The following is a 57,671-nucleotide window of genomic DNA, read 5'->3' as shown; positions in this document are numbered from 1 at the left end:
GGCCTACGGTCCACGGCACGAGGTGGCCACCGTCGTCGACGGGGAGGCGGCCCGGTCGCTGGCCGAACTGGCCAGGGACCGTTGGGAGATGGCGACCGGCCAGGCCCTGCCGCCGGTCGGTCCCGGCGCGAGCGTCTGGCCGCAGCCCTGCGAACCCGCGCTGCGCCACGTGCAGATCGGCATCGCCCGGACGCTGCCCTCGTTGCCCGAGCGCGACGAGGTGCGCGAGGTCGAGGCGTTGAACCTGGCGGCCATCGGTGCCGCCCGGAAGATGATCTACCTGGAGAACCAGTACCTGGCCGCGCGCAGCATCTGCGAGGCGCTGGCCGAGCGGTTACGCGACCCCGATGGTCCCGAGGTGATCATCGTGCTGCCGCGCACCTCGGAGAGCCAGCTGGAACGGGAATCGATGGACAGCGCCCGCGAGCGGATGCTGCGCCTGCTGTGGGAGGCCGACGAGCACGACCGGCTGGGCGTCTACTGGCCCGCGGTGCCCGGCGGACAGTCGCTCTACATCCACTCCAAGATCGTCGTCGTCGACGACCGCTTCCTGCGCATCGGCTCGTCCAACCTGAACAACCGCTCGCTGGGCTTCGACAGCGAATGCGATGTGGCCATCGAATACTCCGACGGTCGCGACGACATCCGGACCCACATCGAGTTCGTCCGCGACGACCTGCTGGCCGAGCACCTCGGGCTGCCGCTGGACACGGTGCGCGCCGAGATGCGGGCGCGCGGGTCCATCCTGAAGGCGGTCGACACCCTGCGCGGGCGGTCCCTGCGGAAGTTCACCCCGCACATGGTGTCCGCCGACGCCGGGCCGTTCGCCGAGAACGACCTGATGGATCCCGTCCGGGTGCCGACCTCGGTGGCGGTGAGCGTGTTGTCGGTGGCCGTCGCACTGGTCACCTGGCCGTTGGTCAAGGGAGCGCCGGGACTGTGGTCGGTGGTCCGCTCCGCCGGTGAACGGGTCGGCCTGCCGATCTGAATCAGAATTCGATGATCTGGCGCACCGCACGGCCGTCGGCCAGCGCGTCCATCCCGGTGTTGATCTCCTCCAGCGTCAGAGTGGCCGAGACCAGCTTCTCCACCGGCAGCCGGCCGGCCCGCCACAGGGCGACGAACCGCGGGATGTCGCGGGCCGGTACCGCCGAACCCAGGTAGCTGCCGATCAGGGTCCGCCCCTCGGCCACCAAACTCAACGGGGACAACGAGATCCGCGCATCCGGTGCAGGCAGTCCGACGGTGATGGTCCGCCCGCCCGGCGCGGTCAGGCAGATCGCGGTCTCCAGCGCGGCGGCATGCCCGACGGCCTCGATGACCACCTCGGCGCGGAAATCGGCCGCATCGGGGGTGGCCACCGCATGCGCACCCAGCTCACGCGCCAACGCCAGCTTGTCCGGCAGTCGGTCGACCGCGACGACCCGCACATCGTCATGGGCAAGCGCGGTCAGCATGGCGGCCATCCCGACACCCCCCATGCCGACGACGGCCACGGTCTGGCCGGGTTGCGGCCGGCCGGCGTTGAGGACCGCCCCACCGCCGGTGAGTACGGCGCAGCCCAGCAGCGACGCCACCACCGCCGGGACGTCGTCGTCCACCGGCACCACCGACCTGCGGTCGACCACAGCGTGGGTGGCGAATCCGGACACGCCGAGATGGTGCAGCACCGGCCGGGCGTCGGGGCGGGCCAGCCGGACCGCCCCGCTGAGCAAGGTGCCCGCGCCGTTGGCCGCGCTGCCGGGAATGCACGGCGCCAGGCCGTCGGTCGCGCAGGCCGAACACTGCCCGCAGCGCGGCAGGAAGGTCATCACCACCCGCCGGCCGACCGCCAGATCAGAAGAGCCGCAAGCCTTTTCGACCACGCCGGCCGCCTCGTGGCCGAGCAGCATCGGAATCGGCCGCACCCGGTTGCCGTCCACCACCGACAGGTCGGAGTGGCACAGCCCGGCCGCCTCGATGCGTACCAGCAGCTCACCGTCGCCCGGCTCGGCGAGGTCGAGCTCCGTCACCGCCAGCGGTTGCGAGGCCGCATAGGGCCGGGACGCACCGATTCTTTCCAGTACCGCACCGCGGATCAACATGACACCAGCCTGACATGCTGGCCGGCATGGAGTACACGAGCGCGGACTTCGGCGTGCACTGGCCGGTGCAGACGCGGTGGACCGACAACGACATGTTCGGGCACCTCAACAACGCGGTCTACTACCAGCTCTTCGACACCGCCATCAACTCCTGGATCAGCGCCCGGGCCGGGGTCGATCCGATGGCCGCGCCGTGGTTGGGCGTGGTCGCCGAATCGAGCTGCCGCTACCTCGCGGAGGTGGCCTTCCCGTCGGATCTGGTCGTCGGCCTGGCGGTGACGCGATTGGGCACCAACAGCGTCACCTACCGCACCGGACTGTGGACGGCGGGGCCGGATGCGCGGCTCGCCGCGGTCGGCTCGTGGGTGCACGTCTACGTCGACCGTCAGACCCGCCGCCCGGTCCCCATCCCGGACCCCATCCGCACTCTGCTCGCCACCGTCGTCCACGACGCGACACCCTGACCGAAACACCGTTTCCGCCGATTCAAACGGGGTAGCCGCCGGCAACACCCCACGGAGGAGACGTCATGCGCGCGATGGAGCTGGACCTGACGGTCACCTTCATCGGCAATGCCACCACGCTGATCTCCGCGGGCGGCATCACCGTGCTGACGGATCCCAACTTCCTGCACCAGGGCCAGCATGCCTACCTGGGATACGGGCTGCTGTCGCGGCGGCTGCACCCGCCGGCCCTGCGCGTCGACGAACTACCGCCGATCGATGCGATCGTGTTGTCGCACATGCACGGTGACCACTGGGACCGGGTCGCCCAGCGCGGTCTGGACCATTCGCTGCACGTGGTCACCACCCCGCACGCGGCAAAACGGTTGGTGCGCCGCGGGTTCGACGATGCCCGCGGCCTGACGACCTGGGATCACCGCGACATCGTCAAGGGCGCGACGACGCTGCGGATCACCGCACTGCCCGGTCGGCACGCGCCCACCTGGACGCAACGCCTGCTGCCCCCCGTGATGGGGTCGATGCTGGAGTTCGGCACCGCCGACGAACCCGCCCAGCGCCGGTTGTACATCTCCGGGGACACCCTGTTCATCGAGGACCTCACGCAGATCGCCACCCGGTTCCAGGCGATCGAGGCCGGCATCCTGCACCTCGGTGGCACCCGGCTGCCCGCCGGTCCGCGATTGCCGTTCGGGCTCACGGTCACCATGGACGGCCGCCAGGGCGCCGACGCGGTCGAAGCGGTCGGCCTGCCGAAGGTGATCCCGGTGCACTTCGACGACTACGGCGTGTTCGCCTCCCCGCTGAGCGACTTCCGCGCCGAGATGGAGCGACGCCGCATGGATGACCGCATCGTCGAACTCGGCCGCGGGGAGTCGGTCCAGCTCTGATCGCGGGCGGCGCGACTCGCTATGCTCGCCCGATGCCGATCGTCAGCAAGACCGTCGAGGTGTCCGCCCCCGCCGCCACGATCATGGCGATCGTCGCGGACTTCGAGGCCTACCCGCAGTGGAACGAAGAGGTCAGCGGGGCCTGGGTGCTGGCCCGCTACGACGACGGCCGGCCCAGCCAGCTGCGGCTGGACACCAAGGTCCAGGGTATCGAGGGGACCTACATCCAGGCCGTCTACTACCCCGCCGAGGGGCAGATCCAGACCGTCATGCAGCAGGGCAAGCTGTTCTCCAAGCAGGAGCAGCTGTTCGCCGTCGTCGACATGGGTCCGACCAGCCTGCTCACCGTCGACATGGACGTCGAGGTCGACATGCCCGGTGTGCCGTCGATGATGGTCAAGAAGGTCGTCAACGACGCGCTGGAACACCTGGCGGGCAACCTCAAGAAGCGCGCCGAGGAACTGGTCGGCTGATCAGGTCCACAGCCCCAGATCGTCGAGCAGGCTGGTCAACCGCCGGGCCCCGTCGTCGAACTGGCTGCGCGTCAGGCGCACCACCTCGGTGACCTCGCGCCGGCGCATCGCGGCGACCAGCTCGCGGTGGTTGGCCACCGCCTCCACACCCCACTGCGGGTCCGAGGCGTAGATGTGCGGAGGCAGGTAGCGGGCCGCGTTGAGCAGGAACCAGGCCAGCTTCATCCGGTTGGTGGTGCGGTTGAACGCGCGGTGGAACCTGAACTCGGCCAGCGCGATCGCGTCGACGTCACCGGAGCGCACCGCCGCGTCCAGGTCCTCGGTCAGTCGCGCCAGCTCGTCGATCTCGGCATCGGTGGCACGCTGCGCGGCGGTGGCGGCCAGCTCGGCGGCGATCGCCCCCTGCAGCCAGAAGATGTCGGCAATGTCGTCACGGGTGAACGGTGAGACCACGTGCCCGCGGTTGGGCTCCAGTTGCACCATGCCCTCGCCGCGCAGGGTCCGCAGCGCCTCGCGCACCGGGGTGATGCTCACCCCGAGTTGCGCCGCGGTCTCGTCGAGACGCACGAACGTGCCCGGCCGCAGCGTCCCGGACATGATCGCCACCCGCAGGTAGCCGGCCACCTCGTCGGAGAGCTGTTCGCGGCGGCGGGCCGGACCCAGTTTGGCGGGCGCGTTCATGCCGACGAGGAGTCCTTTCCGGGCTGTCGCGGGCTTGTCCATCCGACGGATGTCGGCATAGTGTGACCGCATCCACACAGTATTTGATCAAATATAAACGTTGCGCGGAATCCCCACACTGCGCACGCCAGCGTCGTATCCGCCGATCGAAAGAGCCTCGGAGTTGACCGTTCAGACCGCCCCGTCCCGCACCGAACAGCCCTACCTCGCCCGGCAGCAGAACTGGTCCAACCAGCTGTCCCGGCACGCGCTGATGCAGCCGGACAAGACCGCGCTGCGCTTCCTCGGCCAGACCACCACCTGGGCCGAACTGGACCGGCGGGTCGACGCGCTGGCCGGCGCCCTGGTGCGCCGCGGCGTCGAGGCCGGCGACCGGGTGCTCATCCTGATGCTCAACCGCACCGAGTTCATCGAGACCTTCCTGGCCGCCAACCGGCTGGGCGCCATCGCGGTGCCGGTGAACTTCCGCATGACCCCGCCCGAGATCGCGTTCCTGGTCAGCGACTGCGCGGCGCAGGTGGTCGTCACCGAGGCGGTGCTGGCGCCGGTGGCCACCGCGGTCCGCGACCTGGACCCGAGCCTGACCACCGTGATCGTCGCCGGCGGGGTCACCGAGGACGGCCTGCTGGGCTACGACGACCTGATCGCCGAGCAGAACCCGGCGCCCGGGCCGGTGGACATCCCGAACGACTCACCGGCGCTGATCATGTACACCTCGGGCACCACCGGCCGCCCCAAGGGCGCGGTGCTCACCCACACCAACATCAGCGGACAGGCGCAGACCTTCCTGTTCACCAACGGTGCCGACCTCAACCACGACGTCGGCTTCATCGGGGTCCCGCTGTTCCACATCGCCGGGATCGGCAACATGATCCCGGGCCTGCTGCTGGGCCGGCCGACCGTTGTCTACCCGCTGGGCGCCTTCGAACCGGGGGCCCTGCTCGACGTGCTGGAGGCCGAGGAGGTGACCGGCATCTTCCTGGTCCCGGCGCAGTGGCAGGCCGTCTGCGCCGCCCAGCGCGCCCAGCCCCGCACGCTCAAGCTGCGGGTGCTCTCCTGGGGTGCCGCGCCGGCCTCGGACACGTTGCTGGAGGAGATGGCGAAGACCTTCCCGGGCGCCAACATCCTGGCCGCCTTCGGTCAGACCGAGATGTCGCCGGTGACCTGTATGTTGTTGGGCGAGGACGCAATTCGTAAACTCGGCTCGGTCGGCAAGGTCATCCCGACGGTGTCGGCGCGCATCGTCGACGAGGATATGAACGACGTGCCGGTCGGCGAGGTCGGCGAGATCGTCTACCGGGCGCCGACGCTGATGTCGGGCTATTGGAACAACCCGAAGGCCACCGCCGAATCGTTTGCCGGCGGCTGGTTCCACTCCGGAGACCTCGTGCGCCAGGACGAGGAGGGTTACATCTGGGTGGTGGACCGCAAGAAGGACATGATCATCTCCGGCGGCGAGAACATCTACTGCGCCGAGGTGGAGAACGTCCTGGCTGCTCACCCGGCCATTGCCGAGGTCGCGGTGATCGGCCGGCCGCACGAGAAGTGGGGCGAGGTCCCGGTCGCCGTGGTCGCTCTGGCGGCCCAACCGGAGGCGTCGCTGACGTTGGCGGAACTCGACGATTTCCTCACCGAGCGGTTGGCTCGGTACAAGCATCCCAAGGCGCTCGAAGTCGTCGACGCGCTGCCCCGAAATCCGTCGGGCAAAGTGCTCAAAACCGAACTCCGCACCATGTTTGGGTCGTGAGCGAAGATTGACGCTCGCGAAAGTGACGCTCGGCCAACGTTTTTTACCACAAGATCGGCCGGGCTGCCCCCTGGATGGGCTTTGCTAACAGTTGCGATATGAATAACCCGGATGCTTCACCCCGCTGGTCACGGATCGGGTACAGTCCTGTGGTCCGAGTTACTACCGACCGGTAGGTAGAGCAGGATCACACGCTATGGAGCTGGTCTCCGGAACAGTGGAGGAGGGGGCGTGCGACAGCTAGTTCCGCTGCGCAGAACACTCGCCTCGGGGGGCCGTCGGTGACGGCGGGCAACGGACTGGTCGACTACGTCAAGGACCAGCTGGACAAACCGCTGACCATGGTCGGCGGTTTCTTCAAAATGTCCGTTCTGACCGGCAAGGCGCTGCTCACCCGGCCGTTCCAGTGGAAGGAATTCATCCTTCAGAGCTGGTTCCTGATCCGGGTGGCATTCCTGCCGACCCTGGCGGTGTCCATCCCGCTCACCGTGCTGATCATCTTCACCCTCAACATCCTGCTCGCCGAATTCGGCGCGGCCGACGTGTCCGGTGCCGGCGCGGCGCTGGGCGCGGTCACCCAGCTGGGCCCACTGGTGACGGTGCTCGTGGTCGCGGGCGCCGGCTCCACCGCCATCTGCGCCGACCTGGGCGCACGCACCGTGCGCGAGGAGATCGACGCCATGGAGGTGCTGGGCATCGATCCGATCGAGCGCCTGGTCGCCCCGCGCGTGGTCGCCGCCACCTTCGTGGCCTTCCTGCTCAACGGTGCGGTGATCACCATCGGTCTGGTCGGCGGCTACTTCTTCGGTGTCTACATCCAGAACGTCAACGCCGGCGCCTACGTGTCGACGCTGACCCTGCTCACCGGCTTCCCCGAGGTCATGATCTCGGTCATCAAGGCCACCCTGTTCGGCCTGATCGCCGGACTGGTCGGCTGCTACCGCGGACTCACCGTCGCCGGCGGCTCCAAGGGCGTGGGCACCGCGGTCAACGAGACGCTGGTGCTCTGCGTCGTCGCGCTGTTCGCGGTGAACGTGGTGCTGACCACCATCGGCGTGCGCTTCGGTACGGGAGGCTGACATCAGTACTGCTGCAGTTCTGCGGACCCGGTTCCCGCGGGCGTTCGACCGCACCCGCGGATACGCCGGTGCGCCGGGTCGCTTCCTCGACAGCATCGGCCACGTCGCCTGGTTCGTGGTCCAGGCCGTCGGCCATCTGCCACACGCGTTCACGCACTACCGCCGGGAATCGCTGCGCCTGGTCGCCGAGATCGGCATGGGCACCGGCGCGATGGCCGTCATCGGCGGCACCGTGGCCATCATCGGCTTCGTCACATTGTCGGCCGGCTCACTGATCGCCATCCAGGGTTTCGCCTCGCTGGGCAACATCGGGGTCGAGGCCTTCACCGGCTTCTTCGCCGCGCTGGCCAACATCCGCGTCGTCGCCCCGGTGGTGACCGGCCAGGCCATGGCCGCCACCGTCGGCGCCGGCGCCACCGCCGAACTCGGCGCCATGCGCATCAGCGAGGAGATCGACGCGCTCGAGGTGATGGGCATCAAGTCCATCTCGTATCTCGTGTCGACCCGGCTGATGGCCGGCGCCATCGTCATCGTGCCGCTCTACGCGATGGCGATCCTGCTGTCGTTCCTGTCGGCGCAGCTGGTCACCACCGTCTTCTACTCCCAGTCGGTCGGCACCTACGAGCACTACTTCCACACGTTCCTGCGGGTCGACGACGTGATGTGGTCCTTCCTGGAGGTGATCATCATGTCGATCATCATCATGTTGAACCACTGCTACTTCGGTTACTTCGCCAGCGGCGGCGCGGTGGGTGTGGGTGAGGCCGTCGGCCGCTCCATGCGCACCTCGCTGATCGCCATCGTGCTGGTCGTCCTGTTGGCCTCGTTGGCGCTCTACGGCACCGACCCGAACTTCAACCTGACGGTGTAGCGATGACTCAGCCCTCCGCCCCCGTGGTCAAGCCGAAGACACCGCCCTACAAGGTGGCCGGGTTGGTACTGCTGCTCATCAGCGCGCTCATCCTGACGCTGACCTGGCTGCAGTTCCGCGGCTACTTCGAGAAGCGCGTACAGCTCACCGTGATGGCCGAACGCGCCGGCCTGGCGATGGACCCGGGCTCGAAGGTCACCTTCAACGGCGTGCCGATCGGGCGGCTCGCCGAGGCCGGTGTCGTCACCGTCGGCGATGTGCCGCAGGCCAAGCTGACCCTCGACGTCGACCCGAAGTACCTGTCGCTCATCCCGTCCAACGTGCAGGCCGAACTGCGGGCCACCACGGTGTTCGGCAACAAGTACATCTCGTTCCTGTCTCCGGAGAATCCGTCCTCGGAACGCCTCAGCAGCGGCGCCACGATCCAGGCCAGCGGCACCACCACCGAGTTCAACACCCTGTTCGAGACGATCATGAAGATCTCCGAGCAGATCGACCCGGTGAAGCTGAACCAGACCCTGACCGCGGCCGCCCAGGCCCTCGACGGGCTCGGCGACAAGTTCGGCCAGTCCCTGGTCGACGGCAACGACATTCTCGGGGAACTGAATCCGCGCATGCCGCAGATCCGCCGCGACATCACCGGCCTGGCCGATCTGGGCGAGGTCTACTCCGAGGCGGCGCCGGACCTGTTCGACGGGTTGGCCAACGCGGTGACCACCGCGCAGACGCTGAACGCCGAGCAGGGCAACATCGACCAGGCGCTGATGGCCGCCGTCGGGTTCGGCAACACCGGCGCCGACATCTTCGAGCGCGGCGGCCCGTATCTGGTGCGCGGCGCGCAGGATCTGCTGCCCACCTCGAAGCTGCTGGACTATTACAGTCCGCAATTGGTCTGTACGATTCGTAATTTTCATGGTGTGGCACCTAAACTTGCCGGTGCGCTGGGTGGTAACGGGTACTCGCTTCTCGCCCGCAGTTCTATTTTGGGCGCGGGCAACCCGTACGTGTTCCCGGACAACCTACCGCGCGTCAACGCCACCGGCGGGCCGGGCGGGCGCCCGGGTTGCTGGCAGCCGATCACCCGCGACCTCTGGCCGATGCCGTATCTGGTGATGGACACCGGCGCCAGCATTGCGCCGTACAACCACTTCGAACTCGGGCAGCCGATCATGCAGGAATACGTCTGGGGACGCCAGGTGGGGGAGAACACGATCAACCCATGAGTAACGCATCATGAGTATCAAGGGCACGCTCTTCAAACTGGGGGCCATCTCCGCGGTGCTGCTGACCTTCACCGCGCTGATCTTCGTGGTGTTCGCCCAGCTGCGCTTCGACCGGACCACCGGCTATTCGGCGATCTTCGAGAACGCCAGCGGTCTGCGCACCGGACAGTTCGTGCGCGCCTACGGCGTCGAGGTCGGCAAGGTGGAGGGCGTCACGCTGATCGACGGCGGCGAGCGGGTGCGCGTCGACTTCGAGGTCGAACGCAACCTGCAGCTGTTCTCCGAGAGCACCGCTGCCATCCGCTATCTCGATCTGATCGGCAACCGCTACGTCGAGCTGCGCCGCGGGGACAGCAACACCGTGCTGCCGGCGGGTGCCACCATCCCATTGGAACGCACCGAACCGGCGCTGGACCTCGACGCCCTCGTCGGCGGTTTCCGTCCGCTGTTCAAATCGCTGGACGCGGACAAGGTCAACAACATCGCGACCTCGATCATCACGATCTTCCAGGGCCAAGGTGGCACCATCAACGACATCCTCGACCAGACCGCCGAGTTGACATCGGCTCTGGCAGACCGTGATCAGGCGATCGGCGAGGTCATCACCAACCTGAACACCGTGCTGGACACCACCGTCAAGCACCAGAAGCAGTTCGACGAGACGCTGGTGAATTTCGAGACACTCATCACCGGCCTGAAGAACCGCGCCGACCCGATCGGCGAGTCGGTGGCCGATATCAGCAACGCCGCCGGATCGCTGTCGGATCTGCTGGCCGACAACCGGCCGCTGCTGCGAGACACCTTCGGCTACCTGGAGACCATCCAGCAACCGCTGATCGATCAGCTCGACCAGGTGAACGACATCGTGCAGAAGATCCCTGCCTCGCTGAAGATTCTGGGCCGTTCCGGTGGCATCTACGGCGACTTCTTCAACTTCTACGCCTGCGATCTCTCGCTCCAGCTCAACGGCCTGCAGCCGGGCGGACCGGTCCGTAACGTGCGGCTCACATCCCAGCCGACCGGGAGGTGCACACCGCAATGAGAACCATCCAGGGCAATGACCGCATCCGCAAGGGTGTGATGGGTGTGGTGACGGTGGCGCTCGTCATCGGGGTGGGATCCTCGATCACCAGCGTGCCGATGCTGTTCGCGGTGCCCGAGTACTACGCCCAGTTCAACGACACCGGTGGCCTGAACGTGGGCGACAAGGTGCGCATCGCCGGTGTCGACGTCGGCACCGTGCAGAGCATGGAGATCAAGGGCGACAAGGTCGAGATCGGCTACACCCTGGGCGGTATGCAGATCGGCACCGAGAGCCGCGCGGCCATCCGCACCGATACGGTGTTGGGCCGCAAGAACATCGAGGTCGAACCGCGCGGCAACGAGCTGCTCAAACCGCGCGAGTTTCTGCCGGTGGAGCAGACCCAGACGCCGTACCAGATCTACGACGCATTCCTGGACGTGACGCAGGGGACGGCCGGCTGGGACACCCAGGCGGTCAAGCAGTCGCTGAACGTGCTGTCCGAGACCGTCGATCAGACCTACCCGCATGTCAGCGCGGCACTGGAAGGTGTGCAGCGGTTCTCCGACACCCTCGGTCAGCGCGACGAGCAGCTCAAGCAGTTGCTCGCCAACGCCAACAAGATCGCCACCGTGCTCGGCGACCGCAGCGGCCAGGTCAACGCGCTGCTGGTCAACGCCCAGACCCTGCTGGCCGCGGTCAACGAGCGCAGCTACGCGGTGAACATGCTGCTGGAGCGGATCTCGAATGTCTCGACGCAGGTCTCCGGCCTGATCGAGGACAATCCTAACCTCAACAAGGTGCTGACCCAGCTGAACACCATCAGCGACACGCTCAACGAGCGCAAGCAAGACCTGGCCGACACCCTGTCCATCGCAGGGAAATTCATCACCTCGCTGGCGGATGCGTTCGCGTCAGGACCCTATTTCAAAGTGATGGTGGCCAACCTGTTGCCGCCGACGTTGTTGCAGCCCTTCGTCGACGCCGCGTTCAAGAAGCGCGGCATCGATCCCGAACAGTTCTGGCGCAACGCCGGCCTGCCGGCGTTCCAGTTCCCCGATCCCAATGGGGAGCGCTTCGAGAACGGGGCACCCCCGCCGGCGCCGCGGGTGTTGGAAGGCACCCCCGAGTTCCCGGGTCCTGCGGTGCCCAAGGGTTCGCCGTGCTCCTACACCCCGCCGGCCGACGGTCTGCCGCGGCCCAACGATCCGCTGCCATGTGCGGACCTGACGGTCGGCCCGTTCGGCGACAACCCGTACGGACCGAACTACCAGGGACCCGTCGGCGTGCAGACCTCCGACCCGAATGTGCACGGGCTCGGCCCGACACCGGGCATCCCGAGTGCCGCCATCCCCGGTCAGTTGCCGCCGAACGTGCCGGGCACCCCGGTGCCGCTGGTGCCCGGTCCGCCGGGGGCGCGCACCGTGCCGGTCGGTCCGCCCGGGGTCCCGGCACCGCCGGGACCCATCCCGAGTCGCGCGCCGCTGCCGCCGCCGCTGCCCGGACCGCCCCCGCCGCCGGGGCCGGGCCAGCAGCTGCCGCCGGTCGGAACACCGCCGCTGCCCGGCAATCCGCCGTTCCTCCCGCCCAATTCGCAGGAAGGGTAGGGCTGAACAGATGTCGACGATCTTCAACGTCCGCAACATCAAGCTGCCGCACTTCTCCAAGGCGACGGTGATCCTCACGGCCATCGTGCTGGTGGTCGCCGTCGGTGCGGCCGCGGTCGGCTGGAACGTGTACAAGAAGCTGACCACCACCACGGTGACCGCGTACTTCCCGCAGACCCTGGCGCTCTACCCGGGCGACAAGGTGCTCATCATGGGCGTCAAGGTCGGTGCAATCGACTCGATCGAACCGCAGGGCGACCGGATGAAGGTGGTGCTGCACTGGGACAGCAAGTACAAGGTCCCCGAGAACGCCAGCGCCTCGATCCTCAACCCGTCGCTGGTGGCCTCCCGCGTCATCCAGATCTCCCCGCCCTACACCGGCGGTCCGGAGATGAAGGACGGAGCGGTCATCGACGAGGACCGCACCCAGGTCCCCGTCGAATACGACCAACTGCGCGACCAGATCAGCAGGCTGCTGTCCGATCTGGGCCCCACCCCCGAGCAGCCCAAGGGCCCGTTCGGCGATATCGTCGAATCGTTCGCCGACGGTTTCGAGGGCAAGGGCGAGCAGTTCAACAAGACACTGCAAGGACTTTCGGACGCGCTGACCGCGCTGAACGAGGGCCGCGGCGACTTCGTCGGGATCGTCAAGAGCCTGGCCGTGTTCGTCAACGCGCTGCACCGCAGTGATCAGCAGTTCGTGGCGCTGAACAATGACCTGGCGCAGTTCACCAACTCGTTCACCAACACCGACCGCGAGGTCGCCACCGCGCTGGACGATCTGAACGAGGTGCTGGCCACCACCCGGCAGTTCCTCGACGAGAACGGCACGCCGCTCACCAACAACATCAACAACCTCTCCGACGTGACGACGGCGATCCTGCAGCCCGAGCCGCGCGACGGGCTGGAGACGGCGCTGCACGCCTTCCCGAACCTGGCGGCCAACGTCGTCAATATTGTCTCGCCCAACCAGGGCGGCATCGTCAGCCTGCCGGTGCTGCCCGGTGTCACCAACTTCTCCAATCCGCTGAACTTCATCTGCAGCTCCATCCAGGCCGGCAGCCGGCTCGGGTACCAGGAGTCCGCCGAGCTCTGCGCCCAGTACCTCGCGCCGGTGATGGACGCGATGAAGTTCAACTTCCTCCCGTTCGGCGCCAACCTGGCCGCCGGCGCGATGACCCTGCCCAAACAGATCGCGTACTCCGAACCGCGCCTGCGTCCGCCACCGGGATACAAGGACACCACCGTGCCGGGCATCTTCTCCCGCGACACCCTGTTCTCACACGGCAACCACGAGCCGGGCTGGATCGTGGCGCCGGGTATGCAGGGCGTCGAGGTGCAGCCGTTCACCGCGAACATGCTGACCCCGGATTCCTTGGCCGCGTTGCTCGGTGGGCCCGATATCGTGCCGCCGGCCGCGCCGCCGGCCTTCGGGGTGCCCCCCGGTGGCAACCTGCCCGGGCCGCCGAACGCGTACGACCAGAACAATCCGCTGCCGCCGCCGTGGTACCCGCAGCCCGGCCCGCCCCCGGTGCCCGCACCGGGTGTCATCCCCGGGGATCCGCCGCCCGCGGTGCCCGTCGGCGCACCGGCCGCTCCCGCGGCGCCGGCCCCGCCCGGGCCGCCGCTGCCCGCCGAGGCAGGTGCACGATGAACCTGAAGAAGATCGCGACCCGCACGGTGGCCCTGGCCGCCGCCGGGCTGATGCTCACCGGGTGCGGACAGTGGCGAGGCATCGCCAACGTGCCGCTGCCCGGCGGGCCGGGCACCCAGAACGGCAGCACCACGATCTACATCCAGATGCCGGAGACGTTGGCGCTCAACGCCAACAGCCGGGTGCGGGTGGCCGACGTGTTCGTAGGGCGGGTGCGCAAGATCGAGCTGAAGAACTGGGTGCCGTTGTTGACGGTCGACCTCGAACCGGGGGTGGAACTGCCCAAGAATGCGCTCGCCCGCATCGGCCAGACCTCGCTGCTCGGTTCCCAGCACGTCGAACTCGACGAGCCGGAGGATCCGTCCTCGGAGCCGCTACGCAACGGGGACACCATCCCGCTGCAGAATTCGTCGGCGTACCCGACCATCGAGCGGACGCTGGCCAGTATCTCCGGCATCCTCACCGGTGGCGGCATCCCGAACATCGAGACGATCCAGAACGAGGTGAACGCCATCCTCACCGGGCGTTCCGACGAGATCCGGGAATTGCTGAACCGGTTGGACACCTTCACCTTCGAGTTGAACCAGCAGCGCGACGACATCACCCGCGCCATCGACTCGACCAACCGGCTGCTCTCGATCGTCAGCCAGCGCAACGACACGCTGGACCGGGTGCTCACCGAGTTCCCGCCGCTGATTCAGCATTTCGCGGAGACCCGCGACCTGTTCGCGGATGCGGTGACCTCGCTGGGCCGGCTCAGCGATGTCGCGGACGAGACGTTGAGCAACACCAACGCCAACCTGAACACCAACCTGAAGAACCTGCAGCGCCCGCTGCGCGAGCTGGCCAAGGCCTCGCCGTACCTGGTGGGTGCGCTCAAGCTACTGCTGACGGCGCCGTTCAACATCGAGAATGTGTCGAAGGCGATCCGCGGTGACTACATCAACGTCTCTCTTACTATCGACCTAACGCTGAGCGCCATCGACAACGGATTCCTGTCGGGAACCGGTATCTCGGGCATGCTGCGGGCACTGGAACAGGCCTGGGGCCGCGATCCGGCGACGATGATCCCGGACGTGCGGTTCACGCCGAATCCGAACAGTGCGCCCAACGGCCCGCTGATCGAAAGGTCGGAGTGAGTCATGCTGCTGACCCGAATGATCAAGACACAGTTGCTCATCTTCGTCGCGCTGACGGTGGTGGCGCTGGTGGTGCTGTCGCTGGGCTACCTGCGGCTGCCGACCTACGCCGGGATCGGCATGTACCGGCTCTACGCCGAACTGCCGAACTCGGCGGGGTTGTACAAGACGGCCAACGTCACCTTCCGCGGTACCACCGTCGGCAAGGTGATCGAGGTCGAGCCGACCGAGACCGGTGCGCGCGTCACGATGGACATCGACGACGACACCAAGGTGCCGGTCGATGCGAGCGCCGACGTGCACTCGGTGTCGGCGGTCGGTGAGCAGTTCCTGGACCTGGTGTCGCCGGACAACGTGTCGCAGTACTTCAACAACGGCGACACCATCACCAAGGGCACCGTGCCGGCCGAGGTCGGTCCGGCGCTGGACGCCGCGCAGCGGGGTCTGGCGGCACTGCCCGAGGAGAAGATCGGCGTCCTGCTCGACGAGACGGCCAAGGCCGTCGGCGGGCTGGGCCCGTCATTGCAGCGCCTCGTCGACGCCACCCAGAACCTGGCCGGCGACTTCCGGGAGAACCTGCCGTCGGTGACCGACATCGTCGAGAACTCGGGCCCCATCATCGACTCGCAGGTGAACTCCGGGGATGCCATCGCCCGCTGGTCGGCGAACCTGAACACGATCGCCTCGCAGACCGCCGAGAAGGATGCGGCGTTGCGCAGCGGTCTGCAGCAGGCGGCCCCGACGGCCGATCAGCTCAACGCGGTATTCGGCGACGTGCGTGAGTCGCTACCCCAGACCCTGGCCAACCTCGAGATCGTCATCGACATGCTCAAGCGCTACAACAAGAACGTCGAGCAGGTGTTGGTGGTGCTGCCGCAGGCGGCCTCGATTAGCCAGGCCGCGACGATATTCGCTCCGCAAGCGTTGCTACACCTTGGCCTCGGCATCAACTCGCCGCCGCCGTGCCTGACCGGCTTCCTGCCGGCCTCGCAGTGGCGGTCGCCGGCGGACACCAAGACCGAGCCGTTGCCGTCCGGCCTGTACTGCAAGATCCCCAAGGATGCGCCGAACGCGGTGCGCGGTGCGCGCAACTACCCATGTGTCGACGTGCCGGGCAAGCGCGCGGCGACCCCGCGGGAATGCCGCAGCGAAGAGCCGTACGTGCCGCTGGGGACCAACCCGTGGTACGGCGACCCGAACCAGATCGTCGACTGCCCGGCCGCGGGCGCCCGCTGCACCCGCCCGGTGAACCCGGGACAGGTGATACCGGCACCGTCGATCAACAACGGGACCAACCCGCTGCCGGCCAGTCAGTTGCCTCCGCCGCAGACGACGCTGCCGACCAGTGATCCGCTCACCCCGCCTGGCCAGGGCTCGGTCACCTGCAGTGGACAGCAACCCAATCCGTGCATCTACACTCCGGCATCAGGTCCGGGTGCGGTGTACAGCCCGTCCAGCGGTGAGGTGGTCGGACCCGACGGCGTCAAGTACTCCGTCAACAACTCGAGCAATCCAGGAGATGACGGATGGAAGGAGATGCTGGCACCGGCCGGCTGAACCCCACCGACGACGAGATCGAGGCCACCGGGTCCGCGGCCTCCAAGGATGTGAAGGACTCCGAGGACTCCAAGGACAAGGACGCCGATACCGCTGAGCGGCCCGCGGACCCGGTCGACGCGGCACCCCAGGAGTCACTCGCCGAACCCGATACCGCGCAGCCGTCCCACGGCCGGCTCGGTGGTGGCTGGGTCGCCGCCATCGCGGTCGTGCTGATCGCCCTGGCCGCCGGGATGGGTGCGGTGGGTTACCTGCTGCTGCAGTGGAACGCTCGCAGCGATCAGATCGCCCGCGACGATGCGGTGGCACTGCAGGCCGCCAAGGACTGCGTCATCGCCACGCAGGCGCCCGACACCGCGTCGATGGGCGCGGCGCAGGCCAGGATCGTGGACTGCTCGACCGGCGACTTCGGCGCGCAGGCCGTCTTTTATAGCTCGATCATGGTCGAGGCCTACCAGGCCGCCAACGTCCAGGTCGAGGTCTCCGACCTGCGCGCGGCCGTCGAACGGCACCACGACGACGGGTCGGTGGACGTGCTGGTCGCCGTGCGCACCAAGGTGACCAACAGTGAGACCGCCGATCAGGAGCAGGGCTACCGACTGCGGGTGACCATGCAGCGTGCCGACGGTACCTACAAGATTGCCAACCTCGTGCAGGTCACCACGTGACAGCGGTTCTCGAAGACGCCGTCGAGTCGGACCCGCAACCGGAGGTGACGCCGGCGTCCTGGGGTGCGCGCGCCGGCGCGTTCGCCATCGATGTGCTGTTCGGGCTCGCGCTGATCACGACCCTGGCGATGCTGGCCTGGACGGCACCGCTGCTGGGCGTGCTGTGGTGGGTCTACACCGTGGCCGCCGGCCTGGCCGGTCTGCTCCTGATGGGCAACCGCTGGGTGCTGCCGGTGCGCACCGGGTGGTCGCTGGGCCGCGCGGTCACCGGAATCCGGGTGGTGGTCCGCTCCGGCGACCCCGCCGACACCGGCCGGCTGATCCTGCGCGATGTGGCGCACCTGCTCGACACCGCGCCCGCGCTGCTGGGCTGGCTGTGGCCGCTGCTGGACCGCCGCGGACGTACCTTCGCAGATCTGTTGCTGCGCACCGAGGTTCGTCCCGTCGGCGAACCGGGACGGGATGTGCGGCGGCCGGCGGCCATCGTCCTGGCTGCAGTGGCCGTGGTGTGCGCCGGCGCGACGGTGGCCGGTTATGCGCTGGTGTACCGGGCCGACCGCGCCCTCGACGACGCGCGCAGCCAGATCGCGGCCCAGGGGGCGGGCATCGTCGAGCAGATCCTCAGCTACACCCCCGACACCGCCGACCAGGATTTCGAGCGCGCCCGGTCGCTGGCCTCGGACAGCTACCGCCCGCAACTGGTCGCTCAGCAGGACGCCCTGCGCAGGTCTCCGCTGGTGTCCAACGAGTACTGGTCGGTCAACAGTGCGGTGCTGGAGTCGCCCGCACCGACCACCACCACGGCCTCCATGCTGCTGGCCATGCAGGGCCAGCGCGGCAGCGACCCGAACACCATGCGGTTCATCACCGCCACGGTGCGCGTCGACTTCGTCAAGCCCGGAGAGCAGTGGCAGGTGCAGAACCTGTCCGTGTTGACCCGGCCCCAGGCCCCCGGGGGTGGCGGATGAGTCCGCGCCGCATCATCGAACCGGACCGGCCCGAATACTTCGTGGCGCCGGTCGACCCGCCGGTGCGCTGGGGTCTGCCGCTGGTGGCGGCGATCTCGGCGGTGCTGGTCACCGTCGCGCTGGGCTTCGCCTCCTATTTCACGGTGGTGCACGAGTCGGACCGGCAGACCGAGATCCGCGATGCCGACGCGCTGGGCTATGTGCGGGCCTTCATGACCGCGTACACGACACTGGATCCGTTCAACGCCAACGACTATGCGGACCGGATGCGGGCCCAGGGGACCGGGGAGTTCCTCCAGGTGTTCACCGAGAAGCAGAACGAGATCGTGCTGCAGGTGGCGCGGCTGGAGCCCACCACCGGCACCGTCGTCGAGGCGGGCGTGCAACGGTGGAACGAGAACGGCAGCGCCGACGTGCTCGTCGCCACCAAGAGCACCAGCACCACCCCGGACGGCAAGCAGACCATCGAGACCGGAAGCCGTTGGCTGGCAACGGCCATCAAGGAAGGACAGCAGTGGAAGATCAGCCGACTGATTCAGGTGATCTGACCACCGGGTCCGACACCACCGACGCGCCCGCCACCGGTGAGCGCGCGGACGTCACCGACACCTCCGGCGAATCCGCCGACCCGGCGCAGACACCGGACGCCGCCGACGACCCGGCACCGGTGCTGGTACCGCACCGGCCACCCGGCCGGCGGGTGAAGGTGCTCGCGACGATCGGTGCCGCGGCGTTCGTCGGTGCCGCGGCGTTTGCCGGTGCCACCGCGGCGCCCTACCTCAACGACCGGGCGCAGGTGCAGGTCAAGCTCGACATCGCCGGCACCGCAGCCGACGCCATCAGCACGTTGTGGACCTACACACCCGAGGACATGGAATCGCTGCCGGACCGGGCGGCGAAGTATCTCGCCGGCGATTTCCAGGTCGAGTACCGCAAGTACATCGACGCGATCGCCGCGCCGAACAAACAGGCACAGGTGTCCAACAACACCCAGGTGCTCGGTACCGCGGTGGAATCGGTGGATGCCGACAACGCCTCGGCGATCGTCTACACCAACTCGGTGGCCACCAGCCCCGTCACCAAGAACATCCCGTCGCTGCGCTATCTGTCCTACCGGCTGACCATGGAGAAGCGCGGCACCGACTGGCTCATCACCCAGATGAATGCCATCACCTCGCTGGACCTGACGCCGAGGCTGTAACCGCGGGCCATGCAATCGCCTGTCTCGCACCGTCGCACGGTCGCGGTGCTGCTGCTGCTCACCTTCGCCACCGGACTGGTGGACGCGGTCAGCGTGCTGGTGCTCGGGCACGTGTTCGTCGCCAACATGACCGGCAACGTCATCTTCCTCGGGTTCTGGTTCGTCCCGCACTCCGGCGTCGACCTGCTGGCCGCGGTGGTCGCGTTCGTCAGCTTCCTCGGCGGCACCGTGGTGGGTGGGCGCCTGGTGCGTCATCTCGGTCCGTCGGTGCGGCGGTGGATGACGGTGGCGTTGAGCATCGAAGTGCTCGCCCTGGTCACCCTGGCGCTGCTCGCCGGGGCGGGGATCCTGCGCTATCACGACGATTCGAAACTGGTGTTGATCGCCGGGTTGGCGGTCACCTTCGGCATCCAGAACGCCGCCGCCCGACAGTTCGGGATCGCCGAGCTGTCCACCACGGTGTTGACCCAGACCATCGTCGGGATCGGTTTCGACAGCAGGCTGGCCGGCGGCACCGGGCAGCGCGAGAAACTGCGCTACGGCGTGGTGTTGACGATGTGCGCCGGCGCGGTGCTGGGGGCCACCATGACGCTCTACGTGGTGGCGCCGGTGATCGGACTGGCCGCCGCGGTGGTGGCGGTGGCCGGTCTCATCTTCGCCCTCGGACCGACCGTGGTGCCGCCCGGTTAGTCTGAGCGCCATGCCCACAGTTCTCGTCACCGGAGCCGGTCGAGGAATCGGCCGGACCATTGCTGAGCACCTCGCCGTCGCCGGCTGGGATGTCATCGCCGGTGTGCGCAACCCCGTCGACGGCGCCATGTTGACCGCCACCCACCCGGACCGCATCTCGGTGGTGACCCTCGACGTCACCGACGCCGGGCACATCGCCGCCCTGGCCGACACGCTGCCGTCGCACCTCGACGCGGTGGTGAACAACGCCGGCATCGTGGTCGCCGGGCCGATGGAGACGGTGTCAGCCGAGCAGTGGCGTAAACAGTTGGACGTCAACGTGATCGGCCAGTTGGCCGTGACCCGCGCGGTGCTGCCTAGACTGCGCAGCAGCCAGGGTCGGGTGCTGTTCATCTCCAGTGTCAACGGACGCCTGTCCACCCCGCTGATCGGGGCGTATGCCGCGTCCAAGTTCGCGCTCGAAGCCGCCGCGGATGCCCTGCGAATGGAGTTGCGGCCGTGGCGGATTGCGGTCGTCCTGGTCGAGCCCGCGCAAACCGACACCGATATGTGGCGCACCGCCGGCGAGATGGTCGACGAGGTGGAGTCCGCACTGTCGGCCGAGGACCGTGCGCTCTACGCCCGGCACATCTCCGGTATGCGCAAGTCGGTGCCGGTCTCGCAGCGCATCGCGGTCGCCCCGCAGAAGGTCGCCGACGTGGTGCTGACCGCGCTGACGGCGAAACGTCCACGGGCACGGTACGTCGTCGGTGCCGGTCCCAAGCTACAGCTGGCTTTGCTGACGCGGATGCCGGCAACCATCCGAGACCGCTTGTTGCGCAGCGTGATGCGCCAACCCTGACTTCGGCCCGGCGGCAAAAGCATTGGCCCCGCCGTTAGCCGGTGCTAAGTTCCTGCCAGGACTCAGCGGGGGAGGCACGACGTACATGGGCGGCAGGCATCGGGCAGTGCAGCGCACGAAACGGGTCGCGATGGTCACCGCGGCGACCGCGACCGCAACGGCGATGACGGTCGGTGCGGCAGCGCCGACACCGATTCCGCGACCGGAGGAGCACTACCTGCGGGTGGTGGAGCAGCCGGTCGACCTGACCGCCGGGGTCAGCCCGTTCGGACCGCCGGGCAGCCTGCCGAATGTCAGCGGGGGTACCGGCAAGGCCGCCTACGACTACCTGCAGGAATTCATCGCCGCCTACGAGCGCGCCATCGCCGGGATCAACATCGGCGGTGGATTCGGCCTCAACATCGAGGATCTGTTGAGTCAGATTCCGACGGCCTTTCTCGACGACATTCTGGGCGCCATCCCGATCGGACTGGGCCCGGTACTGACCCCGGTGCTCGGCGGTCTGATCACCCCGCTGCTGATCGACATCCTCGATCTGCTGAACATCACCGACGCGCAGGGCAACATCACGCTGTCCGCGGTGCTCGGGCTGCTCGGACTCGACCTGTCCGACCCACTGAACCTGGCGGGGCTGGACATCCCGGGCGTCAACATCATCACCCCCGGTGAGCCGTTCACCCTGTTGAAGGCGCTGGCCGGCCTGGACCTGGGCTGGACACCCGGCACCGCCAACGCCGTGGCCGATGCCATCAACACGACCCCGTACCTGAAGGTCGGCGTGGAGACCCTGCTGGACGCCGTGCTCGGGCTGGCCGGCGATGCCGTCGATCAGATTCCGCTGCTCGGCCCGCTGGTCGAGGGCGTGCTGGATCTGGTGGCCGATATCAACCTGCCGGATCTGAGCCTCATCGATGTCCGGATCCCGATCGTCATCGGGTACGGCTTCGGCGCCATGGCGGCCGGATCGGCCTATCAGCAGGCGCTCGACGATCTGGTCAACCAGCCGCGCCTCGGGGCCAACGGTGGTGGCCCGCTGGGCAGCCTGACACTGCTGCCGATGATCCTGGCCAACAACGTCGGGCGTGCCAACGGCGGCATGCTCGCGCGGTTCTATCCGTTGTTCGACCTGCTGGGTATCGACATCATCACGCCGGATGTCGCGGCCACCAACGAGGGGACCGGAATCCCGGTGCTGGGCACCGGAATCGAGCTCGGTGCGGCCAATCTGGTGCCCATCAAGGTCGACGCCACCGTCCAGTATCAGCCCTTCTCCGATCTGGCGGCCTGGCCGAATCCGGTGTCGCTGTTCAACAATCTGCTGGCCGGCACCATCGGGGCGTCCTACATCCTGCGCGGTGTCGAGCTGGACAGCGCGCTCGACCAGATACTCGGTGAGGTGGGCGAGACCGTCTCCGATGTGCTCGACCTCGGGAACCCGCTGAACATCAACATCTACCTCACCCTGGCGACCAGCACGCTGCCGCTGCTGGAACCGCTGTATCTGGCCGGGGATGTGCTCGACATGGTGAGCTTCGGGACGCTGGGCACGGTGGCCTACCGGCTGGCGAACGCGCTGTCGCCGGCGCTGACCAGCCTGGTCAACCTCGGCTACACCGATGTGGTGCGCAACGAGGACGGCACCTGGACCCGAACGCTCGACGAGGCGGGCGAAGCCACCCCGTTCATGTCCTTCCCCAAGATCAACTGGGGGCAGGCCATGAACGACGTGTTCACCTCGCTGGTCAACGGATTCCAGAAGGAGTTCTTCAGCGGCAACCCGACGGCATCGCCGCCCAACGTGCTGGAGAACCTCGGCAAGCTCGTCCAGACGCTCACCAACGGACTCAATCTCGCTGGACTGCAGCAGGGAATCGACAATCTGCTGTCCGGGCTGGCTCCGCGGCAGGCGCCCAACGCCCAGCGCACGCTGGCGGCCGCCGCGGGCGAGCTGCCGGAATCCGAGCCGAAGCTGGTGACGTTGTCGGTGGATCCGGCCGGGGACATCTCGACGGGTAAGCACGCCGCGGACCCGGACGCGCCCGTCCCCGCCGACACCGGCGCCGAGCCCAAACATGCTGCGCCGGACGAGGATGCGGCCGCCACCGGTGAGGAGGTGACCGAGGAGGTGACCGAAGAAGAGATCGCCGAAGAAGAGATCGCCGAGGAGGAGCCGGTCAGCCCGATCGCCAAACGGCCGGTGGCCAAGACCCAGCCCTTCGGCGGTTACAAGCGGCCGATCACCGCGCAGCGGCCGCAGCGTGCAGCCAAGGCCGACACGACCGACACTTCGAAGACGGATACGGCCAAGTCGGACACGGCCAAGCCGGACACGGCCAAGTCGGGCACCTCGGGTGCCGACCGGGATGCCGCCTAGTTGAACGCGAGCCAGCTCGGCAGCGCGCGTTCCTTGGAATCGCACAGCACCTGATAGGTGTCGCACGAGCCCTTGGGCACGCCGGCGCCCGCCCACATGCCACCGGTGTCGCGCCGCAGCACGATGGCCGACGAGCCGCCGCCGTCGAGCAGGATGGCGGTGTCAGAACCCAACCCGCGGAACAGATCCTGGATCTGGTCGGGGGTGTAGCTACCGCCCTGGAACACGTAGAACTCGTCGCGGTCACGCACGTAACCGAGTGCCGTGCGCGCCGCCGACGGGCCGGGGTCGTTCATCTGTCCGAGGTCCCCGGGGGCCAGCAGGCCCAGGCCCGCGACGGCCACGAACCGGGTGCCCTTGCTCATCAGATCGGTGATCACCGGTGTCGCGGCATCGAAGTCGTCGGCCGAGCGCGGCATCACCATGAACGGGACGCCCGAGGTGGGCAGGATCATGGTGGCCAGCGGGGTCCAGATCTCGTTGCCGCCGGACAGCCCCTGCTTGCCGGCGTAGGCGATGGTTCCGGTGAGCGGAACGTTGAGCTTGCCCAGCCCGCGGGTGTTGTCGACGTAGGCACCCAGCGGGGAACTGCACCCGGTGGTCTTCCACGACCCGCCCTGCTGCCCACGGATGTCGAAGAAGTTGGCGTTCACCGCGATGGTGGGTTGGCCGAGGGCCTGCCACGCGGCGATCGGTGTGTACACCTCGGCGGCCTGCACCAGTCCTTCACCGGTGCGCGCGCCCGGGGTGCGTTCGCACCGTGACTGATAGCCGTTGTGGGTGTCGATCAACAGCCGCGGGGCCAGCCGCTGCGAGGCGCCCTTGATGATCATCACGCGCCCGCCGCTGCCCGCCTCGTACCAACGTCCGCCGGCGTCCAGCAGTGGCGCCGGGTGACCGCCGCCGAAGTTGTACACCAGGTATGAGCCCTGGGTGTTGGCGATGGCCGCGGCCAGCAAACTGCGTCCGTCGGCCGCGCCCGCGATGGGTGCCCCGGTACACGTCGCCACCGCCGCGGTGACCGCCAAGGCGGCGGTACCAGCGGCAAGACGCCGGAGACGGGTGGCAACGGTCGGCACGGTATTCCTCCGGATGGGGCGAACGGACGATCACCATCAATCACAGCAGCAACGCTGTCAACTTTCGTCACGGCGCCATCACGGTTGGGCATCGGGTTGTCCGGTTGGGGTTCGGCGTTTCGGGTATCCGCCGGCACCAGTCAAACGACTGCTGTACGTGACCAAGGAGCAACAATGATCGGAACCATTCTCAGCGCCCTGTTCGTCGGATTGATCATCGGCGCGCTGGCCCGGCTCGTCATGCCGGGCAAACAGAACATCGGTGTCCTCATGACGATCCTGCTCGGTGCGGCCGGCTCGCTCGTCGGCAGCTGGGTGACCTATCAGATCGGCTACGCCAACTCGAACGGCGGTTTCGCCATCATCCCGTTCCTGGTCGGCGTCGTGGTGGCCATCGTGCTGATCGCCATCTATGTCAGCGTCACGGGCCGGCGCAATACGGCGGTCAGGTAGTCGGGGTCAGTCGGTAGACCGCGTCGGCGTAGTCGTCGGTGATGTACACCGAGCCATCGGGGCCGGCGACTGCGGCGACGGGTCGGCCCCACCGCGTGCCGTCCGCGGCCTGGAACCCGCCGACCAACGTCTGCTGATCGCCGAGGGTGCCATTGCGCCAATCGAAATAGGACACCTCGGGCGCCTGCGGGTTCTGCCGGTTCCACGAGCCGTGCACCCCGACCAGCGCCCCACTGTCGTATGGGCCGGGCAGCTGCCCGGCGGTGAAACTGAGCCCGAGCGGGGCGGAATGCGCGCCGAGGCTCTGCTCGATGGGCGGCAGCGCGGCACAGTCCATCTGCGCACCGTCCGGGTTGGTCTGGACATCGCGGATCAGCGGCAGGTTCGCCGGACCGCCGTCGGGATTGCAGTACGGCCAGCCGAGTTCACGGCCCGGGGTCAGCTCGGCGACCGACTCCGGGGGATGGTCGTCGACATAGGCGGGGTCGACCTGGCCGGTGGCCGGATCGGCGATGTTGTCGCGGTTGTTCACCGCTGTCCAGACGGCTCCGTCGGGCGCGATGGCCAGCCCGGTGCCGTTGCGCACCCCGGTCGAGAACGGTTCCGCCGGGCCGCCTTCGGGGGGCACCCGCATGATCGTGGCGCGTGGCGGCGTCGCGTCACGATCCTCCTCGGAGATGTTGCCGGTGGACCCGATGGAGAAGTACACCGCACCATCCGGCCCGACCGCCACACTCTTGAGTGCATGCGAGTATGCGCCCCGCAGATCGGGGCTGCGGGCATCGGGCAGGTTGTCGGCGACGATGCGCGGCTGGGTGGCCGCACCATCGCGATAGGCATACGAGCGGACCCGATTGCTCTCCGCGATGTACAGCCGGTCGGCGGCGAAGGTGATCCCGTGCGGCTGGGTGAGTCCGTCGAGCAGCACGGTGGACGCCCCGTCGCGCATCGAAAGCACCTGTCCGGTACTGGGAACGGAGATCAACAGGGCCCCGTCGGGTGCCCAGGCCGCCAGCCGCGGCTTGTCCGTACGCGCCCAGACCGACAGTGTCCACCCGGCCGGGACCAACGCGCGGCGGGGCTCGTCGAACGGCGCGGTGTCCATCCCGGCGGGTACCGATACCGTCACCTCGGCAAGTTCGGCGGTACGTGGCGCCGCCGGAGGGTCCCCGGCTGCCGTGGTCTCCGGAGAGCCGCCCTGCGTGGCTGCGGGCCCGGTGTCGGTGGAGCACCCCGCGACCAGTGCGGCCCCTAGGAGGGCACAGGTGATTCGATGGCTAACCTGCCAGACCGGCATGCATCTCCCAGAGCAGTATCTCGGATGGTTCGCTGGCGGTGACGCGTTGGCCGCCGGTGGCGGTCAGGCGCGCGGCATCACCTTCGGACAGTTCGCCGGCACCCTCGAGGGTGACGGCACCGCGCGGCACGAACAGGTGCAGGTAGGGCGCCTGGGGTAACTGCACCGTCTCGCCGGCCTGCAACCGTGCACCGTGCAGGGCGGCGTACTTGTTTCCGATCGTGATGGCCGATCGGTCGCGGTGCTCGGGCATCCCGGACGCGATGGTGACCAGTCCGCCGCGCAGCAGCTCGTCGTCGATCTCGAGTTGCTGATAACCGGGATCGCGACCGGACTCGTCGGGCACCACCCACATCTGCACGAAATGCACCGGATCGCTGTGTGATTCACTGCCCGTCAGACGCCACGAATCGTTCTTCTCCGAATGCAGGATGCCGCGTCCGGCCGACATCCGCTGCGCCAGACCGGGATAGATGACACCGGAGTTGCCGGTCGAATCCTGGTGCACCAGCGAGCCCTGCATGACCCAGGTGACGATCTCCATGTCGCGGTGCGGGTGGGTATCGAATCCGGTGGCGGGAGCCACCCGGTCGTCGTTGTTCACCAGCAGCAGCCCGAAATGGGTGTTGGCCGGGTCGTAATGGCCCCCGAACGAGAACGAATGCTTGGAGTCCAGCCACGAGATCTTGGTGGCCGCACGGTCGGCTGCGGGCCGGATGTCCACGGATGCGGTGCGGGTCATCGATGCTCCTCGATTTCACTTGCCAGCCTAGGTGGCGGCTATGGACAGCACAACTTAGATGATGTGTCATGTATTCCATGTGGCTGGATGACGAGCAGCAGCGGCTCTGGCGGACCTATCTGGCGATGACCGGTCGGCTGCAGGCGGCGATGAACCGCCAGTTGCAACGCGACTGCGGGCTGTCGCTGGCCGATTACGACGTCCTGGTGGCCCTCGACGAGTCACCGGGGTGCCGGGTCTCCGATCTCGGTGCCCGGCTCGGCTGGGAGCAGAGCCGGGTCTCCCACCAGCTGGCACGGATGCGCGAGCGCAACCTGGTCGGGCGCCGCGATGCCGATGACGACCGCCGCGCCGCGGTGGTGAACCTGACGGCGGCCGGGCGGGCGGCGCTGGCCGACGCGGCGCCTGCGCACGCGGCACTGGTGCGCGCCGTGGTGTTCGACGGGATGTCCGAGACGCAGGCCCGGTCGGTGCAGAGGTGGCTGTCGACCGTGCTGGCGCGGCTTGACTGAGCGGGGTGCGGGACGGGTTCATGTCACCTGCGGCCGGGCGGTGATGAGCACCGTAGGGACCTTCTCGATAGCCTCAGGACATGGGCCCGGGGGACTACGAAGACTACGCGGATTATCCCGAGTTCGACGAGGACGATTACGAGGAGATCCCGCCGCGGCCGAGCCAGCGTGTCCCGGTGGGTATCTTTCTGCTCGGCTGGCTGTTCCTGCCCACCGCGGCCGTGCTCATCCCCGGTCTGACCAGCCCGTGGCATGAGCTGGCCAGCTTTCTCACCCTCTGTTTCATCGCGCTGTTCGTCTGGGCGGTGGTCCGTGTGGTCCGGGGCTTCTTCTAGGGGGGCGTAACCTGGTATCGGGACGGGGAACCGAAAGGGGGCAACGATGTCTGTGAAGAAATTGCTTGCCGCAGCGGCCGTCGCCGGCTCTCTGGGCGCGACGACGCTGGGTATCGGCGCAGGTTTGGCTCAGGCCGACGATCACTGGCAGCCCTGGATTCCGCGCATCGACAACGTCGTGCCGAACAATCCGGTGGCACCCGGCCAGCTCAAGAAGTGGTGCCCGTGGCAGTCACCGCCGGGGCAGTGGATCGGCGGCCCGCACGGCGTGCCCTGCACCTGATGGTCGAGACATCCCGTCGATCGGCACCGCTGATCGACGGGATGTTCGGTCGCCATCAACCCACCGGTCGGGAGGCTTTAGTCTGTCGACGTGGATATCAATGGAGCTAGCGCAATCGTCACGGGTGGCGCGTCCGGCATCGGTGCGGCCTCGGCCCGCCAGCTGGCCGCCAAGGGTGCCAGGGTCGTCGTCGCCGACCTGAACGCCGAACGCGGGCAGGAACTCGCGCAGGAGATCGGCGGTGTCTTCGTGACCGTCGACGTCACCAACACCGATCAGATCCTGGATGCGGTCAACACCGCCGTCGACCTGGGGCCGCTGCGGGCCCTGGTGAACTCGGCAGGTATCGGCTGGGCCCAACGCACCATCGGCAAGGACGGTCAGTTCGAGTCGGCGCACAATCTCGACGCCTACAAGAAGGTGCTCGCGATCAACCTGGTCGGCACCTTCGACTGCATCCGGTTGGCCGCAACGGCGATGAGCCGCAACGATTTCACCGACACCGGTGAGCGCGGCGCCATCGTCAACCTCACCAGCGTCGCGGCCTTCGACGGCCAGATCGGCCAGGCGGCCTACTCGTCGTCCAAGGGTGGCGTCGTCGGTCTGACCCTCCCGGTGGCCCGCGACCTCTCGGCATCGGGAATCCGCGTCAACACCGTCGCGCCCGGTCTGATCGACACGCCGATCTACGGCGAGGGCGAGGCCTCCGAGGCCTTCAAGGCCAAGCTGGGCGAGTCGGTGCTCTTCCCGCACCGACTCGGCAAGCCCGAGGAGCTGGCCTCGATGGTGATCGAGCTGCTGACGAACTCCTACATGAACGCCGAAGTTGTCCGGGTCGACGGCGGAATCCGGATGCCACCGAAGTAGTCCGACACACCATCGAAGAGCCCCCGCACCTCGCCGGTGCGGGGGTTTTTTGTCGCCCCCGAAGATTTCGGCGAAGATAGCGCAGCTAAGTGGCAGTAACAGTCAAATTTGCCCGGCCGGTAACTTGAGACGGATCTCAGCAAAATCGCGTAGCGCCCGATCTGACACGCGAAATCTCCCTGAAAGATCTTGATATGGCACTTCAATCGATAAAAAAGTGTCCCAGGTCACGTGTACAGTCACCCGCGAATCGTCACGACATCAAACGAGGGGCGGGGTCTCAGTGGGAACTCATCGGCGGTCAAAAGGTAGCCATAAGATCAGGACATCGTTGCTGGGCATGACCACGGCAACGGTCACCGCGGCGGCGGTCACCATGGCGGCGGCGGTACCGACCCCGCCCGCCCTGCTCGCGCAGGAACAGCGGCTCATCGAGCAGCGCGATATCAGCCTGACCGCGGCCAGCACCCCGTACCAGCAGCTGCAGGACGTGGTGAACACCGTGCTGCCGGCGCTGGTGAACACCTTCGGGGCCCAGCCCCGCGTCACCCTCGACACGCTGCTGGCCCAGGTCCCCGACAGCCTGCTCACCGACCTGCTCAACGCCAACGGCGGCACCATCAACGTGGCCACCCTGCTGACCACCCTCGGGCTCAACGATCCCGGCTCGGATCTGAACGCGGCCGTCACCGAGGCGATCAGCTCGGCGCTGACCGACTTCCTGGCGTCCGCAACGACGGGCGAGAATGCGGTGGCGTTGGAGGCGCAGCTGCGGACGGCGATCGCCGCGGCCGTCGACGCCCAGCTGCGGGCGGTGAGTGTGTCGGTGAAGCCGGTCAGTTTCCTGCCTGCCGTCACCATCCGACTGGTCGATGTCGTCGGCTCGGCCGGGGTGACCAACATCGCCAACGGCGTCGCCGGGTCCGTCGCCGGCAGCATCGTGAACAACCTGACCGACATCCTGCCGACCGCCGACGAGTTGACCGCCGAACTGACCCCACTGCTGCCGGACCTGTTGACCACGCTGTTCAACGCCGCCGACCTGGCCGACGCGCAGGGCAACTTCCAGCTCGGGAATCTGCTGGAGCTGGTGGGCCTGAACCTGAGCACCCTCGCCGACAGCGGCGCGCTGACCATGACGACCGCCGGTCCGCTGTTCACCATGGCGCGACTGCTCGCCGGGGTCGACCTGGGGTGGGTGCCGGGCACCCAGTCCGCGATCGCCGATTCGGTCAACAGCACCGGGTATCTCGATCTCGGTACCTCGACGCTGAAGACCAATCTCGCTGCGGCGCTGGCCGATGCGTTGGCAGACGGCTCGCTGGCCACCGACCTGGGTACCGTTCTGACGCCGGCGCTCAACAACGTCGTCGCGCAGATCGTCGCCAACGCGACCGACACGGTGGAGGCGGATCTGACCAACAGCATCCGCAGTGCCCTGAGCGGCCTGAATTTCCGGGTGCTGGGCGTCAACGTCCCGGCCGGGAATCTGCTCTTCGGTGCGCTGCAACCGCTCATCGCCGATCTCGCCGACGACCTGAGCGGCCAATTACAGGGCAATGTCTCCGATCTGGTGGACGGTCTGGTGGAAAGCGGCACCGGCAGCATCGGTGACGCCCTCAACGAGGCCGTCAACGGGGCCATCGACGCCATCCCGGATCAGGAGATCGCCTCGGTCCGGATCCCGATCGTCATCGGCACCGGCATGGGCGCATTCTCTGCGGGCGCGGCATACCGGGACGTGCTGGCGCAGCTGTCCTCCCAGCCGGGCGGGGTCGACTACACCGGTGTCAATCCCTTGCTGGGCAGCCTGACCATCCTGCCGGCGATCCTGCTCAACAACGCCGGTCGCGCCAACGGCGGCATCATGGCCCGCTTCGCCGACTTCTTCGCGATGCTAGGAATCGACGCCATCACACCCGATGTCGCGATCACCAGCAGCGGCGGTACGCCGATCGGTGACACCGGCCTGTCCCTGGGGGGCGCGAACCTGGTCCCGGTCAAGGTCGACGCCACCGTCCAGTATCAGCTGATGTCGGACTTCGCGGCGTGGGCGAACCCGATGTCATTGCTGAACAATCTGGCCGCCGGCGCGCTGCCGACGTACATGCTGCGCGGGATCGACGCGGGTGCGGCCGCGGGCCAGTTGACCGAGGCGCTGGAGGGTCTGGTCGGTGACCTGGCAGACCAGAACTCGCCGAACACCAACATCTTTCTGACGGTGCGGGCCAACACCCTGCCGATGCTGGAACCGCTCTATCTGGTTGGTGACGTGCTGCGATTGGTCGGCCTGGCGCCGGTGGCCAATGTGGTCAACGGGCTCGCCAACGCCTTGTCCCCGGCATTGACCAGCCTGGTCAATCTCGGCTACTCCGATGCGTTCTTCAACCCGGTCACCGGTGCCTACGAGCGCACGCTGGACACCGCAGCGACCCCGGTCCGGTTCGGCACCATGCCGAATGTGGACTGGAACCAGGTGTTCCCGAATGTGCTGCGCCAGTTGGCCGGTGGATTCCAGAAGGCGGTGACAACCGACAACAACACCGCACCGAACGCGTTGGCGGGCGTCGGTGATCTGCTCAACGGCAACTTCGACCAGGTGCTCGGCGGCCTGCTCGACGTGCCCGGCGCGGCGGCCGACAACCAGGTTGCCGCTGCCGAGTCGACCGCCGACGATGCCGCGGTCGAGACGGCCGATGCGCAGCCGGAAACCACTGCGCTGCAACGCAATCACCCCGCACGTACCGCCGGTACGCCGGAGATCGCGGAGCAGCCCGTCGAGCAGCCGGCGGTGCCCGCCGAGCAACCCGTCGTACAGCCGGTGACACCGGTGGCCGAGCAGCCGATCCTCGAGGTGATCGAGGATGATGTGGTCACCCCGTTGACCAAGGCGCAGAAGCGCGCCGCCGAGCGCAAGGCCGAGAAGGAGGCCGCGGCCGAGGCGCAGGCCGAGGCCGAAGCGGAGGCTGTTGCGGAGGCCAACGACGCCCCGAGCGCCGGCCCGAAGAACACCGACAGCGGTTCGGGGGGCGGCGGATCAGACAACGATTCCGGGGACAGCGGCCAGAACGCCGCCTGACCGACATGGCAGAACCGCCCACTCCCGGCGCGGGAGTGGGCGGTTCTGTGTATGTGTTACCTACCAGTCGGACTCGTCGAACCGGATGACACCGCGGATGTTGTTGCCGTCCAGCATGTCCTGATAGCCGGTGTTGATGTCCTCCAGCTTGTAGGTGCGGGTGATCATATCGTCGATGTTGAGCAGCCCAGACTTGTACAGCGCAGCCAGTCGCGGGGTCTCCACATGGGAACTGCCGCCGCCGAAGATGTTGCCCTTCAACGTCTTCTGCAACATCGTGAACAGGAAGAGGTTGAGTTTGACGTCGGCGTCCATCATCGAGCCCATGCCGGTCACCACGCAGGTGCCCGTCTTGGCGGTGAGGATCATCGCCTCCTCGATGTACTCGCCCTTCATCTCGCCGACGGCGATGATCACCTTGTCGGCCATCAGTCCGTGCGTCACGTCGATCACCGGTGCGATGGCCTCCGCCATCGACGGGTAGACGTGGGTGGCGCCGAACTTGATCGCCTGATCGCGCTTCCATTCATTGGGATCGATCGCGATGACCTGCTTGGCGCCGGAGATCACCGCGCCCTGCAGCGCGCTCATACCGATGCCGCCGACCCCGACGATGATGACGGTCTCGCCGGGCTGCACCTCGGCCACGTTGGTCGCCGACCCGAATCCGGTGGGCACCGCGCAGCCCATGATGGCGGCGGTCTCGAACGGGATGTCATCGTCGATCTTGACGACGGAGTCCTTGTGCACGGTCATGTAGGGCGCGAAGGTGCCGAGCAGGTTCATCGGTGACACCTCGTGGCTGCCGGCATGGATGCGGCTGGTGCCGTCGGCGATGGCCTTGCCGCCGAGCAGCACCGCGCCACGGTCACACAGCGACCGGTACCCCTTCAGGCACGGTGGACACTGACCGCAGGCCGGAATGAACGCCAGGATCACATGGTCACCCTCGGCCAGACCGGTGACATTCTTGCCGACCTTGGTGATCACGCCGGCGCCCTCGTGACCGCCGAGGGCGGGCAGGCCGATCGGGGTCGCCCCGGTGGTGATGTGGTAGTCGGAATGGCACATACCGGCCGCATGCATCCGGATCTGCACCTCGTCGGCGACGGGGTCGCCCAGGTCGATCTCGTCGACCCGGAACGGCGAGTTGAGCTCCCAGAGCAGAGCACCTTTGGTCTTCATGGGTAGCGATAATAGAACACGTTGCAAAAATCGGCCGTACTGCACTCTGACGTGCTAATTCACGTGCTTCATCGCTTCGTCATGGCCGCCCCGGCGATGAGTTGCGGCAGGTGGGGCGGTCAGTACCGGCATGACTCAGATCAGCGCACGCATCGTTCCCAACCTGTGGTTCGACACCGAGGCCGAGGAGGCGGCCGAGCACTACATCGCCGCCTTCGGCGGTAACGGCCGGATCATCCGGACCCAGGCCGCCAGTCCGGACGCGCCGGGGCCGAACAACGTCCCCGTGGTCGTCGAGTTCGAACTCGACGGACAGACGTTCGTCGGCATCAACGGCGGCCCGCACTTCACCTTCTCCGAGGCGGTCTCGCTGGAGGTGCGCGTCACCGGTCAGGACGAGCTGGACCGGCTGTGGGCCGCACTGGTCGACGGCGGCCAGGAACAGCCCTGCGGCTGGCTCAAGGACAGGTACGGACTGTCCTGGCAGCTCACCCCGACCGAGTACTACGACATGCTCGCCGACGGTGACGATGCGGCCAACAAACGACTGAACGCCGCCGTCATGGCGACGGTCGGCAAGTTCGATATCGCGGCGTTGCAGGCCGCCCACCGGTCAGAGGGCCGCGGGTAACCCGAACTTCTCGAACAGCGAGGTGTCCAGGAACGCGACCACGTGCGTGATCCCGGCGGCGGTCACATCCATGACATGCAGCTGGAAGGCTTCGTGCACACCGGTGGCGGGATTGCGCAGGTACATACCGGCCGCGGTCTGTCCGTTCGCGGTCGTGGGCACCAGCCGCATGTCCCCGGCCCGCTCGGCGGGGCACTTGTCCCGGGACAGCGCGCCGATCGCGGCAGGCCCGACGTACCAGCTGTCGAACGGCGGCATCTCCCAGATGGCGTCGTCGGTGAACAACTTCTCCAGCTTGTCGATGTCGTATGCCTCGAACGCCGAGATGTAGCGGGTCAACAGCTCCCGGGCCTCCGGGGACTCCGGCGGCTGCAGCTGCTGATCCTCGCTGGGGCCGACCGCGTCGAGCTGGGCACGCGCGCGCTGCAACAGGCTGTTGACCGCGGCGGTCGACGAGCCCACGGCGTCGGCGACCTCGGCCGCGCGCCACTGCAGCACATCGCGCAACACCAGCACCGCGCGTTGCCGTGGCGAGAGGTGCTGCAGGGCCGCGACGAATGCCAACCGCACCGATTCGCGGGTGCCCACCACGGTCTGTGGGTCGGCGGGATCGTCGGCGTCCGGCAGCGGCTCCAACCAGGGCACCTCGTGGCGCTCGTAGATATCGGCGTGCGGATCGGAACTCTGGGTGCCCAGTCCCGACGGCAGCGGCCGGCGTTGCTTTCCGTCGAGCGCGGTCAGGCAGGTGTTCGTCGCGATCCGGTACAGCCAGGTGCGCACCGAGGATTTGCCCTCGAACCGGTCATAGGACTTCCAGGCGCGCAGGAAGGTTTCCTGCACCAGATCCTCGGCGTCGTGCGCCGAACCGGTCATCCGGTAGCAGTGTGCCAGCAGTTCTCGCCGATACCGCTGGGCATCGGCGAGGAAGGCATCCTTGGAATCGAATCTGTCGTCTACCGCTGTGAGGACGGTCACGCCGACGAGCTTACCGAGCCGCCCCGACAAGCGGGACCCGACAACGGCTGCCGATAGGCTTTCGGTGTGGCCAACACCCGCAGTGAACGCACCTTCGACGGCGTCTCAGGAGTGCCCATCGTCTACGACGTGTGGACGCCCGACACCGACCCCACCGGGGTCGTACTGATCTGTCACGGTTACGCCGAGCATGCCCGCCGCTACGACCACGTCGCGCAGCGTTTCGGCGAGGCCGGGCTGCTCACCTACGCGCTGGACCTGCGCGGGCACGGGCGATCCGGCGGCAGGCGCGTCTACCTGAAGAACATCGGCGAGTACACCGCCGACTTCCACCACCTCGTCGGTCTGGCGACCGCGGCGCACCCGGAGCTCAAGCGGGTCGTGTTGGGGCACAGCATGGGTGGTGGCGTGGTCTTCACCTACGGCGTCGAGCACCCCGACGATTACGCCGCCATGGTGTTGTCCGGTCCCGCCGTCTACGCCCAGGACGCGGTGTCGTCGGTGATGATCGGGGTCGCCAAGGTGCTCGGAAGCCTGCTGCCCGGCCTGCCGGTGGAGAATCTGCCCGCCGACGCGGTCTCGCGCGACCCCGATGTGGTGGCGGCCTACGAGGCCGATCCGCTGGTGCACCACGGCAAGCTGCCGGCCGGTGTGGCCAAGGCACTCATCGGGGTCGGCCAGACCATGCCGCAGCGGGCCGCCGCGCTGACCGCGCCACTGCTGGTGGTGCACGGCGGCCAGGACAAGCTGATCCCGGTGGCCGGTTCGCAGCGCCTGGTCGACTGTGTGGGATCCGCCGATGTCAACCTCAAGGTGTACCCCGAGCTCTACCACGAGGTGTTCAACGAACCCGAACGCGCGGTGGTACTCGACGATGTCACGACGTGGATCGCGACCCGACTGTGAAAAGCGTTGTCCGGATCATGGTTTCGCTGCTCGCGGTGACACTGCTGGTGGCCGGGTGCTCCTCCGGTGAACCCGGCGGGCAGGGCGGCCAGCAGGGCTGGGTCGAGGACGAGGTCTCGTTCACCGATTCGGCGGGGCTGACCATCCACGGCACCTACCGCCACCATGGCGACGACACCGGGCCCGCCGCCCTGCTGATCTCCGAGAGCGGTGCCACCGACCGCAATGGTGACAACGCGGTCGCCGGGCCGGTCGGCAACATTCGTCAACTCGCCGAGTACCTGTCCGGCAAGGGAATCGCATCGCTGCGCTACGACAAGGTGGGCACCGGCAAGACCGGCCTGGGTCCCTACGCCACCAATCCGGCCGACGTCGGCAGCGCCGCCTACACGGCCGGGGCGCGGGCCGCGGTGCGCTACCTCGCGGGCCGGCCCGGCACCGACGCCGAGCGGATCTCGGTGTACGCGCTCGGCGAGGGCACCGTGCACGCCATGACCCTGGCCGACGATATCGAGCCCGATGCGCCGAAGATTCACGCGCTCGGACTCTTTCAGCCGCTGCCCGGCCGGTACCTGGACATCGTGAGCGCCCGGGTGCGCACCGATGTCGCCGCCGCCCGGACCGCCGGGGCCAAGACACCCGAACAGGCACAGCAGACCCTCGATGCCTGGAACGCCGCCGTCGACGAGGCCCGCACCCGGGGCACCGCCCCGGCGCAGTTGCCCGACGGGTTGGGCGCAATCCTCAACCCGGGCAACGTGAAAGCCGTCGTCGAGGCCGACTCGATCGACCCGCTGGCACTGGCCGCCAAGGTGCCCACCGCGACGCGGGTGCTGGTCACCTGTTCGGATTCCGATGGCCAGGCCCCGTGCGCATCGGTGCGCCCACTGGTCGATGCACTGCGCCGTACCGCGCTGACGGTGGTCGAACTCGACGGCGTCAACCACGTGCTGCGCGACGACCCCACCGACAACGTCGCCAACTACGCCAAGCAGGATCCGCTGTCCCCGCAACTGATCGCCGCCCTGGACACCTTCGTCAGCCGATGACCGAGCACCTGTGCACAATGCCGTCGCGCGGCGCGAACTTGTCGGGCCGGGTTCCTAGCGTGATCGCATGAGCAACGACAAGATGCTGACCCGCATCGCGGCCCTGCTGCGGCAGGCCGAGGGTACCGACAACGAGCACGAGGCCGAGGCGTTCCTGTCCGCGGCGCAACGTCTGGCCACCGCCACATCCATCGACCTGGCGGTGGCCCGCGCGCACTCGGCGCAACGCACCGCCGCCCAGGCACCGGCACAACGCACCATCAGCATCGGTGATCCCGGCACCCGCGGGCTGCGCACCTACGTGCAGCTGTTCGTGGTGATCGCGCTGGCCAACGACGTGAAATGCGATGTGGCATCGAATTCCACGTTCGTCTACGCCTACGGCTTCCCCGAGGACATCGACGCCAGCCACGCCCTGTATTCCAGTCTGGTCATGCAGATGGTGCGGGCGTCCAAGGAGTATCTGGCCACCGGCGCCCACAAGCCGACGCCGACCATCACCGCCCGCATCAACTTCCAGCTGGCCTTCGGCGCGCGGGTGGGCCAGCGGCTGTCCGAGGCGCGGGAGGAGGCCCGGCGCTCGGCGACCGAGGGCTCCGATCGCGCCCCCGGCACCGCGCTGGCCTTGCGGAACAAAGACCTCGAGCTGACATCGTTCTACAAGCGGGCCTCGGCGGCGCGGGGCACCTGGCGGGCCAGCAGCGCGACGGCCGGGTACTCGTCGGAGGCCCGCCGGGCCGGGGACCGCGCGGGGCGCCGGGCTCGGCTGGGGCCCGCCCAGGAGTTGTCCGGAGCGCGGGCCAGACTGGAGCGTTGATGCGCGATTCTCAGCGGGCGAAGGTCTATGCCGCCGAGGATTTCGTGCGCACGCTGTTCGACCGGACCGACGGCCGAGGCTCCCTCGACTTCTTCGGCACCGCGCTGACCCTGCCCCCGGAGGCGCGGTTCGGTTCGGTGGACGCGGTGCGCCGCTACGTCGAGGATGTCCTCGCCCTGCCCGCGGTGCGGCAGCGCTGGCCGGCCGCCGGGGCGTGTGCGGTGCGGGCGCGGCGCGGGGCCACCGCGGCGCACTATGAGCCCGGTGTCATCGCAGTCCCGGACCGGCAGAGCACCTGGGCGCTGCGTGAACTCGTCGTCTTCTTTGGACACTTCGCGGCTATTTACAGAACGATACCTGCCAAAGGCAGTCAGCGAGCCCGTTGGAAGGAAGATTCCTGTGCTGGCGCATGCCCGGTTACCGCTGCGGCCGCGGGAACACATCGCGAAGGATGCTCACCACAGCGACTGCCGTGGTGACCCCTAGGCCGAGATCACGGGTGATCCAGCCCACCGTCGCTCCGGCGGTGACACCGGTGATTGTCGGTCCGACGGCGCCGGCACTCTGGCGCCACCGCGTCTCGTGGTTGGGGTTGTCATCGCCCGACGCGGGCTGGTGCTGCTTTGCCATGTCGTGTGGATCCTCTCGGTGGTGGTCCTGATCTGCACGATTCCAAGGTTTGCCGTGCAGCGCAGCCACGAAAAAGGACCGACTTGGCGGAGACTAAGGGGCCATAGTGGCGGGACAAGTGTCAACTACCTTTAACATTTATGGTGTCGGTTGCTCCGCCAACTCGGTCCCTGCTAACTCAGTACTTGTTGTTGTATTGTGGTTGATGTGACCGAACTGCCTTCCGGCGAAAACGGCGCCGTCGCCGAGTTCTTCGACATCCGTACTCGCGACGGCAAGAAACCGCCGTCACGGGAGTCGGAGTACATGCGAAAGGCGACCGACAAGCTGCAAGCCGAACGTGAGCGCCGGTTGAGCTTCCTGCAGGAGGCGGTGACCAAGGACGCCATCAACCGCGCCACTCAGCGCCTCACCGGCTTGGCTCACCCCGACCGGGACTACATCGTCATCCGCTCCGAGTTCATCTACCGACTCCCGGCCCGCCCCGCCTGGGACGCCGAGCTCGGCGAAGACATCACCACGCGCCCGCCGCTCACTCGACTGCTTAAGGGCAAGAACCAGCACGCCATTGGGCTCTACCTCACTAAGCTCTTTATCGAGCAGATGCGCGCCGCCCACAGTGCAGCCAACAACCCGACCCCGCCGCCGGAACCCCTGCGGCGGCACAGTGTTTACAACATCGACAACGCTCCGTCGGAGGCCTCGCTAATCGGCCTTCCCAGCGTCGACCGGCGCAACCAGCGCCGCGTGTTCAACCGAGCCCTGGATGCGCTCTACAAATGTGAACTGGCTGACCTTGGCGAGACCGGCCACCGCTACACCAACCACACGTTGAACCGAGAAGACGGATCCGGCCGCCGCTATCGTCCGCCAAGCGGAGAGCCCAACCACCTCAAGCATCTCTGCCTGCCTACCGAATTCTTCACCACCGGTTGGCACCTCATCCTTACGCCTTCGGAGTTGGCGACGCTGCTGGCCGTGTGCCACGTTGCCGACCGCAAGCTGCCCCGCACACCGCACACCGCTGACCACCCTCGCCAGATCTTCCTCGCCGAGTCGGTGCGCAAGAAGCATCTCGGGCTCAGCGCAGAGGCATACGAGGCCATCCACCAGCTTGCGGAATTCAGGCTCATCGCGACCGATGACACCGTGGAAGGACGTCGCCGCGGTCGTATCTCACCCGAGATGACCGGCGGCCGACGGCCCGACCCCTACAAACTCACCCCGACCATCCTCGGTGGATTTCCCTCGGACGAAAGGGGATTCGATCGTACCTTGTTCAGTAAGCCAGCCATCGAAGTGGCCATTGACCGCCTCCGCGGGCCGATGGCGCGCTACGCAGTCTGGGCCGGCACCTCCCGACAGAAGGATGCCGAATCCACTCAGGCCCCTGCCTGAATCCACAAATACCCGTGCAACAGGTCATTCATGCTTCAGGCTGTTCGATCTGCTCCACAGCGATGAACGCGGCGAGATCTGTCACGTCCCGGTGTTGATCGAAGTCGCGCAATAGCGCAATGTACTGCGGCTTGTCGAGATCCCAGTCGTACTGCTGCTCGGCAGGATTCTGGGCGGCGGCAAACACAAGGTCTGCGAGCAGCCTTGTGGTGCGCCCATTTCCGTCGACGAACGGGTGAATGCGTACCGTCTCGGCATGGACGACGATCCCCAGCTGCTGCGCCGTCCAGTCGTTGGTGTGTTCCCAGCGCCAGGCGATCGTCCCGAGAGAGTTGCGCAACTCCACCGCAATCTGCTCGGGCGCGACGCCGATGTTGCCTTCGAGCTGTCTCGGTTGGCCGGCCCACTGCCAGATCGGCCTGAACAGTCGCGTGTGCAGATCGCGCACGAAGTGATCACTGAGTAGATCGTCGAGCGGCAACGACCCGTCGAGCGCCGACGGCATCAACTCGTCGAACACTTGGTCCTGCATGCCCTGTTCGACGTCGTAAACATCCGCGCGCGTGATCGGCTTGTCCAGGATCTCGATGACGTCAGGAAGCAGAGCGTCGAGTTCGTCGTGCGGTAGCGGGGTTTCGCCGTATCCGGGCGTCAGCGGCATCAGCGCTTAGGTGGCTGCTGCTTAGCGAGGTAGGCCCGCACTGCGGCCGATCGGCGGTGACTGGCCGGCACGACGCGCCCCTCCAGCTTGGCCGAGGCCTTTGTGGCCCGCATCCCGGCCTTCTTGACCGCAGCCCTCGACACCACCACTTTCTTCGGTGTGTTGCGCTCCATCGCGGCACCTCCCTCCGGGCTCGACCTAAAGGTCGATCCTACCGGCCCGGCACCCGCGATGACCCCAACATTCAGCGGGGTCAGAAGTCGTCGACGGTAATCGAGCGCGGCATCAGCCACGAGGTGTCGGGATAGCCGTAGGCGAGGGGCTGGGGTGACTGTCTGCCTCTAGGGCCAGGCAAGGCAGGGAAACTGCAGAAGAGCGTAACTCAAGGAACGTCGAAGCCTCCCTCCGGTTTGCCGCGCGGCGGCACCTTAGAGTGCGAGCTTCGAGATGGCGGCGACGAGAGCGAAGTGGAATGTCGGACTACTGCGCGAGACTAAACGCGTGACGAAACCGGCCCCTCCGCCGCGGTATCGTCTGGCCCACCGAACGCAAAAAAGAAAAGTGACAGATGCCCGTAAATCGATTCAACGGAGAGCGCGTCAGGAAAGACCCTCGCGCTGAAGTTGCGCGGGCGGCGGGTGCCGCTTCGCCGAATACGCGCAGACGCGGGGGTGGCCGACGTTCGAGTCCGGGCAAACCGCTGAGCGAGCAATCCGGTCACTCGTTTCGGTATCTCTATCAGCGCCTGAGCGAGAAAGAGTTTCAGCAGCTTTGTAGCGCGCTGATTCGCATCGCTCACCCCGACGCTCGTTGTTTTCCCGTCGGTATGAGCGACGGAGGCCGTGACATCAGCGGCTCCGAGGGCGACCTTGCGGTCATCTTCCAGGTCAAATGGACCAGCAAGGCGCTGCAGAACCCGGTGACCTGGCTCAAGAGCGCCGTCGAAGCCGAACGGGCGAACATCGAGCGCCTTATCCGCGAAGAGGGTGCTACCGAATATCGGCTTATGACCTGTGTGGCAGGCACCAGCACTCCCAATACGGGCACCATTGATCGCCTCGACGAGGAACTGAACAAGCTCTCCGAGCAGTACGGCATCCAGATGCGTTGCTTGTGGCAGTCCGACCTGGATTCGATGGTCGACAGCGCGCCCGACGCAACCAAGTGGTCCTACGCCCAAATGCTCGTCGGGCAAGATCTCATTCGCTACCTGATCGATGGGTCTCAAGCCGAAGGGCGCGCCGCCGAGATGCGCCGAACGCTGCTAGCTGTGATGGCCGCTCAGTGGGGTGAGGATGCGAAGGTCAAGTTCAGCCAGGTGGATATGGACCACCTCAACATCGTGGACCTGTTCGTAGACGTCGAAGAAACGCTGGAGGAGCCGGCCGGTAACGCGCTGGACGCCTACGTGGGCCGTCAGCAGGCTCGCGGCGAAGGCGCTGTGCAGTACCTGCTGCGCACTACGATGCCGTTGACGCTCATTCGTGGCGAACCCGGCCAGGGTAAGTCGACGCTCGGCCAGTACCTCTGCCAGGTTCACCGAGCTGCTCTCCTGCCAGCCAGCGACATCACGATGGGTAAGGCGCCCGACCACCGGCCTGCCGATCCAAAGCTGGCACTTCGCGCGGACCTGAAAGAGTACGCGACATGGCTGCTTGGGCAGGACCCCTGGGGCCACGATGAATGGAAGGTTAAGCGGCCAAAGGCCGCCGAACGAAGCGTCGAGCATTTCCTCGCGTCGCTTTGCGCCTATCACAGCGGCGGACGATCCGTGACTGTCGAACAGATCAACGACCTCACTCAACGCTATCCACTGCTGGTCGTCCTGGACGGGCTCGATGAGGTCGCAGACTCCGCCTTGAGATCTGAAGTCGTACAACAGATTGATGCATTCGCACGCAGACTTGGCGGCACTTCGCAACGCCGATTTCAAGTAGTGGTGACGACGCGACCGAACAACGGCGGATTGAAGGAACCTTCCGCGGAGATGTTCGAGACGGTAAGGCTTGTGCGCCTATCACCCTCACTTCAGCACGAATACATGCGCAAATGGACCTCCGTGCATCACATACGGGGCCGCAAGCAGCGACAGTTGATGAAGGTGTTCCGCGACCGTAGCGCTCAAGACCACGTAGCTGAACTCGCCAAGAACCCAATGCAATTGACGATTCTACTTTTTCTCGTGAACCGTCGCGGCGAAGGTGTACCCGATGCGCGTACCGCGATGTACCGGCAGTTCATGGAAACCCTGCTGGATAGAGAAGTCGAGAAGGACCAAGTGGTCAAGGACAACGTGCCTCTGGTCTACGAACTAACGGCATACCTCGGCTGGCTAATGCAGTCCGGAGTCGAGTCACGCACGATGCCAGATCGCTTGGAAACGAAACGTATCAAGCGTCACCTGCGCAACTACCTCGATGAGGTAGAGGGCCCGATGGACCTGGTAGATCAATTGTTCAGCGCCATCTCGGACCGATTCTGGGCATTGTCGAGCAAGGTGGACGGCACGTTCGAATTCTCTGTCCACTCGGTCCGTGAGTACTTCGCGGCATTGTTCCTCTCGGATTACGTCGGTCTCTTTGGAGAAGCCGTGGTGCTGCGCAGTGATGTTATCCGCGCACTAGTGGATCGCTCATACTGGGCGAACACTGCGCGGTTCTACGCGGGCTTCGCGAACCCGAATGAGCTCATGACGCTGGTTGCCGGGTTGGATGAATCGCTCGAATCGGGCCGGCATCCGCTACAGGCCCGTGCGGCCGTCCTTACTCTGTTGGCCGACGGTGTGTTCACGCCTGTGGCTAGGTCGCAGCGCGCGACCGCGCACCTACTGTCGGATCCACTGTCGATACGGCTCCTCGCTGCGAAAGGTCTGAAATCCCCGCTGCCCGACCTTCCCGCCGAGCGTGGCGGCAGCGACCTCGCCGCAGCCCTGATGTCGGCCAGCGCGGCTAAACCGGACGAGACGCTCTCGCGGGACAGAGTCCGAATCCTTCCCCGGCTGGGAGTCAACCGCGAGGAATTCGAAGCATGGTGGATCCCACGCTTGACCGCGGCTATCGGATCTCCGCATGAGGCGGCCTGGATTCAGCTCGGTGTTGATTTTCCTGGTGCGACACTGGACGATTCGGATGCCACGGCTATCGCGCTCGATGACGCTGCCAATCGGCGCGCAGCCATCGCGCTCAAGGCCCGGCCGCCAGCCGGATCGACAGCGCATGAAGTCCTCATTCGAAGTGTTCTTGACAATGAGGTAAGCGACATCGCAGTGGCTGGCACGGACGTGGCTGGCGACCTGCTCAAAGTTCTACGGCCACAGCACTATTTACGACTGTCGACTCCCACCGCCGACCCGATATACCTCGTGCCGGTCGGGCACCTGGTCGATAACGAAGCCGAAAGGAAGGCGCGATCCAGCATATTCAAACGCCTAAAGACGGTCGATAGACGCTACGAACGGATCATGCGGGCAAGCGCCGTCCGACGCGGCGAGTCCAAATCGACTGCACCTTGGCAGCACACCGCACGTGAACTCGCCGCAATACACGGCCAATGCCTCATCGGCGCCGAGATCGCGCTCATCGGTGCCATCCAGCTAGACATCGTGACCGGCGGATCAATCACACCCGGAGCCAGCGCATTTGGTAGTTCGTCTGACTACGGCATGCTCGTCCAGCAGACCCGTGCCAACAAGTCTTCGGGATCATGGTGGAAGGACCAGATCGAATTTTGTGACGACGACTTGTCCCGCACGACTTGGGCGTTAGCTTTCGTCGCGATAGCGGACATGGAAGTGGTCGCGGAGCACATCGCCGCATTCGATGAAGTAGTAGATCAGATCGAGGAGGATGCGTTCTTCAGTGCTGCTCAGACTTCCAGCCGCCTCGCTGCCAGTGCAATCGGCCGGCGCCTCCGGTCAGAAATTTGGGAGGCGGCGCGATCTGCAACTGATAGAGCTCGACTCCTAATAGCGCACCACGCCGCCACGCTCGAGTCCTTCGATCCGCTCGCGGGCTTGAGCGCCAGCCAATTAGGTCATATGGCAGGCTACGGACACGCGTCGTGGCCAGCGGTCCGGGCAATCAGCGTGCGCCTGCTCACTGGCGAGCCAGTGGCACCTCTCCTTGAGGCGCTGGAGGCATGCGGACCTGATGCGCACATCGTCATACCTGATGGCAAGGCTGAGAGCTCGCCGTTGCTCACCGATTCCATTCTTGAACAACCGCAGAAGTTCCCGCTCGGTTGGGTCGTCGCTGCCGAACGGTGGAGATCCTCACGGCACGTCGAGCCGCCGCTGTCCAAGCTTGCAATCGCGAATGGATGGGTTCCCGACCTCTGACGACTGTCAGAAGGAAGCCGCGTGCACGATTGGACCCCGCGGAGACCCAGCGTTCGTCGATGAACCGCGGGCCGGGAACGACCCCCGGCGAGTGGGCGCACCCCCAAGTGCGTACCACTAGTAGTACATTGCCAGAATGGCCTCGATGATCAGCGTGGGCGATGCGGGGAAGCGGCTGCCTGCTCTATTAGAGCAGGTCAACGCCGCTCATGAGCCAGTCCGCATTACTTCGGAGGTCGGAGATGCGGTGTTGATGTCCGCACAGGACTACGACTCATGGCAGGAAACGGTTTACCTCCTGCGGGCGCCGGAGAATGCGCGCCTACTCATGCAGGCCGTACACCGGGACAAGGTTCGTCGCGTCGCGCCAGGCACGCTTCGTTCATACGACCAACGAGGCTGAGAAGGCCGGACGCAACGACTCGCAGGGCCGGCATCCATCGCTTGTCGGCGGGCACCGCTATCCTTAAATTTTGGTGCCGCCGATAGGGCTGGCGATTGATGAGCAACACAACAACACAACAAGTCCACATCGACGTCTTTTACGGCGACCGACCCGCGCACGAATCCGAGCGGCGGGCGATCAGCGCAGTCCGAGCTGAACTGCAGCGGCGCGGGGTATCCGCGTTGCTGCTGGTCAATTTCTTTGTGCTGCGCGGTGCCCGCCAACTCGACTTGGTGATTATCACCGCGACGCGCTGCGTCGTCGTGGAACTCAAAACACTGGACCCGAGCTTGCCACTGGTTGCAACGGCGAACGGGCCATGGCAGCAGAGCCTGCCCAACGAAAAACGCCGCCCCATCGGGCACCGCAACTTCTACCATCAGGCGAAGGAACAGACCCTGGGTCTGTCCGATGAGATGTCAAAGCTCGCCAAAGCTCAACGTGTGCCTAAGCCGCTGAAGAAGGACTTCTACCGCCAAATCGACACCGTGGTCGCCATCGGTCCCCGAGTGCCGCAGGGCTCGCAGCTACACCACTTCGATTACGTCGAGGCACTGGGACTGGAGAGCTTGGTCGACTACGTGACCGCGCCGGGACGTGGTGTTACCCAGTGGACGCACGCCGATTGGGATGAATTCATCCGAGAGTTGGGCCTATACCCCGAGGCTGACGACGACGATGAGGTACGGCGCCTCCGCGCCGATCGGGCCGCTATTGAGGACCACCAGCGGCGGTTTCGCGACGCGAGGTCGGCGCGACTTCTTCCGCTCATCCCCGCCGCGGGGCTGCTCGACGAGCAGGCAACTACCGTCGATGCGGACGCGCTTGCCTCGGCGCTCACCGAGCCAGTCAGCAGGGTGCTGCTCGTGGGAGCGTCCGGCGACGGCAAGACTCACGCCGCCCAACACGCCGCGCTACGGCTCACCCAGCAGGGGCGCCTCGTGGTGTGGATTTCGGCCGACGACTACGCGAAGAACGACTTCGGTGTACTGATCAAACGCGCAGTGAGCCCCTACAGCACGGAACCGGCATGGGCCTTGCTGCGCAAGGCTGCTGACTCAGGAGTGGGCGTCACCATTGTCGTCGACGCGCTGCAAGCCAGCACGCACCGGGACGAACTGCTCACGCAGCTCAACGCCCTGCTGTTGCAAATGCCGGCGACGGTGTTGGTGACAACATCCTCCGATCTCGACATTGTTGAGCTGTTCGCCCCGACCGCACGCATCCAGCTCGTCTCGCCACAGGGTGAAGAACGGACCCAGCTGGCCGACGCCTACGGAACTGCAGCGGGAGTCGCTGAATTCGCCGAATACCGCACCCGATACGACATCAGCGTCGCCGCCCAGGTCATTGATGAACTTCCCGCCGGTGCGTCGCGCGCGGACGTCCTCGACGCCTACGTCAGCCGGCTAACGCCCAGCGAGGCAGTACGCACCGGGCTGCGCTGCGTGGCCACCGCGATGGACGCCAAGGTGAGCACCGTCCTGCCGGTCACCGAAGTGATGGCGATGCTGCGGCGCTGCCCGCCGCTGACAAACACACCCACCGCGGTGGACGAGGTACTGGACTCCCGGCTGGTTTCGGTCCACCAAGGGCGGCTGCGCTTTGGCCACGAAAGGCACGGGCGGTTTTTGGCCGCCGAACAACTAGTCGTGTCATCGCAGGACGGAGCAACCCTTGGTCAGGTACTGGCGCAGCCGGCGCACGAAGATCTCCGCGAGTACGCGCTGCGTTTGGAACGCGACCCCGCGCGCCGCTATGACGCCATCCGTGAGCTTGCCGACGACCAGCTGTTCGCGGCCGCCGCACGCGGCGCGTTCGGCGCGGATACCGCAGCTGCGGCACTCGCAGAGATGACTGAACTGCTCGTCACAGCCCGAATGGTGACGCCGGAAGCAGTGTTCGAAGGCCCCACCGATGGAGGCTTTTGGGCTGGCGGCTGGCACGGTTCGCGCCCATGGTCACCCATTGAGCAGGCGCTGTTACGGGCGATCGGACTGGGGGTGCTGGACGGGCTGCTCCTTGATGACGTCGGCGAGCTGCTCGACGTGACCGACAAGGTGCTGCGCCCGGAGATGGTTGCCCTGCGCGAGCAGGGTCACCGTACGAGCATCAGCACCGTGTTCGCCTCGGTCTACGCGGTCCAGTACCCAACCGAGAGCGACGCCCTGGCCGCCGCCTACGTCTGCGGCGCCATCGACACCGGCCGTCATTGGGGTGATCGCCCCGACTCCGAATCATGCTTCGCGACGCGGATGTGGCGAGCGAACCCGTCCTGGGGGCGACTGCACGTGGCCGCACTGCTGAGCCGTCCGCTGCGCCACGACGAGGACGCCGCAAACGCCGTGGACCTCATCCGCAGCGGCTGGCACGCCGGCGGCTACCACCTGCGCCTGGAGGTTCTGGAGGCCGCGCGCTTCGCTCACCATGTGCTGCCACCAGAGGAGCGCGAGGCGATCGCCGACGTCCTGGACACCTTCGACGCCAACTACAACATCTTCTTGTCCAGCTTGCTGCTGGAGGTTTTGGGGCTATACGGGCGCATCGAACCGGTCGCCACCGCCGATGACATCGAAGCGGAGATTGGCGAGATCATCGCTGACCCCGACGACCCGGATCGACAGCGAATGGCAGTGTCGATCGTCTCACGACAATATGAGGACGAACTGGTCTTCGGACCCTACGGCGAGGTGGTCTGCGGGCTCTCACTCGATCAGCGGCTGACCCTTTACGCCATGGCCGTGCTCGCACCTGGAGACTTCGATGGCTTCGGCTATCCGGAAGCCGTCCACGGACTGGCCGAGGGCACCGCCCGTGCCGACGACCTGATCGGCCGCGCGGTTGCTGAGGCGGCGCGACGGATGCGGTTCGATACCTTCAACCGACAGGACTGCGTCGCCGGGCATCTCCAGGGTTTGCGCGGCTGGGCCAAAATCAGCGACCGACTGCCTCAAGCGCCAGTGGCCGAGGAGGACGAACCCGCCGCCCTGCTCTTCGTCGGGGTTTGGCGGTTGGTCGACGAACTGCTGTTCCCGCTGCTACGCGGTCGGCAATTGCCAACGCGGTTAGCGCAATTCATCTGGGATCGCCTACAGACGACGTGCCCTGGACCCGCCACAGCAGCGCTCAGCGACATGCGCTTCGCGCTGATACCCGGCTACAACAATGACAATGAATTTGCCCCCCACGATCTGCTGTTGAGCGCCTACCCCGAACAAATCTGCGTTCTCATGCAGTGGGCGCTCACACACCGCGACGAACTCAGGGAATGGCCCGATCCCCGCATCGAACGCTATGTCGTGGACACACTCGGCCGCGTCGGGAACGCGGCCACCGCAGACATGATGCGGCATTACGTCGACCACCCCGACCTTGGGCAGCCGGCGATAGCGGCTATCAAGGCAATCGAAAGTCGCTGCGATGTCGACCACTAGGTGATCGATTACGCGATTCAGCTATCCGGCTCTGGGCGCCTACCGATCCACCATCAGGTCACTGGCGGGCACTCCGAGCGCGTCGGCGATATCGAAGAGCCGCTCGTAGAGCAAACCGCGTTGCCCACTCTCCACCGCGCTCAGAATGGGACGAGTGACGCCGGACTCATGGGCCAGCTGCTCCTGCGTCATGCCTCGCTCGACGCGGAGCTCGCGTATTCGCTTGCCGACGGACTCTCGTCGGCGCTCCCATGCAGCCACACGCTCCGGACTGTTCTGGCTTGGTCGGGTGGGCACGCACATACGTAACTGTGAGTGCACAATAAAGTCTGTACTACTAGTATTACATTGGCATGATGCACGCCGACACGCCACCAGTTCGACGCGAATGGGTGACCAAACGCGGCCTCGAGATGCTCGACGAACTCGTCGGCGTTCTGCAGGAAAGTCAACTCGCGCTCCGCGCCATGCGTGTGGACGTCGGCCTAACCCTGGACGAGTTGGAGCGCGACCTACGGACGGCACGTGAATCCGCACGTTCAGCATTCGCCGCAGCAAGTCTGTTGGCCCAAGACGCTGATTTGGCTGCGAGTTGGTCCGACTATCCATCCAGGCCGAAAGCAATCCATGCTCGTCATCGCGTTGCCGTCGAGTACGGCGCACCACGGAAGGTCCCGGCAACTCCTGCGGCTGACCAGTATGAGGCGATGCTTCGCGAATCTTACGAACGTTCGCTCCAACAAGCCCGAGAGAGTCAACCGGAACCAACGCGACCGAATCGACGGTGCCGGCATCCGCAGGCGAATGGGGAACTATGCCGCAAACGGCTAGCACGGATTAGTGCAAACGAGTTCGCCAGTCACTGCCCAGAACATCTGGATGATAGTGAACGGGAACTGTGTGAGCGCCACTTGCGGCAGACTGCGAACGCGATTGCAGAAGCGCATCGGGACGAGTTTCGCAGGATCGCGGATGAGTGGATTGCCGAGCGGCATGGGCTTCGATCATGGGTCGAGCGGGTGGTCCGTTCGAGCGGATGGGTTGACTAGTTCACAGCTTGCGTAGAACGCAGCGCGCTCCCGGACCTTCTATTCACATTTGTGCGAACAGGCTGAAGAGGCGTAGCCAGTTCCCGGCATCCAGATGGCGAACGCAGTCCTAGTCACTCCGCCTTCGGCCACCTACGGTCGCGATCCGTAGGTTACGGTCTGTGGCAGGCGTCATAGAGGGGGTGGGGATTGCAACGAGTGGTTGTCGGTCTCAATGTGGGTGTGGAACTGTCCCCGGGTGTCAGCGTGGTGGCGACCGATGTCGGTTTGTGGATGGCGCTTCCGGCGATCACGCCGGCGTTCTTGCTCACCGGCGTCGTTGTGGCGGTGGTCATGCGTGACCGGCGGCGTGCGGCCGCCGAGGCCGATCAAGTGGTTCTGAAAGAACCAGGTTTGGATCAGTGAGGTCCTGCGCCCTTGCTTGGTTGGCTGGGATAGCTACGGTCGGCTTCGTGCTGGCGGCCTGCGGTTCCAGCCCGCAGCAGACCGAAGGTTCGTCGCCGGAAAACTCACCGTCGTCGATAACGGGACAGTCGAGCGCGACACAGCCGACCGCTGCGGCCACACCCGTCCGTGACGATAGCGTCGTCCTGGATATCACGATCTCTGCAGGGGTCGTGACGCCGACCAATGCCGAACTCGACGCCATAGTGGGGGAGCCGATCACTTTGCGTGTCGACAGCGATGTCGCCGATCAGTTGCACGTTCACTCGGTGCCCGAACACACCTTCACCATCGCGGCCGCCCAGAAGCAGACGTTCACGTTCACCGTCGACGTCCCTGGCAGAGTGGACGTCGAACTGCATGATCTCGGTTCCACCATTGTGACAATTCAAGTTCGTCCGTGAGCTCTGCGACGGCCGTCCTGGCGCATGGTGTAGGCGGTTCGACCGACCTGCCGATCCCACTCTCGTTCGCGCTGATCGGTGCGGCATGGGCATTGACTGCCACCTTCGGCATCGTCGCCTTCGCCTGGAAACGGCCGCGGTTTGATCCCGATAAGGCCGGGCGGCCGTTGCCGCGATGGGCCACTGGCGCGGTCGACTCGCGTGCAGTGCGTAGCGTCATCGGCGGCGTTGCCCTGCTTTTTACAGCGTGGGTGGCTATGGCCGCAATATGGGGCCCGCAAGGCTCGGGCAACGCGCTGCAAGGCGTGTTCTATGTGCTGCTATGGGTGGGCCTAGTGGCTACCTCGCTGCTCATCGGACCGGTGTGGCGGGTGTTGTCCCCCATCCGTGTGCTCGTGCTGGGGGTGCAGCGCCTCAGCGGTCGTGAAGCGCGGCGACGGTATCCGGACCGGCTTGGCTACTGGCCGGCGGCCATAGGTCTCGGGAGCTTCGTATGGTTGGAGCTGGCCAGCCCGGACCCCGGCTCGTTGACGGCTATCAAAGTGTGGTTGCTCGTCTATGCCGTCGTCATGACCATGGGCGCTGCACTGTACGGAGACCCATGGCTTCGCCGAGCTGATCCGTTCGATGTGTACAGCGTGGCGGTGTCGCGAATGTCGGTGTTCGGCAGGGATCGGCGCACTGGCGAAGTGACTGTGGGCAATCCGCTCAATCGCCTTCCGTCGATGCCGGTCAGGTCGGGCTTGGTGGCGGTGCTGGCGGTTCTGCTGGGGTCGACCGCATTCGACAGTTTCTCGGCTACCCCTGGGTTTCGCGCGTTTGCCGATTCTGTCGGTGCGCAGACCACGTTTGGTGAAACATTGGTTCGCACAGCAGGTCTGGCGCTGTTCATTGGTGTCGTCGCCGCCACTTTCTGGGCGGCGGCCAGAGCAACGGGAGGTGTTGATCGCGACCAGCGCCGGCAGCTACCTGGACTACTTGCCCATTCTCTCATCCCGATAGTGGTGGGGTACGTCTTCGCTCACTATCTGTCCTACCTCATCGAACGCGGGCAGGAAACTGTGGTGCGGCTGGCCGATCCGCTCGGTCGCGGTTGGCACCTGCTTGGGCTGGATCCGAGCGACATTCACTACGTGTTGTCCATGCATCCGGGCGTGCTGTCGACGATCAAGGTGTCGTGTGTCGTGATCGGCCACATCATTGCCGTCATCGCCGCCCATGATCGCGCGTTGCGGGTGCTGCCGTCCGGGCATCAGATCACCGGTCAGCTGGCGATGATGCTGACCATGGTGTTCTACACCTTCGGTGGCCTTTACCTGCTGTTCGGAGGGTAGCGCCGAAGCGATCGTGTCCATGCTCTGAGTGTCGATCAGCCGTTGGGATAGGTGCCCCCGAAAGCCCTGGGCTGTGGGCGGTCTCAGCTTGGGGCGGGGACTGTTTCAGTACTCGATCAGCCTGACCGCGTGTGTGGTCATTCCGCTGGGCCGCACGGGGGCAATCCGGACTTGAGAGCCGGTGAAGGGCGATTCGAGCATCTGACCTTGACCCAGGTAGAGGGCCACGTGTTGGCTGCCGCCCGCGCCCCAGAAGAGGAGGTCCCCGCGGCGCATTTGGCTCACCGGTATTCGTCGACCCTGTTCGTATTGCGCACCAGAGTATTTCGGCAACTTGATACCGACGCCGGCGAATGCATAGACCATCAGCCCGGAGCAATCGAAGCCCACGGTCCCGGCACCCTGGTCGATGCCTTTGGTGGGACCGCCGGCGTTCCCACCGCCCCACGAGTAGGGGACGCCCATCTGTGACATGCCTCTGCGGATGGCGAATTCTGCGGCCTGCTGGCCGTATACCCGGGGGATCTGGCCGGCGGGTGCCGCGGTGGCCGCTGGAGACGGTGAGGGGAGGATCCCTAGTGTGACGAGGAATCGGCGGCCGAGGTCGGCGGTGAGTTGTGCTGATGTTGCCGATATTTGCAGCACGGAGTTGATGACGGCGACGGGGTCTTGCAAATTGACGTTGGGCAGCACCGGTACCGTCAGGTTCCAGTTTCGGTCAGCGGTCTGCCGTGCGGGGTCTGTATCCCAGTCTGGTACTTCCGGTGCGGATGCCGTCGCGGGTGTTGATCGCAGTGCGTCGTCGAGTCGCTGTCGAGTGGCGCGCGCTTGTGCTGCGGCGGAATCGATGTCGGTTTGTGCGGCGGCGAAGGCGCTCTCGGTGGAGCGCAGTTGCTGCACTGTTTCGTCGTAGCGCGCCTGTGCATCGCGTGCCGCATCGTCGGCGTCTTCTTTGGCTCGGCGCGTCGCTGATGCGGCATTGGTCTGCTCGATGCGGGCGAGCTGCAGGTTTTGTCGTGCCTCGCTGAACGCCAGGACCATTGTCTGCTGCGTCGATCCGTCGGAGATGACTTGCTCCGGCGTCGTGGCCGAAATGGGCCACGGTGATGGGCCGTTGGTGTACTGGGAGGCCGCGAACTCGTCGAACTTCTCCTGTGCCCGGTTCACGGATTCGGATGTCTGCTGGGCCTTCTGCTGTGACGCCTCAAGGGCGCGGCGGGCTACTTGGGCGGTGTCACGTGCGCGTTCCAGGTCGTGCAGGGCCTTCATGACCGACTCTTGTTGCGTGTGAATCCTGGACTGCAGATCGGCCAGGTCCTGGTCGGCGCGCGCTACGTCGCCGACCAGTGTGGCGATGGCATCAGATGGTCTGCTCGGTTGCGCGGCCACAGTCGATGGATGGGTTAGCACGAGTGCCGAGGCCAGCGGTACGGCCAGCGTCATGCGCACCGATCTTGCGTTGAAACCCACTGGCGCACCTTCGCTTCGCATCAGCCGACCATCTACTGAGTAACTCAGTATGTGGCCAGGAGCGTATAGCACTTCCAACGCAGTGTTCACTTCCGTCACATACCTGTGACCTCAACGACCGGACGGGAACCGGATGGGCGTGGCGAATCAGGTGGACTGGTCGCGGTCGTCCAAAGCCGGCGCATCCGCGGTGGAGCCTGGCTGGGACAGTGCGTGAGCCTCTCGTCGGCGCCGGCGGGCCTGCAAGACGGTGATGACAGCTCCGGCGGCGAGCCCGGCCACTGCTGCCCACAATATTGCCGCCGAGGTGCCGCTGGTGTCGTTGGCCGGCGCCGGCGGCTGGGCGGGAGTCGCAGAAGACGTAACGGGTGCAGCGTCGGCAGTGGAGGCTGCGGGCTGGGATGGCTGGCTCGGGCCCGGTTGCACGGTGAAGGTATATGACCCGGACACGGGGTGTCCGTCGGCGGATAGGACGCGGTACCCGACGGTGTACATGCCGCTGATCAGAGGATCCGGCCCGATCGTCGCCTGTAGCGTCGACCCCGTGACAACGGGCGTGCCCGATACCCAGTTTCGGCCGCCGGAGTCATTGACGACGACGTTGGCGAACGTCGAGTTGATGTCCTCGTTGAACGTCAATGTGATTGTCGTCGGCGCCACTGTGAGTGATGACCCGTCGGCAGGATCGGATTCGATCAAAGCGGTATGAGCGGTGGCGATCCCGCTGCCGCTGGCCCATAAAGCCAACGCCAGCAGGCTCGCCGCGATCAGGCGTGCGGTCGCGGTCACGTGTGTCCGATCCGTCGATGGTGCCGGGAGGTGTCGCCGGCGCGCTAACATTCTACGTATCTACTACGTAGACGGTGTGAGTGGGAGGTATGCGGCACATGGTGGTCCGGGCGTGGCGCACACTTGCCGCTGCAACAGCGACTGTAGCTGTCTTCGGCGCGATGACCGGATGCGCGACGGGTACGGATGCGGTCGCCCAGGGCGGAACCTTTCAGTTCGTGGCTCCCGGCGGGAAAGTCGACATCTTCTTCGATCCGCCCGAGGAGCGCGGCCGACCGGGCCCGGTTAGCGGGCCCGATCTCATGGACATCAATCGCACCGTGTCTGTCGAGGACTTCAGTGGGCAAGTCGTGGTGATCAATATCTGGGGGCAATGGTGCGCGCCGTGCCGGACCGAGATGCCTGAACTTCAGCAGGTCTATGACGCCACACGATCTGAGGGTGTTGCCTTCCTCGGTATCGACGTTCGCGATAACAATCGCCAGGCCGCGGTGGATTTCATCACCGACCGACAGGTCACGTTCCCGTCCATCTATGACCCGTCGATGCGCACCATGATCGCCTTCGGCGACCGGTATCCCACCGCGGTGATCCCCTCGACGATCGTCTTGGACCGAGACCACCGCGTAGCGGCGGTCTTCTTGCGCGCTCTGTTGGCCGAGGACCTTGAGCCGCTGGTCCGGCGCCTTGCCGCCGAACCAGGCCGATAAGGCAGCGCGTGTTCGGTGAGGTGACGCTGCCGAAGGAACCCCCCTCGGTGCTGGCGATGTTCGATTGGCTACCACCGGCCGTCCCGCTCTTGCCGGCCGTCGCGATGTGCTTATCGGTGTGGTACCTGCTTGCTCTTCGCCGTGTGCGGTCACACGGGCGCCACTGGAGCTGGATACGGACGACGAGTTTCCTGTCCGGCTGCGCGGTGCTGGCCGCGGTCACCGGTCTAGCCGTCGACAGCTACGGCTATCGGCTGTTCAGTGCGTTCATGTTCCAGCATTTGACGTTGTCGATCCTTGTGCCGCCGCTGCTGGTGCTCGGCGCACCGGGGCGCCTGCTGCTGCGATCCACACCTCATCGCGGCATCGGGCGCTATGTGCTCATCGCCGCCCTCGCAGGATTGCGGTGCCGCGCCAGCCGCTTGCTGGTGCATCACGGATTCACCATCCCGGTGTTCCTGCTGAGCTACTACGGCCTGTACCTGTCGGACCTGTTCGATGCAGCCGCCTCCGGTGTCGGCGGGCATCTGCTGCTGCAGGTGTTCTTCCTGATCAGCGGAGTCCTGTTCATTCTGCCGATCCTGTCGACCGGACCGCTGCCGGTCCGCCAGAGCAACCTCGGCCGATTCTTCGACATCTTCGTGGAGATGCCGTTGCACGTGTTCATCGGCGTCATCCTCATGATGGCTCCGCGCGCCCTCACCACCACCTTCTCCCGCCCGCCGCCCGAATGGAATGTGGACCCGGTCGCCGATCAAGCGGTCGCCGGAGCGCTGGCATGGTCCTACGGCGAGCCGATCGCCTTGGCCACGGTCTTGCTGTTCGCGGTCCGGTGGCGCCGTGACGAGCAGTCCGAATCGACCCGGCGAGAAGCCGACACCGCGACCAGCGACGCAGAGTTGGCCGCGTACAACGCTTTCCTGCGGGGATTGCACGAGGGAGCGCCGCGGGCACGGGAGGGCGGCGACGGGGCGCCCGGCCGTTAGGCGAAACAGATCAACGCGCCCGACAGTGCCAGGACGGCGATGACCACCGGCGTGGCGGCCATCGCGGCGACGGCGCCGCCCAGGGTGGCGCGGGTGCGCAGCTGGCTGATGCCGCGCGGGGGGTCGGTGAGACGTCGGGCACGGATCAGCACGGCCACGCTGGCCGCGGCCAGCCCGTGCGCCGGAGCGGCGACACCCGACAAAGCGAGGAGCCCACCCAACAGGGAGTGGCGACTGTGCTGTCGGGCTGCCACATCATCGGCGCACATCTCCAATAGGGAGGCGACCTCGGTCGACGCGGCCGCGAAGAAGCTGATCTTGGGAAGTGCGGAGGCGACGCCGCGCACCGCGGCGACGATGTAGGCGTGACGACCACGCAGGTGGGCCCGTTCGTGGGCGATGACGGCGGCCAGCTGCGGCGTGTCCAGGGCCGCCACGGCGGCGCTGGTCACGACGATCGCGGCCGGCCGGCCGGCGACGCAGTAGGCGGCCGGTTCGGGCGCCTCGATGACCACCACATCACCGCCGCGGGGCCTGCCGACGAGGCGGACAGCGTCGGCGTGGTCGAGGGTGTGGGTGCGCATCCGGCTCAGCGCGCGGACCATACGGATCACCACGGCGCTCAATGCGCCGGTGGCCGCGGCGATGGCGATGCCGGCCACAAGTTGAGCAGGCCAGCCGGAGTGTCCGACCAGGATCGCACTCAGCCGCTGCACGCAAGAGGCGATCAGTGCGTCGGGGCTGTCCCAGTGTCCCGCAGCTTCGATCAGGATGAGTGCCACCGCGGTGATCGAGCATCCCAGCACGGTGACGATGGCGGTCAACCAGGCGGTGATGGCCAGCCGGGGTGCGATGCCATCGGCGGCGAGTCGGGACAGCAGCACCGGACCTGCGGCAAGCACCACCAGGACGTAGAGCAGCAGTGCCGCAGCGACGGTCATCGCCGTCCCGACTTGCGAGCCAGCCGACGTAGCGCGGCACGCAGGTCAGCCGATTCGGCCGCGTCGATCTGCGCGACGAAGTGACTCAGGACGGCCTCGGAGCGCCCCCCGCCGTTGAGTGCCTCCAGCATGAGCCGTGCGCTGTGCTCTTCTCTGGTCAGTGTGGGCCGGTAGCGGTAGGCGCGTCCATCGCGTTCTCGGGACAGCCACCCCTTGCCGTGCAGATTGTCCATCGTCGACATGACCGTCGTATAGGCGATGTCGCGTTCGGCACTCATTTCGTCGAGGATGTCGCGAACCGTGGCGTCAGACTCGCGATTCCACAGGCGGTCCATGATCGACGCTTCCAGTTCGCCGAAGCCACGCACCCGCGCCATGAACAACCTCCTGATTAAGTCCGTAGTCAGCTTACGGTGTCGACTCGCCTGCGACACGCTGCAGTGCCCGACCGACCCGCCGTGGATGCTGACCAGCTTGTCGTACGGGCTAGTCGCGGGCAGCGCCGCGGGCGCGCAACCACGACATGGGATCAGCCTTGAGCGATCCGTTGAGGTGGACCTCGAAATGCAGATGTGGCCCGGTGGAGTTGCCTCGATTGCCCATCGTGGCAATCTGGTCGCCTGCCATCACCCGGTCCCCGAATTGAACGGTCGCCGTGTCGATGTGCCCGTAGAGGGTCACTGTTCCATCGGCGGCGCGGATTTTTACCCACATCCCATAGCCGGCCGTGGGTCCCGCCGCGATGACCTCACCATCGGTGGCGGCGTAAATTGGCGTTCCGACGGCGTTGGCGATGTCCAGACCGGCGTGCAACGTGCCCCAGCGGCTGCCGAACGCCGACGTCTGTATTCCGGTGGTGGGAAACATGAACCGGGGCCGTTGCAATCGGGCCTCGCGCTGTGCGCGCTCCTGGGCGAACGCCGTGGCGCGGGCAATCTCTTCGACGTGCACCGACGAATCGGCGATGTTGGGCACTGAAACGATCTGAATGCCTGCCGAGTCTTGGACGAATTGTTGTTGCGCTGCGGCGATCTCGATACCTGGTCGGGCATCGGGGGACATAGCGTAGGCCCCGGCGGCAACAGCACCGGCGGCCATTCCGGCGAACACGGCGCGACTGTGCGCGGCGCTGACAACCGTGCGGGACCGCCGGTGTGATGTCGGACGCTGCGTGCGGTGTGGTGGTGGCGGGGGTGAGATG

General features: G+C 66.4%; 53 protein-coding genes and 1 pseudogene (1 of these 54 running past the window's edge). 40 read left to right on the top strand and 14 right to left on the bottom strand.

Translation table 11 applies throughout. The features are described 5' to 3' along the window. Positions 1 to 988: the 3' portion of a phospholipase D-like domain-containing protein gene (locus BST17_RS21965; RefSeq protein ID WP_083061042.1), read on the top strand. Its footprint begins 545 nt before the window's first position; 988 of the gene's 1,533 nt are visible here — the last part of the coding sequence; the start codon falls outside the window, past its left edge; it ends in the stop codon at positions 986 to 988. Position 989: 1 nt separating this feature from the next. On the opposite strand, the gene BST17_RS21960 is transcribed toward BST17_RS21965, so the two are convergent. Beyond that, the gene (locus BST17_RS21960; protein WP_083061014.1) at positions 990 to 2,084 is read right to left on the bottom strand and encodes an alcohol dehydrogenase catalytic domain-containing protein; all 1,095 of its coding nucleotides are present in this window, start codon (positions 2,082 to 2,084) and stop codon (positions 990 to 992) included. 26 nt (positions 2,085 to 2,110) lie between these two features. Between BST17_RS21960 and BST17_RS21955 the strand changes: the two genes are divergently transcribed. The 3 genes from BST17_RS21955 (at position 2,111) to BST17_RS21945 (ending at position 3,908) form a co-directional block, all read left to right on the top strand. Continuing rightward, positions 2,111 to 2,548, top strand: coding sequence for an acyl-CoA thioesterase (locus BST17_RS21955; RefSeq protein ID WP_083061041.1), 438 nt, complete (start codon positions 2,111 to 2,113; stop codon positions 2,546 to 2,548). An 80-nt stretch (positions 2,549 to 2,628) separates the two neighbouring features. Then, positions 2,629 to 3,435: an MBL fold metallo-hydrolase gene (locus BST17_RS21950; protein WP_083061040.1), complete on the top strand. Its 807-nt coding sequence runs from the start codon at positions 2,629 to 2,631 to the stop codon at positions 3,433 to 3,435. A 32-nt stretch (positions 3,436 to 3,467) separates the two neighbouring features. Beyond that, positions 3,468 to 3,908: an SRPBCC family protein gene (locus BST17_RS21945; protein ID WP_083061013.1), complete on the top strand. Its 441-nt coding sequence runs from the start codon at positions 3,468 to 3,470 to the stop codon at positions 3,906 to 3,908. Here the strand turns inward: BST17_RS21945 and BST17_RS21940 are convergent, their stop codons facing one another. After that, positions 3,909 to 4,589 (bottom strand): GntR family transcriptional regulator, encoded by a 681-nt coding sequence (locus BST17_RS21940; protein ID WP_083061012.1) that lies wholly within the window; start codon positions 4,587 to 4,589, stop codon positions 3,909 to 3,911. Between the two features lie 163 nt (positions 4,590 to 4,752). Here BST17_RS21940 and fadD5 point away from each other — a divergent pair. The 16 genes and pseudogenes from fadD5 to BST17_RS21860 form a co-directional block, all read left to right on the top strand. After that, positions 4,753 to 6,333: pseudogene (gene fadD5 / locus BST17_RS21935) on the top strand (fatty-acid--CoA ligase FadD5); the annotation flags it as partial. A 284-nt stretch (positions 6,334 to 6,617) separates the two neighbouring features. After that, positions 6,618 to 7,415 (top strand): MlaE family ABC transporter permease, encoded by a 798-nt coding sequence (locus BST17_RS21930; RefSeq protein WP_083061010.1) that lies wholly within the window; start codon positions 6,618 to 6,620, stop codon positions 7,413 to 7,415. Between the two features lies 1 nt (position 7,416). After that, entirely contained in the window at positions 7,417 to 8,286 is an 870-nt protein-coding gene (locus tag BST17_RS21925; protein WP_083061009.1) for an ABC transporter permease, read from the top strand. 2 nt (positions 8,287 to 8,288) lie between these two features. Beyond that, complete coding sequence (locus BST17_RS21920) at positions 8,289 to 9,509, top strand: MCE family protein (protein WP_083061008.1); 1,221 nt, start codon at positions 8,289 to 8,291, stop codon at positions 9,507 to 9,509. Positions 9,510 to 9,519: 10 nt separating this feature from the next. Next, a complete protein-coding gene (locus tag BST17_RS21915; RefSeq protein ID WP_083061007.1) occupies positions 9,520 to 10,551 on the top strand; it encodes an MCE family protein in 1,032 nt (343 codons plus the stop codon). Then, positions 10,548 to 12,137 (top strand): virulence factor Mce family protein, encoded by a 1,590-nt coding sequence (locus BST17_RS21910; protein ID WP_083061006.1) that lies wholly within the window; start codon positions 10,548 to 10,550, stop codon positions 12,135 to 12,137. Before BST17_RS21915 ends, BST17_RS21910 begins: the two co-directional genes overlap by 4 nt. Before the next feature lie 10 nt (positions 12,138 to 12,147). Further along, the gene (locus BST17_RS21905; RefSeq protein WP_083061005.1) at positions 12,148 to 13,791 is read left to right on the top strand and encodes a virulence factor Mce family protein; all 1,644 of its coding nucleotides are present in this window, start codon (positions 12,148 to 12,150) and stop codon (positions 13,789 to 13,791) included. Beyond that, the gene (locus BST17_RS21900; protein ID WP_083061004.1) at positions 13,788 to 14,930 is read left to right on the top strand and encodes a virulence factor Mce family protein; all 1,143 of its coding nucleotides are present in this window, start codon (positions 13,788 to 13,790) and stop codon (positions 14,928 to 14,930) included. The genes BST17_RS21905 and BST17_RS21900 overlap by 4 nt, the downstream gene beginning before the upstream one ends. Before the next feature lie 6 nt (positions 14,931 to 14,936). Next, the gene (locus BST17_RS21895) at positions 14,937 to 16,487 is read left to right on the top strand and encodes an MCE family protein (RefSeq protein WP_083061039.1); all 1,551 of its coding nucleotides are present in this window, start codon (positions 14,937 to 14,939) and stop codon (positions 16,485 to 16,487) included. Continuing rightward, positions 16,457 to 17,155 carry an Rv1363c family protein gene (locus tag BST17_RS21890; RefSeq protein WP_083061003.1) on the top strand — a complete coding sequence of 233 codons (699 nt, stop codon included), beginning with the start codon at positions 16,457 to 16,459 and terminating at the stop codon, positions 17,153 to 17,155. Before BST17_RS21895 ends, BST17_RS21890 begins: the two co-directional genes overlap by 31 nt. Continuing rightward, complete coding sequence (locus BST17_RS21885) at positions 17,152 to 18,123, top strand: RDD family protein (protein ID WP_083061002.1); 972 nt, start codon at positions 17,152 to 17,154, stop codon at positions 18,121 to 18,123. The genes BST17_RS21890 and BST17_RS21885 overlap by 4 nt, the downstream gene beginning before the upstream one ends. Continuing rightward, on the top strand, positions 18,120 to 18,671 hold the full coding sequence (locus BST17_RS21880; RefSeq protein ID WP_083061001.1) for an Rv1363c family protein: 552 nt from the start codon (positions 18,120 to 18,122) through the stop codon (positions 18,669 to 18,671). Before BST17_RS21885 ends, BST17_RS21880 begins: the two co-directional genes overlap by 4 nt. Beyond that, positions 18,638 to 19,324 (top strand): mammalian cell entry protein, encoded by a 687-nt coding sequence (locus BST17_RS21875; protein WP_083061000.1) that lies wholly within the window; start codon positions 18,638 to 18,640, stop codon positions 19,322 to 19,324. Before BST17_RS21880 ends, BST17_RS21875 begins: the two co-directional genes overlap by 34 nt. Positions 19,325 to 19,333: 9 nt before the next feature. Continuing rightward, positions 19,334 to 20,014, top strand: a complete 681-nt coding sequence (locus BST17_RS21870) for a YoaK family protein (RefSeq protein ID WP_083060999.1) — start codon at positions 19,334 to 19,336, stop codon at positions 20,012 to 20,014. Positions 20,015 to 20,024: 10 nt separating this feature from the next. After that, positions 20,025 to 20,855 carry an SDR family NAD(P)-dependent oxidoreductase gene (locus BST17_RS21865; RefSeq protein WP_083060998.1) on the top strand — a complete coding sequence of 277 codons (831 nt, stop codon included), beginning with the start codon at positions 20,025 to 20,027 and terminating at the stop codon, positions 20,853 to 20,855. A 106-nt stretch (positions 20,856 to 20,961) separates the two neighbouring features. Beyond that, complete coding sequence (locus tag BST17_RS21860; protein WP_083060997.1) at positions 20,962 to 23,229, top strand: NADH-quinone oxidoreductase subunit E; 2,268 nt, start codon at positions 20,962 to 20,964, stop codon at positions 23,227 to 23,229. Here the strand turns inward: BST17_RS21860 and BST17_RS21855 are convergent. Beyond that, entirely contained in the window at positions 23,226 to 24,308 is a 1,083-nt protein-coding gene (locus BST17_RS21855; protein WP_083060996.1) for a phosphodiester glycosidase family protein, read from the bottom strand. The genes BST17_RS21860 and BST17_RS21855 overlap by 4 nt on opposite strands. A 174-nt stretch (positions 24,309 to 24,482) precedes the next feature. Between BST17_RS21855 and BST17_RS21850 the strand changes: the two genes are divergently transcribed. After that, positions 24,483 to 24,761 carry a GlsB/YeaQ/YmgE family stress response membrane protein gene (locus tag BST17_RS21850; protein WP_083060995.1) on the top strand — a complete coding sequence of 93 codons (279 nt, stop codon included), beginning with the start codon at positions 24,483 to 24,485 and terminating at the stop codon, positions 24,759 to 24,761. On the opposite strand, the gene BST17_RS21845 is transcribed toward BST17_RS21850, so the two are convergent. Both BST17_RS21845 and BST17_RS21840 read right to left on the bottom strand, forming a co-directional pair. Next, the gene (locus tag BST17_RS21845) at positions 24,754 to 26,058 is read right to left on the bottom strand and encodes a PQQ-dependent sugar dehydrogenase (protein ID WP_083060994.1); all 1,305 of its coding nucleotides are present in this window, start codon (positions 26,056 to 26,058) and stop codon (positions 24,754 to 24,756) included. The two genes, BST17_RS21850 and BST17_RS21845, sit on opposite strands and share 8 nt — an antisense overlap. Further along, positions 26,039 to 26,800, bottom strand: a complete 762-nt coding sequence (locus tag BST17_RS21840; RefSeq protein ID WP_083060993.1) for a pirin family protein — start codon at positions 26,798 to 26,800, stop codon at positions 26,039 to 26,041. Before BST17_RS21840 ends, BST17_RS21845 begins: the two co-directional genes overlap by 20 nt. A 68-nt stretch (positions 26,801 to 26,868) precedes the next feature. Here BST17_RS21840 and BST17_RS21835 point away from each other — a divergent pair, with 68 nt between their 5' ends. The 5 genes from BST17_RS21835 (at position 26,869) to BST17_RS21815 (ending at position 31,876) form a co-directional block, all read left to right on the top strand. After that, positions 26,869 to 27,312: a MarR family winged helix-turn-helix transcriptional regulator gene (locus tag BST17_RS21835; protein WP_165762323.1), complete on the top strand. Its 444-nt coding sequence runs from the start codon at positions 26,869 to 26,871 to the stop codon at positions 27,310 to 27,312. 80 nt (positions 27,313 to 27,392) lie between these two features. Beyond that, positions 27,393 to 27,647 (top strand): hypothetical protein, encoded by a 255-nt coding sequence (locus BST17_RS21830; RefSeq protein ID WP_083060992.1) that lies wholly within the window; start codon positions 27,393 to 27,395, stop codon positions 27,645 to 27,647. A 46-nt stretch (positions 27,648 to 27,693) separates the two neighbouring features. Continuing rightward, on the top strand, positions 27,694 to 27,930 hold the full coding sequence (locus BST17_RS21825; RefSeq protein ID WP_083060991.1) for a hypothetical protein: 237 nt from the start codon (positions 27,694 to 27,696) through the stop codon (positions 27,928 to 27,930). 90 nt (positions 27,931 to 28,020) lie between these two features. Then, on the top strand, positions 28,021 to 28,797 hold the full coding sequence (locus tag BST17_RS21820; RefSeq protein WP_083060990.1) for an SDR family NAD(P)-dependent oxidoreductase: 777 nt from the start codon (positions 28,021 to 28,023) through the stop codon (positions 28,795 to 28,797). Between the two features lie 340 nt (positions 28,798 to 29,137). Next, complete coding sequence (locus BST17_RS21815) at positions 29,138 to 31,876, top strand: alpha/beta hydrolase family protein (protein ID WP_083060989.1); 2,739 nt, start codon at positions 29,138 to 29,140, stop codon at positions 31,874 to 31,876. A 60-nt stretch (positions 31,877 to 31,936) separates the two neighbouring features. Here BST17_RS21815 and BST17_RS21810 read toward each other — a convergent pair whose 3' ends face one another. After that, positions 31,937 to 33,061, bottom strand: coding sequence for an NDMA-dependent alcohol dehydrogenase (locus BST17_RS21810; RefSeq protein ID WP_083060988.1), 1,125 nt, complete (start codon positions 33,059 to 33,061; stop codon positions 31,937 to 31,939). Between the two features lie 130 nt (positions 33,062 to 33,191). On the opposite strand from BST17_RS21810, the gene BST17_RS21805 reads away from it, so the two are divergent. After that, positions 33,192 to 33,692: a VOC family protein gene (locus BST17_RS21805; protein WP_083060987.1), complete on the top strand. Its 501-nt coding sequence runs from the start codon at positions 33,192 to 33,194 to the stop codon at positions 33,690 to 33,692. On the opposite strand, the gene BST17_RS21800 is transcribed toward BST17_RS21805, so the two are convergent. After that, positions 33,675 to 34,697: a sigma-70 family RNA polymerase sigma factor gene (locus BST17_RS21800; protein ID WP_083060986.1), complete on the bottom strand. Its 1,023-nt coding sequence runs from the start codon at positions 34,695 to 34,697 to the stop codon at positions 33,675 to 33,677. The genes BST17_RS21805 and BST17_RS21800 overlap by 18 nt on opposite strands. Positions 34,698 to 34,733: 36 nt before the next feature. Here BST17_RS21800 and BST17_RS21795 point away from each other — a divergent pair, with 36 nt between their 5' ends. From BST17_RS21795 to BST17_RS21775, 5 genes are all read left to right on the top strand, one after another. Beyond that, entirely contained in the window at positions 34,734 to 35,573 is an 840-nt protein-coding gene (locus BST17_RS21795; RefSeq protein WP_083060985.1) for an alpha/beta hydrolase, read from the top strand. A gap of 17 nt (positions 35,574 to 35,590) precedes the next feature. Further along, positions 35,591 to 36,622: an alpha/beta hydrolase family protein gene (locus BST17_RS21790; RefSeq protein ID WP_276071120.1), complete on the top strand. Its 1,032-nt coding sequence runs from the start codon at positions 35,591 to 35,593 to the stop codon at positions 36,620 to 36,622. 67 nt (positions 36,623 to 36,689) lie between these two features. Further along, positions 36,690 to 37,439 carry a DUF2786 domain-containing protein gene (locus BST17_RS21785; protein WP_083060983.1) on the top strand — a complete coding sequence of 250 codons (750 nt, stop codon included), beginning with the start codon at positions 36,690 to 36,692 and terminating at the stop codon, positions 37,437 to 37,439. Next, on the top strand, positions 37,439 to 37,918 hold the full coding sequence (locus tag BST17_RS21780; protein ID WP_234807771.1) for a TIGR04338 family metallohydrolase: 480 nt from the start codon (positions 37,439 to 37,441) through the stop codon (positions 37,916 to 37,918). The genes BST17_RS21785 and BST17_RS21780 overlap by 1 nt, the downstream gene beginning before the upstream one ends. 358 nt (positions 37,919 to 38,276) lie before the next feature. After that, positions 38,277 to 39,467, top strand: a complete 1,191-nt coding sequence (locus BST17_RS21775) for a hypothetical protein (RefSeq protein WP_234807770.1) — start codon at positions 38,277 to 38,279, stop codon at positions 39,465 to 39,467. A gap of 28 nt (positions 39,468 to 39,495) precedes the next feature. Here BST17_RS21775 and BST17_RS21770 read toward each other — a convergent pair whose 3' ends face one another. Next, entirely contained in the window at positions 39,496 to 40,128 is a 633-nt protein-coding gene (locus tag BST17_RS21770; RefSeq protein WP_083060982.1) for a Fic family protein, read from the bottom strand. An 826-nt stretch (positions 40,129 to 40,954) separates the two neighbouring features. Here BST17_RS21770 and BST17_RS21765 point away from each other — a divergent pair. From BST17_RS21765 to BST17_RS29515, 3 genes are all read left to right on the top strand, one after another. Beyond that, a complete protein-coding gene (locus BST17_RS21765) occupies positions 40,955 to 44,464 on the top strand; it encodes an NACHT domain-containing protein (RefSeq protein ID WP_083060981.1) in 3,510 nt (1,169 codons plus the stop codon). A gap of 145 nt (positions 44,465 to 44,609) precedes the next feature. After that, complete coding sequence (locus tag BST17_RS21760) at positions 44,610 to 44,867, top strand: type II toxin-antitoxin system Phd/YefM family antitoxin (protein WP_083061036.1); 258 nt, start codon at positions 44,610 to 44,612, stop codon at positions 44,865 to 44,867. Positions 44,868 to 44,965: 98 nt separating this feature from the next. Further along, complete coding sequence (locus BST17_RS29515) at positions 44,966 to 48,343, top strand: nuclease-related domain-containing protein (protein ID WP_207573696.1); 3,378 nt, start codon at positions 44,966 to 44,968, stop codon at positions 48,341 to 48,343. Between the two features lie 39 nt (positions 48,344 to 48,382). Here the strand turns inward: BST17_RS29515 and BST17_RS21745 are convergent, their stop codons facing one another. Then, positions 48,383 to 48,640: a type II toxin-antitoxin system RelB family anti-toxin gene (locus BST17_RS21745; protein ID WP_074362888.1), complete on the bottom strand. Its 258-nt coding sequence runs from the start codon at positions 48,638 to 48,640 to the stop codon at positions 48,383 to 48,385. A gap of 950 nt (positions 48,641 to 49,590) precedes the next feature. Here BST17_RS21745 and BST17_RS21740 point away from each other — a divergent pair. From BST17_RS21740 to BST17_RS21730, 3 genes are read left to right on the top strand one after another with little or no spacing between them, the layout of a single operon-like run. Then, positions 49,591 to 49,797 (top strand): hypothetical protein, encoded by a 207-nt coding sequence (locus BST17_RS21740; RefSeq protein WP_083060980.1) that lies wholly within the window; start codon positions 49,591 to 49,593, stop codon positions 49,795 to 49,797. Positions 49,798 to 49,844: 47 nt separating this feature from the next. Then, positions 49,845 to 50,240 carry a hypothetical protein gene (locus tag BST17_RS21735; protein ID WP_234807769.1) on the top strand — a complete coding sequence of 132 codons (396 nt, stop codon included), beginning with the start codon at positions 49,845 to 49,847 and terminating at the stop codon, positions 50,238 to 50,240. Further along, positions 50,237 to 51,574, top strand: coding sequence for a hypothetical protein (locus tag BST17_RS21730; protein WP_083060978.1), 1,338 nt, complete (start codon positions 50,237 to 50,239; stop codon positions 51,572 to 51,574). Before BST17_RS21735 ends, BST17_RS21730 begins: the two co-directional genes overlap by 4 nt. Before the next feature lie 105 nt (positions 51,575 to 51,679). Here the strand turns inward: BST17_RS21730 and BST17_RS21725 are convergent, their stop codons facing one another. Both BST17_RS21725 and BST17_RS21720 read right to left on the bottom strand, forming a co-directional pair. Continuing rightward, a complete protein-coding gene (locus tag BST17_RS21725) occupies positions 51,680 to 53,044 on the bottom strand; it encodes an NlpC/P60 family protein (protein WP_234807768.1) in 1,365 nt (454 codons plus the stop codon). A 147-nt stretch (positions 53,045 to 53,191) separates the two neighbouring features. After that, positions 53,192 to 53,833: a copper resistance CopC family protein gene (locus BST17_RS21720; protein ID WP_083060976.1), complete on the bottom strand. Its 642-nt coding sequence runs from the start codon at positions 53,831 to 53,833 to the stop codon at positions 53,192 to 53,194. A 98-nt stretch (positions 53,834 to 53,931) separates the two neighbouring features. Between BST17_RS21720 and BST17_RS21715 the strand changes: the two genes are divergently transcribed. Continuing rightward, on the top strand, positions 53,932 to 54,543 hold the full coding sequence (locus BST17_RS21715; RefSeq protein WP_109750248.1) for a TlpA disulfide reductase family protein: 612 nt from the start codon (positions 53,932 to 53,934) through the stop codon (positions 54,541 to 54,543). 56 nt (positions 54,544 to 54,599) lie between these two features. Beyond that, positions 54,600 to 55,529: a cytochrome c oxidase assembly protein gene (locus BST17_RS21710; RefSeq protein ID WP_083061034.1), complete on the top strand. Its 930-nt coding sequence runs from the start codon at positions 54,600 to 54,602 to the stop codon at positions 55,527 to 55,529. On the opposite strand, the gene BST17_RS21705 is transcribed toward BST17_RS21710, so the two are convergent. From BST17_RS21705 to BST17_RS21695, 3 genes are all read right to left on the bottom strand, one after another. Beyond that, positions 55,526 to 56,470, bottom strand: a complete 945-nt coding sequence (locus BST17_RS21705) for a M56 family metallopeptidase (RefSeq protein ID WP_083060974.1) — start codon at positions 56,468 to 56,470, stop codon at positions 55,526 to 55,528. The two genes, BST17_RS21710 and BST17_RS21705, sit on opposite strands and share 4 nt — an antisense overlap. Continuing rightward, positions 56,467 to 56,847, bottom strand: a complete 381-nt coding sequence (locus BST17_RS21700) for a BlaI/MecI/CopY family transcriptional regulator (RefSeq protein ID WP_083061033.1) — start codon at positions 56,845 to 56,847, stop codon at positions 56,467 to 56,469. Before BST17_RS21700 ends, BST17_RS21705 begins: the two co-directional genes overlap by 4 nt. A 109-nt stretch (positions 56,848 to 56,956) precedes the next feature. After that, positions 56,957 to 57,671 (bottom strand): M23 family metallopeptidase (locus tag BST17_RS21695; protein WP_109750247.1); only part of this gene is annotated, 715 nt, incomplete at its 5' end.

Source organism: Mycolicibacterium bacteremicum (assembly GCF_002086115.1).
GTDB classification, from domain to species: domain Bacteria; phylum Actinomycetota; class Actinomycetes; order Mycobacteriales; family Mycobacteriaceae; genus Mycobacterium; species Mycobacterium bacteremicum.
The sequence above is the reverse complement of the archived record's forward strand: the minus strand, read 5'-3'. Positions and strand labels throughout refer to the sequence as shown.

Coding starts and splice junctions, on each gene's coding strand:
- BST17_RS21960 (WP_083061014.1), bottom strand. CDS start 2,084: ATGTTGATCCGCGGTGCGGTACTGGAAAGAATCGGTGCGTCCCGGCCC.
- BST17_RS21955 (WP_083061041.1), top strand. CDS start 2,111: ATGGAGTACACGAGCGCGGACTTCGGCGTGCACTGGCCGGTGCAGACG.
- BST17_RS21945 (WP_083061013.1), top strand. CDS start 3,468: ATGCCGATCGTCAGCAAGACCGTCGAGGTGTCCGCCCCCGCCGCCACG.
- BST17_RS21940 (WP_083061012.1), bottom strand. CDS start 4,589: ATGAACGCGCCCGCCAAACTGGGTCCGGCCCGCCGCCGCGAACAGCTC.
- BST17_RS21920 (WP_083061008.1), top strand. CDS start 8,289: ATGACTCAGCCCTCCGCCCCCGTGGTCAAGCCGAAGACACCGCCCTAC.
- BST17_RS21915 (WP_083061007.1), top strand. CDS start 9,520: ATGAGTATCAAGGGCACGCTCTTCAAACTGGGGGCCATCTCCGCGGTG.
- BST17_RS21910 (WP_083061006.1), top strand. CDS start 10,548: ATGAGAACCATCCAGGGCAATGACCGCATCCGCAAGGGTGTGATGGGT.
- BST17_RS21905 (WP_083061005.1), top strand. CDS start 12,148: ATGTCGACGATCTTCAACGTCCGCAACATCAAGCTGCCGCACTTCTCC.
- BST17_RS21900 (WP_083061004.1), top strand. CDS start 13,788: ATGAACCTGAAGAAGATCGCGACCCGCACGGTGGCCCTGGCCGCCGCC.
- BST17_RS21890 (WP_083061003.1), top strand. CDS start 16,457: ATGGAAGGAGATGCTGGCACCGGCCGGCTGAACCCCACCGACGACGAG.
- BST17_RS21880 (WP_083061001.1), top strand. CDS start 18,120: ATGAGTCCGCGCCGCATCATCGAACCGGACCGGCCCGAATACTTCGTG.
- BST17_RS21870 (WP_083060999.1), top strand. CDS start 19,334: ATGCAATCGCCTGTCTCGCACCGTCGCACGGTCGCGGTGCTGCTGCTG.
- BST17_RS21865 (WP_083060998.1), top strand. CDS start 20,025: ATGCCCACAGTTCTCGTCACCGGAGCCGGTCGAGGAATCGGCCGGACC.
- BST17_RS21850 (WP_083060995.1), top strand. CDS start 24,483: ATGATCGGAACCATTCTCAGCGCCCTGTTCGTCGGATTGATCATCGGC.
- BST17_RS21845 (WP_083060994.1), bottom strand. CDS start 26,058: ATGCCGGTCTGGCAGGTTAGCCATCGAATCACCTGTGCCCTCCTAGGG.
- BST17_RS21840 (WP_083060993.1), bottom strand. CDS start 26,800: ATGACCCGCACCGCATCCGTGGACATCCGGCCCGCAGCCGACCGTGCG.
- BST17_RS21835 (WP_165762323.1), top strand. CDS start 26,869: ATGTATTCCATGTGGCTGGATGACGAGCAGCAGCGGCTCTGGCGGACC.
- BST17_RS21830 (WP_083060992.1), top strand. CDS start 27,393: ATGGGCCCGGGGGACTACGAAGACTACGCGGATTATCCCGAGTTCGAC.
- BST17_RS21825 (WP_083060991.1), top strand. CDS start 27,694: ATGTCTGTGAAGAAATTGCTTGCCGCAGCGGCCGTCGCCGGCTCTCTG.
- BST17_RS21815 (WP_083060989.1), top strand. CDS start 29,138: ATGACCACGGCAACGGTCACCGCGGCGGCGGTCACCATGGCGGCGGCG.
- BST17_RS21810 (WP_083060988.1), bottom strand. CDS start 33,061: ATGAAGACCAAAGGTGCTCTGCTCTGGGAGCTCAACTCGCCGTTCCGG.
- BST17_RS21805 (WP_083060987.1), top strand. CDS start 33,192: ATGACTCAGATCAGCGCACGCATCGTTCCCAACCTGTGGTTCGACACC.
- BST17_RS21790 (WP_276071120.1), top strand. CDS start 35,591: ATGGTTTCGCTGCTCGCGGTGACACTGCTGGTGGCCGGGTGCTCCTCC.
- BST17_RS21785 (WP_083060983.1), top strand. CDS start 36,690: ATGAGCAACGACAAGATGCTGACCCGCATCGCGGCCCTGCTGCGGCAG.
- BST17_RS21780 (WP_234807771.1), top strand. CDS start 37,439: ATGCGCGATTCTCAGCGGGCGAAGGTCTATGCCGCCGAGGATTTCGTG.
- BST17_RS21770 (WP_083060982.1), bottom strand. CDS start 40,128: ATGCCGCTGACGCCCGGATACGGCGAAACCCCGCTACCGCACGACGAA.
- BST17_RS21765 (WP_083060981.1), top strand. CDS start 40,955: ATGAGCGACGGAGGCCGTGACATCAGCGGCTCCGAGGGCGACCTTGCG.
- BST17_RS21760 (WP_083061036.1), top strand. CDS start 44,610: ATGATCAGCGTGGGCGATGCGGGGAAGCGGCTGCCTGCTCTATTAGAG.
- BST17_RS29515 (WP_207573696.1), top strand. CDS start 44,966: ATGAGCAACACAACAACACAACAAGTCCACATCGACGTCTTTTACGGC.
- BST17_RS21715 (WP_109750248.1), top strand. CDS start 53,932: ATGGTGGTCCGGGCGTGGCGCACACTTGCCGCTGCAACAGCGACTGTA.
- BST17_RS21710 (WP_083061034.1), top strand. CDS start 54,600: ATGTTCGATTGGCTACCACCGGCCGTCCCGCTCTTGCCGGCCGTCGCG.
- BST17_RS21705 (WP_083060974.1), bottom strand. CDS start 56,470: ATGACCGTCGCTGCGGCACTGCTGCTCTACGTCCTGGTGGTGCTTGCC.
- BST17_RS21700 (WP_083061033.1), bottom strand. CDS start 56,847: ATGGCGCGGGTGCGTGGCTTCGGCGAACTGGAAGCGTCGATCATGGAC.